We start from the raw sequence: 57,671 nt of genomic DNA, 5'->3' as shown, positions 1-57,671 counted from the left end.
GGCGCGGCGGGCGATCTCCCGCCCTTCCGCCGTCAGGCGGATGCCGGAGGGACGGCGCTCCACCAGGGCGATGCCGAGGATCGCCTCCAGTTCGCGCACCTGCATGGACAGGGCCGGCTGCGACACGGCCACAGCCTCGGCGGCACGGCCGAAATGCAGGTGGCGGGCAAGCGCATCGAAATAGCGCAGCTGTCGAAGCGTGATCATCGTCATTGGATAAGCTTATCGCCGACCGCCTTCAACACGATTGATGCTGATCAGACGGGCCGCCGCCGTTTCAACTCCCCTTAACCGGAGAACGGCGATACTCCGCGCCTGAGGCGAGGGGAGTGGATGCAATGAGCGCTGCCGCAAGACGGCCGGGTCTCGACGTGATGCGGGTTGCGGCCGTGGCGGTTGTTGCCTGGTTCCACTACGGCTTTCGCATGCAGGTCACCGGAGAGGCCGGCCCCGTCGCTGGCGCAGGCGACCCCGGAGACTGGGCGCGGTTCGGTTATCTCGGCGTTTCGGTCTTCTTCGCCATTTCCGGCTACGTCATTTCGATCTCGACGGAAGGGCGCGATCCCTTCACCTTCGCGGTTGCCCGCATCGCGCGGCTTTGGCCGGTCTATGTGGTAGCGATGACGCTGACGGCGCTGGTCACCCTTGCCGTGCCGGCGCTCGGCTTCCCCCTGTCGCTGCCGCAATATCTCGCCAACCTAACGATGCTGTCGCCGTTTCTCGGCCAGCCCTTCATGGACGGGGCCTACTGGTCCATCGTCGCCGAGATCCTGTTCTATGGCTGGGTCGGGCTGCTGATGCTCGTCGGTCTGTGGTCGCGCCACCAGGTTGCCATTGCCCTCGTCTGGCTCGCCATTGCGGCGCTCGACCAGGCCGTGATCGGGAGCGACATCCTCCGTCGGCTGCTCCTGACCGATTTCGCCGGGTTCTTCGCCTTCGGGATGATGCTGCGGGCGCGCGAGCGCGGCGAGGCGGGGGCGAGCCTCGTCCTTGTCGCGGCCTTCGTGCAGGCCATCGCGGCGGCGATCCTGTTCGCGGGCGGGCTGGTCGAGCTCTATCGCGGCGAGCCGTTTTCTCCGCTTGCCGTCGCCGGCATCGTTGCCGTTTCGCTCGTCGTTCTGGCGCTGGCAACGCGGCTGGACGTGCCGTGGCTGCCGGTCGGGCCGGTCGCGGTGGCCGGCCGGGCCACCTACCCCTTCTACCTGCTGCACCAGCATATCGGCTATGCCGGCTTTTACCTTCTGGCACCAATGCTGGGGCTTGGCGTTTCGGCCATCGTCATTCTTGCTGTGATTGCGCTTGCGGCGCTGCTGCTGACGGTCATTGTCGAGCGGCCTGCGGCGCGCGCGATACGCGGGGCGGGGGAGTGGGTGCGGATGCGGGCCCTGTCGTTCAGGCGTCGCCAGGCGGGGTGATGACGCCGGTCTGCTTCAGCCGGTCGCGCCAGCGCACCTGCGCGTCCGGCACGCTGTCGGTGGTTGCGAAATAGGGCTTGATGTCGATGAGCGGCGTGCCGTTCAGGCAATCGAGACCGCGCACCAGGAAACCGTCCCCGGTCATCTCCAGCAATTGCACGACGGACAGGGAGACCGGGTTCGGGCGAACCGGTGCGCGCAGGCCGAAGCAGCCATGGGTCTCATCGGCAAAGCCGGGCGCAAGCACCGCCAGATCGCGGCGGGCCTTGTGCATCCAGTACAGCAGGATGAGGTGGCTGCATTCCTCCACCGACTTCAGCCCCTTGCGGTATTCCGGCTTCACCCGGACACGGCAGACGGCATCGGTGGCGCGGCCGTTGCGCGGGCATTCGGCCCGCGTCGCCCAGGGCGTTTCCACATGGCCGATGAAGACGAGGCCGGCATCGAACGGCCCTTGCGCCGGGTCGTGGCCGAAGGCCTCCTCGCCGGGACGCGCCGGCGTTTCGTCGTCGGATCTGTCGCTCACCCTGATCTCCGATCTAATTGGTCAAACTGCGTATCGTTTGCCAGTTTATCTCACGCGGATCGGCTGTCGTCTGCTCGCGATTTGCCGCAGTCCGCCATGTTTCAATTTTTAATCGATTTTTCTTCAAGTTATTTTAGTATCAGCATAAAATATAGATAAGTAATGACCTGTTCGCGTCGACATTTTGTTTAATCGGCCCATGCTATCCACGGCGAAACCAAGATTCTCGGTCGGGGAAATAGCAATGTCGAACATGCCAAATACCGAGCTCGTGAACTTCGAGGCGCTGGCGAACGAGCCGGACATGGCGCGGCGGAACGAGTTGGCACGCAACGTCGCCACGCTGTTCTCGCTGACATCCGAAAAATGCTCGGACGAGCAGATCGAGGTCTACGATTCGGTGCTGGTGCGCCTGTCCGACATGGTGGAGATGCAGGCCCGCGCCTTCATCGCCGGTCGGCTGGCCTCCCTGCGGCGGGCGCCGGAGGGCACCATCCGCCGGCTCGCCGACGACGACATCGAGGTTGCGCGTCCGGTGCTGGAGCAGTCCACCGTGCTGCGCGACACGGACCTCGTCGAGATCGCGCTCAAGCGCGGCGAGGACCACAAGGTGGCGATTGCCGCCCGCGAGATCCTGTCCGAGATGGTGACCGACGTGCTGGTGGAAAGCGGCAGCACGGCCGTCCATCGCACCGTGGCGCGCAACGGAGGGGCCAGTCTTTCCGCCCGCGGCGTTCTCGGGCTCATCCAGTCTTCCGGCCTCGATGAGGACCTGCAGATGGCGCTTGCCGACCGGCAGGATCTCGACGAGCGCGCGGTGTCGACACTGGCGGCGCTGGCAAGCGAGCGGGTGCGTATGCGCCTGCTGGAAACCAGCACGTCCGAGGGCGGCGAGGTCCCGCGTGCCGCCCGTGTCGCCGCGCAGAAGCTGTCCAACGAGTTCTGGCTCGGACGCTACGACTTCGAGACTGCCATCGGCCGCGTCTATGCGCTGGCCCGCGGCCCGGGCCTCGACGAGGACACGCTGGTCCGCTTCGCCGAGGAGGATCGCTTCCCCGAGGCGGTCGCGACCTTCGCGATGATCGGCGACATCGGCATCGAGGAAGCCAAGCACTGGATGGTGCGCACCGATACGGACCCGTTCCTGATCGTCGCCAAGGCATCCGAGCTTGCGCTGTCGACGGTAGAGAAGCTGCTGAACATGGGCCCGTGGCGCTACCGCCTGCAGGCGGAGGATCGCGCGCGCATCCTCGACCGCTACAAGGGTATCAAGCCGCAATCGGCACGCCTGCTGCTCAGCCAGTGGCACGGCCGCGTCGCCTGACCGGCCGGCCCGACATAACCTCCCAACGTCAACGGGCGGGGCCATCATGGTCCCGCCCGTTTTTTCTCGTTCTGCAGTGAGCTGCGAGGGAGCGGATTACTCCGCCGCCTCCAGCTTGTGCGGATCGTAGTTCAGGATCGGGGCGAGCCAGCGCTCGGCCGTGGCAAGGTCCCAGCCCTTGCGGGAGGCATAGTCCTCGACCTGGTCGCGCTCGATGCGCCCGACGCCGAAATAGTGGCTGTCGGGATGGGCGAAGTAGAGGCCCGAGACCGACGAACCCGGCCACATGGCGTAGCTCTCCGTCAGCTTGATGCCGGCGGTCTGCGTGGCGTCCAGCAACTCGAACAGCGTGCCCTTTTCCGTGTGGTCGGGCTGGGCCGGATAGCCCGGCGCCGGGCGGATGCCCTGGTACTTCTCGCCGATCAGCTCCTCGACGCTGGCCTTCTCCTGCGGGGCATAGCCCCACAGCGAGGTGCGCACGATCTGGTGCAGCTTCTCCGCAAAGGCCTCGGCGAGACGGTCGCACAGGGCCTGGGCGAGGATCTTGTTGTAGTCGTCGCCTGCCTTGACGTAGCGCGAGATGAACTCTTCCTCACCATGGCCGGAGGTCACCGCGAAGCCGCCGACCCAGTCGGCGATGCCGCTGTCCTCGGCTGCGACGAAGTCGGACATCGCCACGTTGGCACGGGTGCCCTCGGCGCGGGCCATCTGCTGGCGCAGCGTGTGCAGCACGGTGCGCTCGCGGGTCCGCTCCTCGTCCTCGTAGAGCACGATGTCGTCGCCGCGTGCGGCCGCCGGCCAGAAGCCGACGACGCCCTTGGGCTGCACCAGCCTGTCGCGGACGATCTCGTCGAGCATCTTGCGGGCATCGTCGTAGAGCGCCTTGGCGGCCGGTCCGTAGCGGTTGTCGGTCAGCACTGCCGGATAGGTGCCCTTGATCTCCCAGGTGGAGAAGAAGGGCGTCCAGTCGATGACCTCGACCAGATCCTCCAGCGGCACCTCGATCGGGCGGATGCCGAGGAACGAGGGACGCTGCGGCTTGTAGCTGTCGAAGGACGGGCGGAAGCGGTTCTTGCGCGCATCCTCGAGGCTGGTGCGGCGGGCCTGGCCGCGCGAGCGCGAATGCCCCTCCGCGGCCTTGGCATAGTCGGCACGCAGCGCCTCCACATAGCCGTCGCGGTCCGTCTTGCTCAGCAGCTTCGAGACCACGCCGACTGCGCGGCTGGCATCCGTCACGTAGACGGCCTGCGAGCGGCGGTAGTTCGGGTGGATCTTCACCGCCGTATGGATGAGGCTGGTCGTCGCGCCGCCGATCAGCAGCGGCAGGTCGAAGCCCTCGCGCTCCATCTCGGCCGCCACGTGGCACATCTCGTCCAGCGACGGGGTGATGAGACCCGACAGGCCGATCACGTCGACCTTCTCCTTGCGCGCGGTCTCGAGGATCTTGGCCGCCGGCACCATGACGCCGAGATCGATCACCTCAAAATTGTTGCACTGGAGCACGACGCCGACGATGTTCTTGCCGATGTCGTGGACGTCGCCCTTGACGGTGGCGAGCAGGATCTTGCCGGCGCTCGGCATGTCCTCGATGCCCTGCTCGAGCTTTTCCTGCTCCATGTAGGGCATCAGGTAGGCCACGGCCTGCTTCATCACGCGGGCGGACTTCACCACCTGCGGCAGGAACATCTTGCCGGCGCCGAACAGGTCGCCGACGATGTTCATGCCGGCCATCAGCGGGCCTTCGATGACGTGCAGCGGCCGCTCGGCCTTGGCGCGGGCTTCCTCGACATCTTCCTCGATATAGTCGGTGATGCCGTTGACCAGCGCATGGGACAGGCGGTCCTCGACGGCGCGTTCGCGCCACGACAGGTCCTGCACCTTCTGCTTGCCGCCCTGGCCGCGGAAGCGCTCCGCGATCTCCAGCAGCCGGTCGGTGGAATCGGCGCGCCGGTTGAGCACCACGTCCTCGGAGAGCTCGCGCAGCTCCGGATCGACGTCGTCATAGACGGCGAGCTGGCCGGCATTGACGATGCCCATGTCCATACCGGCCGCGATCGCGTGGTACAGGAACACCGAGTGCATCGCCTCGCGCACGGGCTCGTTGCCGCGGAAGGAGAAGGACAGGTTGGACACGCCGCCGGAGACATGCGCATGCGGCAGGTTCTGGCGGATCCAGCGGGTCGCCTCGATGAAATCGACGCCGTAATTGTCGTGCTCGGAAATGCCCGTGGCGACGGCGAAGATGTTCGGATCGAAGATGATGTCCTCGGGCGGGAAGCCGACCTCGTTCACCAGGATCTCGTAGGAGCGCTGGCAAATCTCGGTCTTGCGGGCCTGGGTGTCGGCCTGGCCCTGCTCGTCGAAGGCCATGACGACGACCGCGGCGCCGTGACGGCGCACCAGCTTTGCCTGGGCGATGAAGGCGTCCTTACCTTCCTTCATGGAGATGGAGTTCACCACCGCCTTGCCCTGGACGCATTTCAGGCCGGCCTCGATCACCTCCCATTTGGAGCTGTCGATCATCACCGGCACGCGGGCGATGTCCGGCTCGGCGGCGATCAGGTTCAGGAAGGTGACCATCGCCTCCTTGGAGTCGAGCAGGCCCTCGTCCATGTTGACGTCGATGATCTGGGCGCCGCTTTCCACCTGCTGGCGGGCGACCTCCAGAGCGGTGGCGTAGTTGCCTTCCTTGATCAGCTTGCGGAAGCGGGCCGATCCGGTGACGTTGGTACGCTCGCCGACATTGACGAAGTTGATCTCCGGCGTCAGCACGAAGGGCTCGAGGCCGGACAGGCGCATGCGGCGCGGCGGCTCGGCCGGCTTGCGCGGGGCGTGTCCGGCAACGGCCTGCGCAATGGCGCGGATGTGGTCGGGCGTGGTGCCACAGCAGCCGCCGACGACGTTGACGAGACCGCTTGCGGCGAACTCGCCGACCAGCTCGGCCATCGCCTCGGGGCTTTCGTCATACTCGCCGAACTCGTTCGGCAGGCCGGCATTCGGATAGGCGCAGACCAGCGTGTCGGCGACGCGCGAAAGCTCCGCCACGTGGGCGCGCATTTCCTTGGCGCCGAGCGCGCAGTTGAGGCCGATGGAGAACGGCTGCGAGTGGCGCACCGAGTACCAGAAGGCCTCCGGCGTCTGGCCGGACAGGGTGCGGCCGGACAGGTCGGTGATCGTGCCGGAGATCATCACCGGCAGGCTCACGCCCTTTTCTTCCAGCACTTCGTCGATGGCGAAGAGGGCGGCCTTGGCGTTCAGCGTGTCGAAGATCGTCTCGACGAGCAGGATGTCCGAGCCGCCGTCGATCAGGCCCCGCACGGCCTCCGCATAGGCCTCTTTCATCTCGTCGAAGCTGACGGCGCGATAGCCCGGATTGTTGACGTCCGGCGAGATCGACAGGGTGCGGTTGGTCGGCCCGAGCGCGCCGGCGACGAAACGCGGGCGGGAGGGATCGCGGGCCTCGACGATGTCGCAGGCCTCGCGGGCAAGCCGTGCGCCGACGAGGTTGAGCTCGTAGGCCAGCTCCTCCATGGCGTAGTCGGCCTGGGCGATGGTGGTGGAGGAGAAGGTGTTGGTCTCGACGATGTCGGCACCGGCCTCCAGATAGGCCACGTGGATGTCGCGGATCGCCGGGCCCTGCGTCAGGTTGAGCAGGTCGTTGTTGCCCTTCACGTCCTGCGACCAGTCCTTGAACCGGTCGCCGCGATAGCCGGCCTCGTCCAGCTTGAGCGCCTGGATCATCGTGCCCATGGCGCCGTCGAGGACGAGGATGCGGTCGCGGGCGGCGGCGGTCAGGGCCGACGCCGCGGTCTTGGTCTTGTCTTGCATGATCAGTCTCAGGCCGCCTGCTGTTCCAGGGGAGCCGGGCGCAGGCCCAGCATGTGGCAGATCGCGAAAGTCAGGTCCGCGCGGTTCATGGTGTAGAAGTGGAAGTCGGTCACGCCGCGGTCGACCAGGTCCAGCACCTGCTCGCAGGCGACCGCCGAGGCGACCAGCTTGCGCGTCTCCGCATCCTGGTCGAGACCGGCGAAGCGCCGTGCCAGCCAGTGCGGGATCGAGGTGCCGCACTTGGCCGAGAACACCATGGTTGTCTCGAAATTGACGATCGGCAGGATGCCCGGAACGATCGGGATGTTGATGCCGGCCGCGCGCACCTTCTCCATGAAGGTCTCGAACAGGTCGTTGTCGAAGAAGTACTGGGTGATCGCCCGGGTCGCGCCGGCGTCCACCTTGCGCTTCAGGTTGTCGATCTCGGCCGACCAGTCCGGGCTCTCGGGGTGGCGCTCCGGATAGGCGGAGACGGACACCTCGAAATCGTCGGAGATGCGCCGGATGCCGGCGACCAGATCGGAGGCATAGTCGTAGCCATCCGGATGCGGACGGTAGATGGCGCCGAGCCCTTCCAGCGGATCGCCGCGCAGGGCCACGATGTGGCGCACGCCGATGTCGTGATAGGCGCGCACGATCTCGTCCACCTCGGCGCGCGAGGAGCCGACGCAGGTCAGGTGCGCGGCCGGGGCCAGGCGCGTCTCGGTCAGCATCCGCTCGACCGTGCGGTGCGTGCGCTCGCGGGTGGAGCCGCCGGCGCCGTAGGTCACGGAGACGAAGGAGGGGCCGAGCGGCTCAAGCCGCTGGACGGCCGACCACAGCGAGGCTTCCATCTTGTCGGTCTTCGGCGGGAAGAACTCGAAGGAGACGGAAACCCCGGTTCCCTGGTCCAGCTCGAAGCGGCGGAATCTCTCGGGCGATGACATGTCAGGCGACCTCCTGGGTCAGGCTAAGTTCTGGAAGATCGGAAATGATCCGCGGATCGCGGGCGAGCCAGATGGTGACAGTGAGCCGGTCGGCCTCGCCCGCTTCGGGGTTGAGGTCGCGGGTCTCGACCACTTCGAGGCCGGCTGCATGCAGCCAGCGGTCCATCTGATCACGCGAGAATCCGAGGCGGCGATGGGCGTGTTCGTCCCGCAGGAACTCCAGTTCGTGCGGCGCGAAGTCGACGATGAGCAGCCGGCCGCCGGGCCTGAGCACCCGTGCCGCCTCCTCGATGGCCCGGCCCGGGTCGTCGAGGAAGTGCAGCACCTGGTGAAGGGTGATCAGGTCATGGCTTTCGGCCGGAATGTTGAGTGCGTAGATGTCGCCCTGGCGGACCTGCACGTTGCGCAGGCCCTGGCGGGCGAGGTTGGCGCGGGCGACGGTCAGCATGTCGTGGCTGGCGTCGAGGCCGACCGCCTGCTCGTACTGGCCGGCAAAGAGCGAGATCAGGCTGCCGGTGCCGGTGCCCAGATCCAGCAGCGAGCGGAACGGCCGCTCGCCGACCATCTCGCGCAGGGCCTGCTCCACGGCCGCTTCCGGCACATGCAGCGAGCGCTCCTGGTCCCAGGTCTTGGCGCGCGAGGCGAAGAAGGCGGCCGCAGCCTCGGCCTTGGCGCGGCGGGTGGCGGCAAGGCGCACCCGGTCGCCGGCCAGAACCGCGTCCTGCGGATCGAGGCGGGACAGCAGCAGGCGGGCGAGATCGCCCATCGGGCCATCGCCGAGCCGGTAGAAAACCCAGGCGCCTTCAGGGAAGCGCTGGACGAGACCCGCCTCGGTCAAGAGCTTGAGATGACGAGAGATTCGCGGCTGGCTCTGGCCGAGAATGACGGTCGCGTCCTTGACGGTCAGCTCGCCGTCGGCCAACAGGGCCAGCAGGCGCAGCCGCGTGTCCTCGCCGACCGTGCGCAGGCCGGCCAAGAGCTGCTCGGCGCTGAGCAAGGGCTCGCCGGCTCCGGTGGCGGCAGTCATGCCGGCAGTGTTCGCGTTGGTGGTCATCGCATCCTCGAAGGGCGGTCCCGCTCGAAAGACAATCTCGCAGGAAGATATAAAGATATCTTTATACCTCTATCGATGCGGATGCAAGGGCCGGATCGGTTTCGCGGGCCGCCGTCCACATGGGCAGTCCTGCCGGTGCGCGCGCAGAGCGCACGGACTTATCCTCGGGAGGTGCGGGGAGACGCTCGGAGGCCGGCTTCCCGCCGTCTACATCGTTAGGCGATTGGAGAAACGCTGTTTTCAGCGCGATTCCGAGGCATCCGTCAGCGGGTTTTTCGCCGCCGGCTGATCCAGCAAGGGCCGCACCGCACCGGCGATCGCCTGCTTTTCCCCGTCCGAGAACTGGCGCGGATCGGAGGGATCCTGGGCGACGCGCACGGTCACCTCGCGGTGGGCGAAGTGGATGCCGTTGGCCTCGCACAGGTCGCGGATGCCGGAATAGACCACCTTTCGCAGCTCGAACTGGTCGCCCGGACGGGTCATGAACTTGACCCGGACGATCATCGCCGAGTCCTCCAGAGCCGTGACGCCCTGGGACTTCACCGGCTGGAGGAATTTCGGTCCGTAGTCGGGATGCTGCATCAGGCTTTCGCCGAACTTCTTGATCAGCTTGCGCATCTTTTCCACGTCCGTGTCGTAGGTGACGCGGAAGGCCAGCTTCATCACCGCCCAGTCGCGGGAGAAGTTCTTCACGTGCTTGATTTCCCCGAAGGGCACGGTGTTCAGCGGGCCGTTGTGGTGGCGCAGTTGCATGGAGCGGATCGAGATCTTTTCCACGGTGCCCTTGACGCTGCCGAGGTCGATATACTCGCCCTTGCGGAAGGCGTCGTCGATCAGGAAGAAGGCGCCGGAGAAGATGTCGCGGATCAGCGTCTGCGCGCCGAAGCCGACGGCAAGGCCGACGACGCCGGCGCCGGCGAACAGGGGCGCGATGTCGATGCCGAGTTGCGACAGGACGATCATGCCGCCGATCACGACGATGGTGATCAGCAGGAAATGGCGGAAGATCGGCAGGAGGGTCGCAAGACGGCTCTCGCCGGCACCGCCGACCTCCATCTCCTCGCTGCGCCCGCCCGACTGGCCGCGTTCGCGGCTGATCTGACGGTCGATGGTCAACTGCACCGCCCGGTAGCACATATAGGCAATGAAGGTGACGACGCCGATCTCGAAGAGATTGCCGACGATGGACGTCTTGTCGCGCGGGTCTATCCCCCAGCGCGAGAGCACGTAGCCGAGAGCTATCACCGCCGACAGGATGGCCGCGCCATGGTCGAGCAGGTCGCGATAGGGCGAACGCTGGCCTTCCGCATCCACGGCCTCGGCCGCCGCCTGGGCGGCAACGGCGTCGCCGTCTGGAACCTCGCCGGCGGCCTCTTCGGCGCGGACCAAATCCTCGCTGCGCCGGGCCTGGCGCTCGGTGCTGTCGAGACGCGGAAGCAGGAGACGGTCGATGGCGAGCACCATCAGGCCGTAGGCCGCGACCCAGATCAGGCTGGCAAGAACGGGCGCAGCGACAAGGCCGATGGCGGCCTCGCGTTCCAGCAAGAGCCTGCCGGCGGAGACGACGAAGGCCACGACGAAATAGAGGACAAGCAGGGGAAGCCAGAGCCGCTGGACCATCCGGCGGCGGCCATTGTCCCCGTCGTCAGGGCTGGCGGAGACCATGCGGCCGAGGGCCGCGCGATGGGACACGGCAACAGCTGAGAGCATCAGGCAGGTGACGCCGACGGAGAGGATGGCCAGCAGGCGGTGGCCGGCCGGATCGAGGTTCATCGCGTCCAGCCACTCGTGCAGCGCAAGGAAGATCGAGCTGATCACGCCGGTGGCCATGATCCAGCGATAGAGGCTCGCGGCGCTGGCATCATCGAGGGACAACATGCGGATCGCGCCATTGCCCGGAGACAGCACGGCGTTCAGGACGATGCGCAAAAGCAGCAGGACTCCAACGCTCTGCAGGCCGATAAGCAGGGTGACGCGGCCGGCCGGATGGTGCGAGGCCAGCAGGAAAGCGACGGCGAGAGCGGCGGCATAGAACAGGGCGACGGCCAGCAGCATGGCGAAGGCGCGCCCGATCAGGCGCAGGATGCGGGCTGCGCGGGTCGGCTCGGGCGGACGGTCCGGCAGCAGGCGGGCGAACAGCCAGCGTTCGCCGGCAAGAAGGGCGAAACTGCCGACCGCCAGCGAGGCGACGAGAACGAGGAGCGTTGCCGCAAGCCAGTCCGGGTTGTCCCCGGCCCGCCCTGCGATGGCGGAGGAGACCATGGCGGGCATGCTTGTCGCGGCGCTGAACGTGTCGGCGATGGCCGTGCGCAGTTCAAGGCCAAGGCGCACCAGGGGCTTGTCGGCGGCCATCTCCATCGCGGTTGCGCCCTGGGCGGCGGCTGGCAGCGCGCCGGCGGCAAAGGCAGTCGCGCTCGCAAGAATTCCGGCCAATCGGCCCTTTGCGCGATGCTGCAAGAGCTTGCTCATGGAAACTGTCCCCCAATGCCGGCACCCGCCACGGCAGGGCCGTCGCCCCGCGCGTTTGCCATCAATCCGGCGGCAACCTAACCGCGCAAACTTACAGAATCTTTCCGCAAGGCGCAGAAATGGCCAGAGATTTTCGTGCAAAGGCGTGAGTTCGGGCGAAGCCGGAGTGGCGGGATGCGACCGACATGAAAACGCCCGGGCAGGGCCCGGGCGTCGAAACTGGCGGATCGATCGGCCTCAGCCGAAGATCGGGGGATGCCGGTTGTCCCCGGCATCCGGCTTCTTGAGATCGTCCGTAGGGCTTGCGCAAATTTTGCGACGGATTTTGCAAAATTCCGTTCCGAATTCGCCCAGAATTGAGACGCGGCCTACAAAATCCGAAATTGGCGAGGCTCCTGCTGTCTCCCGTGAGAGGAGGTGGCCAGAGCCTCGACCTGCATGCCCAGTCTGGTCCTTTTCGCCTCAGAAGACGCCGACGACGATGGCGCCGACGAAGGCGAATGCCGCACACACGGCCAAGAGATTAATATTGCGGACAAGTGTCATATCGTGGCCTCCCGCAGTCTCTCGATACGTGAAGGATAAGTTACCGGAGCCAGCCGGCAAAGCGAAAAAGATGCTGCGTTGCGTCGCAGACACGGCAGCCCTCGCCGGCCTCGTCAGGAATGTCGAGCGCAACCGGCGCTTTCGGCGCGGCTGCCAATCGTCATTTACGCGGGGAAAATTCAGTCCGGCACGAGGATGCCGTGGCAGCCGAAAAGATCATGCTGCGGTGCAGCAAGCGCCTTCCGTTGGGAGACATGGTGCGGCCTGTGGAGGAAAATGAAAGATCTGACAGCGGTTTGTCCGTTACTACGCAGTTTGACTGAGAATTAACTGGAGAGAAACACGATCCGCTTATGCTCGAGTCCAGAAGGTGTGGAAGGATTGGGCATGAAAACTGCGGAATTGACCGAGCTGGCCCGCAGCGGTTCGTTGGAGAACATCGGCGAGCTGATCACCGCGCTGACCGAGCTGTTCATGAAAGCCGGCAGCAAGGAACGAAGCCGGGTAAGCCCGGTTTTTGGCGATGTGGTGCTGCGCGTGCTCGACCGGCTCGACACACCGGTGCGCGAGGCGATGGCCGCGCGCATGTGCGCGGAGACCGAAGCACCGCGCGATCTGCTCAAGGCGCTGGCGAGGGATGCAGAGCTGGCCGTGGCCCGGCCGGTGCTGGAAGACGGCGGCCTGCTGACCGACGAGGACCTGGCCGAGGTCGCGCAGGAAGGCATTCCGGTGCGGCACCTGGAGGTCATGTGCGAGCGGCACGGCATCAAGCCGGTGCTGAGCCGGGTGCTGACGCAAAAGGGCGACAGCGCCGTGCTGTGTGCGCTGCTCGGCAACGATACCGCGCGGATTAGCCAGGACTCCTTCGACCTCCTGCTGGCGCGTTCGCGCAAGGACGAGGATTTGCAGGTGGCGCTGACCCGCCGACAGGACCTGCCCGAACCGGTGGCGGCGAAGCTGGTGCCGTTCCTGTCGAAGGAGCTGGCGCAGCAGGTGCGCGAGGAAAATGCCAACCCGGTGCTGGCCAAGGCCATTGCCGAACAGGCGGCGCGGGAAGTCGAGATCCGCATGCGCGAGATCGGCGGCGCCAAGTCGAAGATCGACCTCCTGATCGAGGGGGCGATCGCCGGCACCGTTCCGATCGACCAGGCGGTCGTCGTCTTTGCCGACAAGGACCGGGCCTTCGATCTGGGCAAGGTGCTGGCGGGCAAGGTCGGTTGGCCGGAAAACGTCGTGGTGCCGCTGCTCTACCGCGACGACGAGCACCCGCTCTTCGTGCTGGCGCGGGTCGCCGGCGTGTCGGACGAAGCCTATGTGAAAGTGGTGCGGATGCGCGGCAAGAAGATGCGGCTGTCGTCGGCGAGCGCCAGCGACTCCTCGCGCAAATACGGCGCGCTGACGCTGGAAGCGGCGCGCGCCGAGTTCATTGCCATGGCCCGCAAGATGAAGCTGCCGGTGGAGATCGCCCAGGGCTGAGGCCCCGGCCGCTCTCCCTCCCGTACCTGCCGCGGACTATCCCCGCCGTATCCCCGGCCGGGGGCGCGGCTTGTCCCCGCAAGGGGCGGCTCAGCCGGCCTTGGCCAGGCACTCCTCCAGCCAGCGCGCGGCGAGCAGCGTGGCGCGGTCGCGCCCGTAAGAGCCGACGAGCTGGATGCCGAGCGGCAGGCCGCCCGGCGTTGCAAGCCCCGGCACGTTCACGCAAGGGCCGCCCATCAGCGTCCAGACCCGGTTGAAGACCGAGGAGCCGGTGGAGGCAAGGCCGGCGGGCGCGGCGCCCGGTGCGGACGGCATCATCAGCACATCGACCTGCGACATCACCTCGGCGAGGGCGTGGCGCGCCTGGCGTGCGACCTCGAGCGCCGCGTCATAGGCGGCAGGCTCGATGGCTGCCCCGTCCTCCAGCGTGCACATCAGGACCTGGCTGATCAGCTCGGGCGCGGCGTCGACCTCGGCGGCAAGCGCGCGGGTCGCCTCGAAATCCTGGATGGTCTGGTGAGCGGCGAAGGCCTCGCGGAAGACCGGCGGCAGCGACACGCGCGAGACCGAGGCCCCGGCGCGGGTGGCGCGAGCGATGGCGGTTTCCAGCGCGCCCTGCATGTCGTCGTCGGCCTGGGCCCAGGGCTGCGGCTCGACGACGCCGATGCGCGGCGGCATCGGCACCATGGCATCGACCCGCCAGTCGCGCGCCGACAGCGCGCTGCCGGCAAAGGCGACATCGGCAACGCCCTTGCCGAACAGGCCGAGCGTGTCCAGCGTCCAGGAGAAATACTTCATGCCGACCGTCGGCAGGTGGTCGAAGGACGGCTTGAAACCGACCACGCCGCAGAAGGACGCGGGGCGCACGACCGAGCCGCCGGTCTGGGTGCCGATGGCCAGCGGGAAGAAGCCGGCGGCAACGCCCGCGGCAGAACCGGAGGACGAGCCGCCCGGCGTGTGCTCGAGATTGTGCGGATTGCGCGTCGGCCCGGGCTGGAAGAAGGCGAACTCCGTGGTGACGGTCTTGCCGAGGACGGCAGCGCCCGCGCGCCGGGCAAGGGCCACGGTGGCCGCATCGACCGCCGGCCGGTGGTTCTCGTGGATCGGCGAGCCGTAGCGCGAGGGAAAGTCGGCCGTGTCGATATTGTCCTTCACCGCAAGCGGCAGGCCCATCAGCGGGCCGCGCGCGGAGCGGGCGGCCTGGCGCGCTGCCTCGACGTCGTGGCAGACGAAAGCACGGATCGTGCCTTCCTGCTCGGCAATGCGCGCGGCGATGTCGTCGTACAGCGCGTCGATATCCAGCGTGCCGGCCTCGAGGGCGCGGGCGAGTTCCAGGGCAGACAGCATGGGTTCCTCCTCAGCGGGGGACGATCATCACCAGCCGCGGCGAGACTGCAAGTTTTTTCAGGCAATTGCACGCTGGGGGTGCTGCGGGGCCGGTCTGTCACCAAAACGCGAAACGGCCCGGGGGAGGAGCCGGGCCGTTCGGGGAGGGGGCTGAAGTCAACCCTTTGCCATTACTGGCAGAAGCGCTGCTGGCCCGAGTAGGTGGTGTAGGTACCGGTGTTCGGGTTGAAGCTCCGGTACTTGGAAGAGCAGTAGCGGTACCACTCAGGGGTGTAGGGCTCGAGCGAGCCGCTCACCACGACCGGGGCGGCCGGGGTGTAGCCGGGATTGCCGCGACGCGCCGGATCGATATAGACGTCGCCGCGCACCGGAGCCGGATCCCGGTAGATGTATTCCGGCTCGTAGACCCGATCCGGAGCGCTGAGCGCCGAACCGAGAATCGCACCAGCGGCAAGCCCGATCACGCCAGCGGCGACCGCCGCACCGGCATCGTTGCCGCGATTGCCGCGGTGATGGCGATAGCCGTAATTCGGGCGATGCGGACGGTGGACCCGGTGGTTCTTGTAGCCACCGCCGTTGCCCCAGCCGTGGCGGCCGTCGCGGGCCTCGGCGGAAGGGGCGAGCGTCGGCACGAGCAGGGCGCCGGCAAGCGCGACAGCAAGAGCGCGGGCAGAGATTTGCTTCAGGGCCATGGGATCGTTCCTTCCAGTGGCTTCGATGTTCCGATGAGGCGACAATGCCATCCTGCAATTGAACGAGGTCTGAGATGCCCGTTCATCTGGCGTTCAGGTTCCGGGTCCCATGCGCCGCCGTGTGAAGGTTTGAAAAGCGCGCGGTTTCACGCGGACCCGCCGGCGCTTAGTTCAAATGCGAAAGCACACTGGAAACATCTGTCTGCCGGTCACCCCATCGGATCTGAAGCGCGTGCAGCCTGCGCGCACTTCAGATCCGGGGGATCAGGTCAGCGGCAGAAGCGGTACTTGCCGGAGTAAGCCAGGAAATAGCCGGTCTCCGGATTGAAGCTGCGGTACTTGCGCGAGCAGTAGCGGTACCACTCGGGCGTCCACGGAGCGTAACCGCCGCTGCGGACCGGCGGATCGATATACTCCCGGCCGCCGCCGCTCAGCGCCGAACCGAGGATCGCGCCGGTGGCAAGGCCGAAGATCGCCGCGCCGCCGATGGCAGCACCGTTGTTGCGGTGGCGATAGCCGCGACGGTCGCGCCAGCGACGGTCGTCACGCCAGCGGCGGTCGTCGCGCCAGCCGGGACGCGGACGATGGCCGCGATAGGGGCGAGACTCACGGCCGTTGCCGTAATACGGCATGTTGCCCGGCACCGGCTTGATGCGGCGATACGGACGGTAACCGTCGTGGTTCTGCTTCTCGTCGTAGCCCTGGGCGAGGATGATGTTGCCGACCGGCGAACGGCTGGCCTGCTCGGCCGACGCGCTGCCCGGAGCGGCGATCTGTGCGGTGAAAGCGAGCACGGCGACGAACGCCCCCCGGACGGCCCAGGAAGTCAGTCGCCCTGTGCGATATGCGGCGGATGCGGCCATGACAGGCCTCCTTTCGAAAAGATTAACCCAGCTTTACCATTGCCTCTTTTGTGGCGAGAGCAAGGCCCGACATGCCGGAGGCTGCCTTCCGCCTGGAGCCGAAGCGGCGGGAAACGGCCGTCATTCGAAGCATTGCTTTCCGCCAGTGGCGCAGGCAAAAGGGCGAGAGCCACGCGATGCAGCGGTAGCCACGCAAGGATAACTCCCGAACATGGAAAGGCGTTCCGTGGCTGACAACGATAGACCCGAGGTGATCCGCCCCACCGACGACGAAGCAAGGCTGCTGTCGCAGCGGCTGGTGCGCATGGCGCGCTTCGGAGCGCTCGGCGTTCTCGATCCCGCAGACGGCATGCCCTTTGTCTCGCGCGTCGGCCTTGCCACCGAAATGGACGGCACGCCGGTGATGCTGGTTTCGCGCCTGTCGCAGCACACGAGCGCAGTCACGGCCGACCCGCGCTGTTCGCTGCTGGTGGGCGAACCGGGCAAGGGCGATCCGCTGGCCCACCCGCGCCTGACCATCGTCGCGCGGGCGGAGCGGATCGATCCGGCCGACCCGGCCCATGCCGCGATCCGCCGGCGCTATCTGCTGCGCCATCCTAAGGCGAAGCTCTATGTGGACTTTCCCGATTTCGCGTTCTTCCGCATCGTGCCCGAGCGTGCCAGCCTCAACGGCGGCTTCGGCAAGGCCTACCATCTGACGTCGGCGGACCTGCTGCTGTCGGGGCCGGTGGTGGCGGAGCTCGGCGCGGCGGAGGCGGGCGCCGTCGACCACATGAACGAGGATCATCTCGACGCCATCGCGCTCTATGGGGACAAGCTGGCGCGGGCAGGCAGCGGCAACTGGCGCCTGTCCTCGCTCGATCCGGCAGGGCTCGATCTCGTCGACGGCGACAAGGTGGCGCGGCTCGACTTCGACCCGCCGCTGGCGAGCGCGGGCGAATTGCGCGCGCGGCTGGTCGCCCTTGCGAAACAGGCAAGGGCCGGTGAATGATCGGCCGGACCGAACACCCGGCCGAAGCAGACTGAGCGAAGCATTGGCACACATCCGAGGAGAGAGCCGACACGTGACTGCGACCCGCATCCTGCCCGTCCCGCCGCTCGCCGTTGCGGTTCTCGTTCTCCTGGCATTGGCACTGGGCGCGAGCCCGGCGGCGGCCTATCGGCTGGAGCCGTTCAAGGACCGGCTGTTCTCCTATCCCGGCCTTCTGGCCGGCAAGGCGGACGATGCCTTTGTCATCGTCGACTACGACAAGCGCCGCGACATCCACCGCCGCGACAAGGTGTGGGAGCGCGAGGTCTACGGCGAGTACGTGTCGATGAAGCCGAGCGGGTCGCAGGAAGACCTGACGCTGAAGGCGAACGGGCGCACGATCAGCTACATGCGCGTCGGCGAGCCGCGCGGCGCGCGCAGCATCGTCATCTATGTGCACGGGCAGGGCGGCAACCGCTTCCAGGGCATGAACGACGTCAGCTTCGGCGGCAACTTCAACCGCATCAAGAACCTGATGGTGCGCAATGCCGGCCTCTACATCACGCTCGACGTCAAGGATTTCGACGCGCGGGGAGCTGGCGACGTCAAGGCGTTGATGCAGCACTACATCCGCCAGGCACCGCAGGCGCGCGCCTATGTCGCCTGCGGCTCGATGGGCGGCTTCCTGTGCTGGGAGCTGGCGCGCGACGGCGGCGCGGCGGCGATGATGGGCGGCATGCTGCTGATGGGCTCGACCTGGGACGATGCGTTCCTGTCGAGCGGCACGTTCCGGGGCGGCCGGCTGCCGATCTATTTCGGCCATGGCAGCTGGGACGAGGTCTACGACTGGAAGAAGCAGGCCGCGTTCTACGAGCGGCTGAAGGCGCGCAAGGCCGACTATCCGGCACGCTTCGCGCTGTTCGAGACCGGCACGCACGGCACGCCGATCCGCATGACCGACTGGCGGCTGATCCTCAACTGGATGTTCGCCGTCACCGGCAGGTAGAGCCGGCACGGGCGCTGCCCGGCCCGATGTTGCTGCTGCAACCAAAAACGGGCCGCCCCACCGGGACGGCCCGTTTCCGCATGGTCGTGCGAGCGGCGCGGTTACTTCCAGATCACGTCCTTGTTGCGGACCGTGATCGTCGACATGTTGCAGTAGTCGATGTCGGCATCGACATAGGTGCCGTCGGTGAAGTCGATGCGGGTGCGCACGGTGCAATTCCCCTCATCGGTGCCGAAATCCATCTCGAACGTGTCGCCCGGCACGATGATCTCGTCCAGCCAGTTGTCGCTCCACGCGCCGTTTTCCTGGGTGCGGAAGGAGGTCACGTTGGCAGTCGAGCGGTTTTCCAGATCGAACTTCCACTCGTTTGCGGCGACGGTGCCGGTTGCAACGAGCAGTGCGGCTACCGCCGCAAGGATAGTTTTTGCAGTCATGGTCCAATCCCAGGATCAAGCGCGGCCCAATCGCCGGCGCCGGACGATACATCCGCGCCAATTTCCTGAGAAGGCGGATAATTTTTCCACCTGCGACGGGGCAGGGCTGCCTGTACGGGGCCGGTTGAACGTGGCGTAAAGGTCGCGCTCCTCAAGGAAAAACCGCCCCGAAACGGGGCGGTTTCTCATGTCTTCCGGATAAAAGCGGCGAGGGCTTATTCGGTGCCCTGGATCGCCGCGAGCACCCACTCGCCACCCTTCTGCCGACGGAAGGTCCACAGCTCGGTGCTTTCCTGAGGCTCGTTCAGGCTGCCGGAGATCAGCTTGCCGGACGTGCGGTCGACGACGGCGTCGATGGAGGAGAAGCGCATGGCGACGGTCGCATAGTCGTCGTTGCCTTCGCTCCAGGCCTCGGACAGGTCGCCCTGCAGCAGCTTCACGTCAGAGACGGCGTTGCGCTTGCCGGCGGAGGCGAGCTCGCCCAGTTCCTCGGCGAGGAAGGACATGGCCTCGGGCGTCGCCAGACGGCGCAGCGCTGCATAGTCCTCGCGGCCATAGGCTTCCTGCACTTCGGTCAGCATCTGCTCGAAGCGGTTGAAGTCGTCCTCCTCCAGATCGAGCGGGGTCTCCATGACCGGAGCCTGCTGGAACGGGGCGGCAGTGCTGCTGCCCATGCCGGTTCCCATGGGGGCATCGGACCCGGTGCCGCCGAAGCTGAACGGGGTGCGGGACGTGTCGGGGCCGGTGCCGCCGAAATTCGGCGCAGCGCCCCCGGTCGCGGCTGCCGCCGGCTGCTGGCGCCGGCCGAAGAAGCGCATGGCCAGCATGATGAGGAAGCCGATCAGCGCCACCTGCAGGATCAGCCCGAGGAAGCCGGCGAAGCCGCCGAGGCCGCCGCCGAAGAGCATGCCGAGCAGGCCGCCCATCAGCAGGCCGCCGAGAAGGGCGCCGCCCATGCCGCCGAACAGGCCGCGCGAGGGCTGGGCCGCCTGCTGCTGCCGGGCGCCGGCGCCGGGCGTCGCCTGCTGGCCCTGGGCGGGCTGCGGCGTCATCGTGCGCTGGACCGGCGCGGCGGTGCCGGGCGCGGTGTTGGTGGGGGCGGGGGCGGAAAAGGTGCGGGCACCGCGGCTGCCGAAGCCGCTGCTGCCGGCGCGCCGGGCTTCGGCAAAATCGACGGCAGCGAAAAGCGCGGCGATTCCAAGGGCAATTACGGCTGTCGTCTTGCGCATCCGGCTGGCGGCAGCATGCATCAGGGGGTTCCTCCACTAGGCTCTTGTCGAGAACAACGCACGTCATATGGGAGGCCGGCGGCCGCATTGCCAGAACAATCGACGCGTCTTTCGCCTTGTTCGCGCAAGAAAAAAGGGCGGCCCCTCGCGGCGCCGCCCCGTCGTGTTTCCTGCCGTTTTCTTTGTGGCAATCGTGCCGGTCAGGCGGCGCGAATGTTGCGCAGGAAGGCGTCGAGCTCCTTCTGCAGCGTGCCGGACTGGTAGGCCAGCGTCTCGACGCTGGTCAGGACCTGGCGTGCTCCGGCGCTTGAGTCGACCGCGCGCTCGCGGACCGAGCCGATGGTCCGCGTGATCTCGGTGCTGCCGGCGGCGACTTCGCTGACATTGCGGGCGATCTCCGCGGTCACCGCACTCTGCTCCTCGATGGCGGAGGCGATGGCCGAGATCTGGCCGTTGATGTTGTTGATCGACTCGACGACCGAGCCGATGGCCTGCGAGGTCAGGTTGGCACCATCCTGCATGTCCCGGACCTGCGCGCTGATGTCCTCGGTGGCGCGGCCGGTCTGGTTGGCAAGCGCCTTGACCTCGCCGGCGACGACCGCGAAGCCCTTGCCGGCCTCGCCGGCGCGCGCCGCCTCGATGGTGGCATTCAGCGCCAGCAGGTTGGTCTGGCTGGCGATGTCGTTGATCAGCTTGACCACGTCGTCGATGCGCCGCGCCGCCTCGGCAAGGCCGTTGACCGTGCTGCTGGAGCGCTGGGCATCGCTGGTGGACTGGCCGGCGGCGGACAGGGCGGCCGTGACCTGGCGGCTGATCTCGCCGATGGAGGCGCTGAGCTCTTCCGCTGCGCTGGCGACGGTCTGGACGCCGGTTGCCGACTGTTCGGCGGCGGCTGCGACCGTGCCGGCATTGTCCGAGGTGACTTCCGCGTTGCGGGCCATCATGCCGGCTGCCTGCTCGAGCTCGCGGACGGCGTCGGCAATGCCGTCCGACACGGTCTTCAGGGTCGATTCCAGGCTGTCCGCCAGGCGAAGGGTCGCCTCGCGCTTCTCGATCTCGATGCGCTCTTCCTCCTCGCGGGCCTGCTCCTGCAGGCGCTTGATCTCGATGGTCTTCTCGCGGAAGGATTCGAAGGCGCGGGCCAGTTCCCCGACCTCGTCGCGGGAGCGGACGGACACGGTGACAGACGTGTCGTCCATGGCGAGGCGGTTGAGGGCGGTGACGACGCTGCGGAGCGGCCGGCTGATGCCGAAGATGGCGAGCAGGCTGGCGATCACCACGCCCGCGATGATCGCGGCGAGCGTCGTGGTGCTCATGATCAGCATGCCCTGCTGCTCGTGCTGCTTGGCGGAGTCGCTGGCTTCCAGCGTGAAGCGGTCGAGATCCTGGGCCAGCGTCACCAGTTCCCCGTCGAGCCGCTCCTGCTCGCGCTCGAGTTCTGTCGCCAGGGCGGTCGCTGCCGGGATGTCCTTCGCCTTCAGAAGCTCGACGATGTGCTCGATCTTCCGGCCGTAGGCCTCATGCTCGGCCTCGATCCGCTTCAGGGTCGTCATGATGGCCTGGTACTTGGCCGCGTGCTCCGGGCCGGCGGCAAGGGACAGCCCCGTCAAGGCGATCTCCTCGGCCTTCCTGATTTCCTCGGCGACCTGCGCGGCGAGCGCCGTCACGCGCTGCGACAGCTCGTCCGTGGTGCCGGATTCAGGAGCGGGTGCAAGGTCGGCGGCCCTGAAAAGACGCTCGAGCAGGAGCGCGCTTTCGAGCTGGTGGACCGTTACCTTGCTGACATTGGTGGTGAGGGGGATCGTCTCGTCGGCGATCTCTTCCAGCTCCGTGCCGATCTGGCGCATCTGCAGGAGGCCGACACCGGCGATCACGAGCATCATCAGACTTAGAAAACCGACGAGACCCAGGATCTTGGCGGCCACGGAGCGCAGGCGGGAGGAGCCGGCACGGACATCGCGCATCGGAGGTATTCCTCGACAGATGGAAGGTCGGCCAACGGAAAGGGCCGTGCGTCCATTACACGGCGCAAGCTGTTAAATTTTCCTGACTGTGAAAATATAAAGTCAGGTTGTCTGACCTGCCTCAGGCTTGAATACTTTGTCGTTTATATTTCGACTTCTTCAAAATTGAAGCAAATGCGACCGAAACGGCAGGCGAAGCGAAGGACCTGCCGCAGAGGTCGCCGCCGGATGCCAAGACGGCCGCGCCATGGGCGCGGCCGTCCAGATCGCGATCAAAGGGGCGGGGGGACGCCCGCAGGCGTTACGCCTTGCCCCAGCCGCCGGCGGTCGGGGTGATGACGGTGACCGCCTCGCCCGCCTTCAGGACGGTCTGGTCGCAGCCGCCAAGCTCCTGCGTGCTGCCGTCGAGACGGCGCACCAGGGTCTTGCCGAGCTGGCCGTCGCCGCCGCCTTCGCCGCCCTTCGGGGTGATGGTGCGGTGGGACGACAGGATCGCCAGCTCCATCTCTTCCAGGAAGCGGATGGTGCGCTTGGTGCCGTTGCCGGCATGCCACTTGCCCGTGCCGCCGGACCCCTCGCGGATGTGGAAGTCCTCCAGCAGGACCGGATAACGGAACTCCAGCACTTCCGGATCGGTGAGGCGCGAGTTGGTCATGTGCACATGGACACCGTCGGTGCCGTTGAAGCCGGGACCGGCGGGCGAGCCCGAGCACAGGGTCTCGTAATACTGGTAGGTGGCGTTGCCGAAGGTCAGGTTGTTCATCGACCCCTGGCTGTTGGCCATGGCTCCCAGCGCGCCGAACAGGGCGTTGGTGACGTGCTGGCTGGTCTCCACATTGCCGGCGACGACGGCGGCCGGGTAGGCCGGCTTCAGCATGCAGCCGTCGGGGATGACGATGTGGATCGGCCGCAGGCAGCCCGCATTCATCGGGATGTGACCCTCGACCATGACGCGGAAGCAGTAGAGCACCGCCGCGCGGGTGACAGGCTCGGGCGCGTTGAAGTTGTTCGGCTTCACTTCGCTGGTGCCGGTGAAGTCGACGGTCGCCTCGCGCTTCGTCTTGTCGACGGTGATCCGGACGCGGATCACCGAGCCCTGGTCGGTCGGGTACTCGTACTCGCTGTCGGTCAGCGCCTCGATGACCCGGCGCACGCTCTCCTCGGCATTGTCCTGGACGTGGCCCATATAGGCCTGCACCACTTCGAGGCCGAAGTGGGAGACCATCTTGCGCAGCTCCTGCACGCCCTTCTCGTTGGCGGCGATCTGCGCCTTCAGGTCGGCGACGTTCTGCGTGACGTTGCGCACCGGCCAGGGATGGTCGGTGAGGACGTGCACGAGTTCTTCCTCGCGGAAGCGGCCCTGATCGACGAGCTTGAAGTTGTCGATCAGCACGCCTTCCTCGTCCACGGTGGTGGCACGCGGGGTCATGGAGCCGGGGGCCGAGCCGCCGACATCGGCATGGTGGCCGCGGCTTGCCGCCCAGAACAGGATCTCCTTGCCCTCGTCGTCGAAGACCGGCGAGACGACGGTGATGTCCGGCAGGTGGGTGCCGCCGTTATAGGGCGCGTTCAGCGCGAAGACGTCTCCGGGGCGGATCTGGCCGGCGTTGAGCTTGATCACCGTCTCGACGGAGCGGTCCATGGAACCCAGATGCACCGGCATGTGCGGGGCATTGGCGACCAGCGCGCCGGAGGCGTCGAACACGGCGCAGGAGAAGTCGAGGCGCTCCTTGACGTTCACCGAGTAGGCGGTGTTCTGCAGCGTCACGCCCATCTGCTCGGCGATCGACATGAAGAGGTTGTTGAAGACCTCGAGCATGACCGGATCGGCCTTGGTGCCGATGGCCTCGGCGCGGGCGAGCTTCTCGACGCGGCGCAGGACGACATGGTCCTTGGCGGTGATTTCCGCCTGCCAGCCCGGCTCCACGACGATGGTCTGGTGCGGCTCGACGATGAGCGCGGGGCCGGACAGCTTGTGGCCGGGCTTGAGGCCGGCGCGGGCGAAGAAGCCCGCCTCGCGCCACTCGCCCTCTGCGAAGATGCTGCCCTTGTCGGTCGGCTCGGGCGAGCCGGAGACGAGCTGCAGGTCCGGCTCGTCGATGCCGGAGCCGCCGCCGACGGATTCCACCTCGAGCGCTTCCACGACGATCGGCTTGTTCTCGTAGACGAAGCCGAACTGGGCGCGGTGCGCATCGGCGAAGGCGCCGACCATGGCGTCGATGTCGCCGGCCACATAGGCGACCGGGATCGGGGTGTCCGTGCCCTCGTAGCGCAGCAGGGCGCGCGGCAGGTTGCGGATTTCGGCATCGGCGACGCCCTGGCCGGCGACCTCGGCCCGGGTCTCCGCCGACAGGCGACCGGCGAGCGCCTGAAGGTCCTCGAGCATCGCAGGCTCGAGCCGGCGCACGACCGCCTGCTGACGGGTGGCGCGGATGTCGGCAAGGCCCATGCCGTAGGCGGACAGGATGCCCGACAGCGGGTGGACGATCACGGTGGTCATGCCGAGGCTGTCGGCAACCGAGCAGGCGTGCTGGCCGCCGGCGCCGCCGAAGCAGGTCAGCGCATATTCGGTGACGTCGTAGCCGCGCTGGACCGAGATCTTCTTGATGGCGTTGGCCATGTTCTCGACGGCGATCTTCAGGAAGCCGTCGGCGACCTCGGCAGCGGAGCGGCCGTCGCCGATGCGGGCGGCCATTTCCTCGAACTTCGCCACCACCGCGTCGCGGTCGAGCGGCTCGTCGCGGCCCGGGCCGAAGATCTTCGGGAAGAAGTCGGGGCGCAGCTTGCCGACCATGACATTGGCGTCGGTGACGGCGAGCGGGCCGCCGCGGCGGTAGCAGGCGGGGCCGGGATTGGCGCCAGCGGAATCCGGGCCGACCTGGAAGCGGCCGTCCTTGTAGTGGAGGATCGAGCCGCCGCCGGCCGCGACCGTGTGGATCATCATCATCGGCGCGCGCATGCGCACGCCCGCCACCTCGGTCTCGAAGGCACGCTCATACTCGCCGTTGTAGTGCGAGACGTCCGTGGAGGTGCCGCCCATGTCGAAGCCGATGACCGCATCGAAGCCGGCCATGCGCGAGGTCTCGATGGCGCCGACGACGCCGCCGGCCGGACCCGACAGGATCGCGTCCTTGCCCTGGAAGAGGTCGGCGGCGGTGAGGCCGCCGGAGGACTGCATGAACATCAGCCGGCAATCGGTGCCGTCGATCTGCAGTTCGCTCGCCACCTGCTCGACATAGCGGCGCAGGATCGGCGAGAGATAGGCATCGACCACGGTGGTGTCGCCGCGCCCGACCAGCTTCATCAGCGGCGAGACCTCGTGGCTGACGGAGACCTGCGGGAAGCCGACCTTGCGGGCGATCTCGGCGACCTTCTTCTCGTGCTCGGGGAAGGCATAGGCGTGCATGAAGACGATGGCGGCGGAGCGGATGCCGCTGTCATAGGCGGCCTTGAGGTCGCGCTCGACCTCGGCCAGATCCGGCTCGGCCTCGATGGTGCCGTCGGCGCGCACGCGCTCGGCGACCTCGACGACGCGCTCATAGAGCAGTTCCGGCTTGATGATCTCCTTGGCGAAGATGTCGGGCCGCGCCTGGTAGCCGATCTCCAGCGCATCGCGGAAGCCGCGGGTGGTGACCAGCAGGGTGCGGTCGCCCTTGCGCTCCAGCAGCGCGTTGGTGGCGACGGTGGTGCCCATCTTGACGGTGGCGATGCGCTCGGCCGGGATGCGCTCGCCGGAGGCGACGCCCATCAGCTCGCGGATGCCCTGGATGGCGGCGTCGCGATAGGCTTCCGGGTTCTCCGACAGGACCTTGTGGGCGCGGATGCCGCCGTCGGGATCGCGGGCGACGATGTCGGTGAAGGTGCCGCCGCGATCGATCCAGAAATCCCACTTGCCGCTGGTCATGATGCGTCTCTCCGCTGGTCGGTCCGGCCCGCATGCGCTGGGCACGGGAGGGCCGGTTATTGGCTCGTCATTACGTCAACAATTTATCGAGAAAATGTCAACGTTGTTTTTGCAAAACCCCGCCCGCAAAATCGCGCGGGCGGGGAAGATCGCAGGATGTGCCCGGTCTTACGGCCGGGTGCGCATGTTCTCGGGCAGCCAGGTCGCCAGCTCCGGGAAGGCGATCAGGATGAACACCATGACCACCATCAGCGCGAACATCGGCAGGGCGGCGCGGGCGATATAGGTCATCTCGTGCCGCGTCATGCCTTGCAGCACGAACAGGTTGAAGCCGATGGGCGGCGTGATCTGCGCCATCTCGACCACCACCACGACGAAGATGCCGAACCAGATCGCATCGATGCCGGCGGCCCGCACCATCGGCTCGACCACCGCCATGGTCAGCACCACCGAGGAGATGCCGTCCAGGAAGCAGCCGATGACGATGTAGAAGACCAGCAGCGCCATCAGCAGCTCGAAGCGCGAGAGCTGCATGTCGGCGATCCAGGCGGCCAGCGCGCGCGGCAGGCCGGTGAAGCCCATGGACAGCGACAGGAAGGCGGCGCCGGCGAGAATGAGGGCCACCATCGCGGAGGTGCGGGTGGCGCCCATCAGGCTTTCGCCGAAGGTCTTCCAGGTGAGCGAGCCCTGTCCGGCGGCCAGAGCCAGCGAGCCGATGACGCCGAGGGCGGCGGCTTCGGTGGCGGTGGCAAGGCCGGTATACATGGAGCCGATCACGACGATGATCAGCGCGATCACCGGCAGCAGGAAGCGGGAGTTGGCGAGCTTTTCGCGGAAGGTCATCTGCGGCTCGGGCTGCGGCTTGTAGTTCTTCGAGAGCTTCGCGTAGACCGCGATATAGCCCATGAAGAGACCGGCCAGCACGAGGCCCGGCAGGATGCCGGCCATGAACAGCTTGGTGATGGATTCGTTGATGGTGACGCCGTAGACGATCAGCGTCAGGGAGGGCGGGATCATCAGGCCGAGGGTGGCCGCGCCCGCCAGCGTGCCGATCACCATCTTTTCCGGATAGTCGCGCTTGCGCAGCTCCGGCACCGACATCTTGCCGACCGTCGTCAGCGTGGCGGCGGAGGAGCCGGAGACGGCGGCGAAGACCGTGCAGCCGACGACATTGGTGTGCAGCAGGCCGCCGGGCAGGCGTGCCATCCACGGGGCAAGGCCGCGGAACATGTCTTCCGACAGGCGTGTCCTGTAGAGGATTTCGCCCATCCAGATGAACAGCGGCAGCGCGGTCAGCGTCCAGGACGAGGAGGCGGCCCAGATCACCGTGATCATGGCGTCGCCGGCGGGACGCGAGGTGAACAGCTCCATGCCGACGAAGGCGACGCCGAGCAGGGCAAGGCCCACCCACACGCCGGTGCCCAGCAGCAGGAACAGCACGAAGAGGAAGAGGATGATGGGAGCGAGGGTTTCCATGGCGGCTTACTCCCCGTGGCTCTGTTCGACCGTGTCGGCGACGATGCCCGACGAGCCGAGGACGAGAACGCGGACCAGGTGATCCGTCATGGCGATGGCGAGAAGGACCGCGCCGGCGGCCATGGCCATCTGCGGGATCCACAGGGGCGTGGCGTCCTGGCCCTGGCTGATGTCGTTCAGCTTGCGCGACCAGTAGACGGCCTTGATCGCATAGTACGAGAGGTACCAGGTCAGGGCGGAGCCGATGCCGAAGCACCAGATCTCGAGCCAGCGGCGATGGCGGCCGAGGGCGCTGAGCAGCAGGCTGACCCGGATATGGGCGCCGCGGTTGAGCGCATGGGCGAAGGCGAAGAAGGAGGCCGAGGCCATGGCGTAGCCGGCATAGCTGGCAGCGCCAGGGAAGATCAGGCCGGTCCATCTGGCGATCATCTGCGCCACGATGATGGCGAGGATGGAGACCAGCGCCAGCGCGGCGATCATGCCGCCGGCCAGATACAGTCCGTCGAGAAGGCGGCGGAGTCCGCGCCCGAGTGCGATCATGGTCGTGTTCCGTGTCTGTTGCGGACCGGCCACGGCGCAACTGCCCCGGCCGGGCCGCGAAGCGCGCGGTCCGGCGGGCAGGCCTGCGCGGGCAGGAGCCCGGCTGTCAGGGACGGCAGTGTGCCGCGACCTTCGGGCCGCGGCAGGCGCCGGATGCGCACACGCTCAGGCGGGCGCACATCCGGACCGTCGGTGACGGAGGCGGCGGAACGCGCCGCTTAGTTGGCCTTGAAGGCGTCGACGATGGCCTTGCCCTTGTCGCCGGCGGCCTTCAGCCACTCGTCGGTCATGGCTTCGCCGACGACAGCCAGATCGGCCTTGAGCTGGTCGCTGGGCTTCAGCACCTTCATGCCGTTGGAGGCGAGGCCGTCCAGCGTCAGCTTGGTGTAGTCCTTGGCCTTCTGCAGGCCGTCGGCCTCGGCCTTGGCGGAGCAGTCGGTGAAGACCTTCTTGGTCTCGTCCGAAAGGCCGGCCCAGGTGTCCTTGTTGACCATCACCGAGTTGCGCGGCAGCCAGGCGTCGACCTCGTAGAAGTGCGAGACGTTCTCCCACAGCTTGCTGTCGTAGCCGGTGGCGCCGGAGGAGATCATCGATTCGGCGACGCCGGTGGCGAAGGCCTGGGAGACCTCGGCCGCCTCGATCTGCACCGGGAGCATGCCGGTCAGCTCGGCGAGCTTGGCGGTCGCGGCATTGTAGGCACGGAACTTGATGCCCTTCATGTCGGCGCCGGAATTGACTTCCTTGTTGAAGTACAGGCCCTGCGGCGGCCACGGCACGCTGTAGAGAAGGACGAGGTTCTGGCCGTCCAGCGCCTCTTCCACCGCGCCTTCGGCAGCCGACCACAGCTTAACGGAATCGTCGAAGGAGGTGGCGAGGAAGGGAATGCTGTCGACGCCGAAGATCGGGTCCTCGTTGGCATGGGCGGAGAGCAAGCGCTCGCCGATCGGCACCTGGCCGGTCTGCACGGCGCGCTTGATGTCGGCGCCGCCGAACAGCGAGCCGCCCGGATGGGTGACGATCTCGATCTCGCCGCCGGTGCCCTCGGTGACGCAGGCCGCGAAGGCAGCCGCGTTCTCGGAATGGAAGTTGGTCGCCGGATAGGCGAGCGGCATGTCCCACTTCTCGGCGGCAACGGCCGGCGAAGCGGCGGCAGCGGCCAGAAGCGCGGCGGTTACGATGCCGGTGGTGCTCTTCAGCAGGTCAGTCATGTTCGGTCCTCCATCGGCCGGGATCCGATTGTTCCGGATCTCGCGGCAATCCAGGTCTCTGGTCGGTGTTCCCGCAGCCCAGTCCCCATGGGTCTCACTCTAGACAGCGAAACGCGCGGGCGAATAGGGGGCGGGGTCGATATTCGGCTTGCGTCCCGCAATCATGTCGGCAACGAGGCGACCGGTCCTGGGACCGCCGGTCAGGCCGACATGATGGTGGCCGAAAGCCATCAGGACGTCGCCGCATGCCGGCGACGGCCCGATCACGGGGATGGAATCGGCCGGTGCCGGCCGGTGTCCCATCCATTGACGGGTCGAGCCCCAGCGCAGCGCGGGCATGGCCCGGCGCAGCTGGCGCTCCAGAAGTTCGAACGGCGCCTTCGCAGGTCCCGCGGCAAGGCCGCCGAACTCGACGACGCCGGCAAGGCGGATGCGCCCCTCGAGCGGGGTTGCGACGAATTTCGCGGAGGCGAACATGAAGGGCGCGCGCGGCATCGCGCTCGGCGCCTCCAGCTCCAGATGGTAGCCGCGCTCGCTCTCCAGCGGCACGGAGATGCCGAGCTGGTCGGCGAGCGGACCGGACCACACGCCGGTCGCCAGCACGGCGCGGTCGCAGGCGAGCGGCCCGCCGTCGGTGGCAAGGGAGGCGAGGCGGCCGTTCTCGGTGACGAAGCCCTGCAGCGTGCCACGCAGGACGGTGCCGCCGCGCGCCTCGAACTCGGCGGCGAGATCCTTCACGTAGAGGCCCGGATCGCGGATGACGCCGTGGTCGGCAAGACGGACGGCGAAGCGGTTGGCCTCGCCCAGCAGCGGGTCGTAGGACCCGAGCGAGGCGCCTTCCATCTCGTCCCAGGTGAAGCCGGCCTCGCGACGCAGGCGCCAGCCATAGGCATCGCCCTCGAAGGCGGCGCGGTCGCGGTAGATATAGAGATAGTCGGACGGGGCGATCCAGCGGTTCGCCGCCGTGGCGCCGGCCAGCGCGCGATGTTCGTCGAGGCTGTTGCCGACGATGGGCAGCAGCGCGCGGGCGATGCGCTCGGTCTCGCTGGCCTTGCAATGGGAGAGATATTTCGCCAGCCAGGGCAGCAGGCGCGGCAGGTAGGACCAGCGCAGGAACAGCGGGCTGTCCGGGGCCATCAGCATGCGCGGCGCCTTGGACGGCAGGCCGGGAACGGTGACGGGTACGACGGCGCAGGAGGCGAGCACGCCGCCATTGCCGTGGGACGTGCCTTCGCCGGGCCCCGCACGGTCGAGCAGGGTGACCTGATGGCCGTCGTCGAGAAGGCGGAGCGCGGCGCTGACGCCGACGATCCCCGCGCCGATCACCACAATCCGCAAACGCCCACTGTCGTGCTGCTGCACAGTGCCTCTCCCCGGCCAATTGTGACAAGTGTCGTGGGGTCAGGTTCTGTTGTCAACAATTTATCGACAAAATGTCCTTAATAGTCTGCGCAAGATCCTTGTGTTGCAGACGTTCCGGTGCACAGATCCTCGAGAAGGGGCGTTGTTGGTGCGGCTGACGCAGGGTTTGCGGCAGGGCGGGCAGCAACGCCTGCGCGGGAGGCAGCTGAGATGACGGTGCGTGGCGGCAAGGCGCTTTACGGCGCGGCGGTGGGGATCCTGATGCTGGAGGCGCGCTTTCCGCGCATCCCCGGCGACATGGGCAATGCGCTGACCTGGCCGTTCCCGGTGCATTACCGCATCGTGCGCGATGCGACGCCCGACAGGGCGGTGCGGCAGGGCGCGAGCGGGCTGCTGGATGCGTTCATCGCGGCGGGGCGCGAGCTCGTTGCCGACGGCGTCGATGGCATCACCACCAATTGCGGGTTCCTGTCGCTGTTCCAGCGCGACCTGCAGGCCGCGCTCCAGGTTCCGGTCGCCGCCTCCTCCCTGATGCAGGTGCCGCTGGTCGACCGGTTGCTGCCGCCGGGCAAGCGCGCCGGCATCCTGACGATCTCCGCCGGTTCGCTGACGGGCGCGCATCTGGCGGCCGCCGGCTGCCCCGCCGACACGCCGGTGATGGGCACCGAGGGCGGGCGCGAGTTTACCCGCGCGATCCTCGACAACGAGGAGGCGCTCGACGTGGAGGCCGCGCGGGCCGACAACGTGGAGGCGGCAAAGGCGCTGCTGGCGCGCAATCCGGAGGTCGGCGCCATCGTGCTGGAATGCACGAACATGGTGCCCTATGCCGCCGACATCCGGGCGGCGACGGGCGTGCCGGTCTATTCCATCGAGAGTTTCGTGACCTGGTTCCACTCCGGCCTGGTGCCGCGACGCCATCCGCTGCCCTAGAGCAAGGGCCCTAGCCGGAAGGATGGTTGCTCTTTCGCAGCTCCCTGCCGTAGCCTTGGCCAGATCAATTCAGGCAGGAATTTCATGACAGACAGCACCCAGTCCGAAGACATTGCGCGCGGCGGTATCGGGCCGGTCGTGTCTGCCGCCCATCTCGCCTCGGGTGCCATGCCGGCGCTTTCGGAGGTCGAGTTCGCGGTGACCATGATGGTCAACGCCTATCACCGCTGGATGGTGCGCTGCATGGCAGCGGCCGGAGCGCCGGGCATGAGCCCGCTCGACACGTTGGTGCTGCATTCGGTCAATCACCGCGGGCGGCCCAAGTCGCTCGCCGACATCTGCCTGGTGCTGAACATCGAGGACACCCACACCGTCACCTATGCGCTGAAGAAGCTGGCCGCCGCCGGATTGGTGGAGACGGGCAAGCGCGGCAAGGAAAAGACGGTGGCGATCACCCGCGCCGGCGAGGCGATCTGCATGGAGTATCGCCGGCTGCGCGAGGCGCTGCTGGTCGGCCCGGTGAAGGGGCTGGGCATGGACGAGATGGAGTTGTCGCGGCTGGCCGCGACGCTGCGCTCGGTCTCCGGCCATTACGACCAGGCCGCGCGCGCCGCAGCCGCAATGTAGGGCGCCCGCGCCGCCTCAGACCGCGCCGACGGCGCGGGCCCGATCGTGCGCGGGGGCCGTGTCTTCGCGTCCGTCTTCCGCATCGGCCGGCATCGGCGCGCCGTCGACATCCAGGTCCATGGCGAGGGTATCGATATCGGCGCCGATATCGATGTCGGGGAGGCGGGGGGCGTGCGCTTCCGCTGTCTCGGGCATGGCGAGGGGAAGCTGCGGCAGCTCGGGCTCGCCGGCGGTCAGCAGCAGCTTTTCCCGGCGGGTCTGCTGGGCAAGGGCGACGGTGTCGCTGGCCGACTGGTCGGTGAGGTCCATCGGCTTGCCGAAGAGGAAGCCCTGCACCTTGTCGCAGCCGGCGGCGCGCAGCAGCGCGACCTGAAGCTCGTCCTCCACGCCCTCCGCGGTGATCGTGACCTCGAGCGAGCGCCCGAGGCCGACGATGGAGGCGATGATCGCGTCGGTCGTCGGGTTCTTGCCGACGGTGGCGACGAAGGAGCGGTCGATCTTGATCGTGTCGAAGGGGAAGCGCGACAGGTAGCTGAGGCTCGAATAGCCGGTGCCGAAATCGTCCATCGCCACGGAGACGCCCATCTGGCGGATCTGCGTCAGCGTCTTCACGACGGCATTGGTGTCGGAGATCAGCAGGCTTTCGGTGATCTCCACCTCCAGCCGCTCCGGCGCAAGGCCGCTGACCTTGAGCGCGTGGGCAACGCGCTCCTCGGTCTGGCCGGGGCTGAACTGTGCCGGCGAGATATTGACCGCGACGGTGAGCGAGGTGTCGCGCCAGCGCGAGGCCTCGCGGCAGGCATGCAGCAGCACCCAGGCGCCGATTTCCTCGATGAGGCCCGCATCCTCCGCAATGGGGATGAAGACGGTCGGCGAGATGGTGCCGCGCTCGGGATGCTCCCAGCGCAGCAGGGCCTCGTAGCCGGTCAGCTTGAGGTCGCGCAGCGAGAATTGCGGCTGGTAGAGCAGGCGGAACTCGTCCTGGGCCAGCGCCTTGCGCAGGTCGCCTTCCAGCGCCTTGCGCTTCTGCGCCTCGGCGTCCATGTCCGGCGTGTACCAGATATAGGTGGAGCGGCCCGAATGCTTGGCCCGGTACAGGGCAAGGTCGGCGCAGTGCAGCAGGCGCGAGGCGCGCCAGGCGGCCTCCGAGGCCTGGGCAACGCCGATGGACAGCGAGATCGGGATGTCCTTGCCGTCGATGCGGGTGGGAATGCGGGTCGCGGCGATCATCGAGGAGGCGAGCTGGGTCACCGCCTTGCGGTCGAGATCGCGGGCGATCAGCACCGCGAACTCGTCGCCCGACAGGCGTGCGACCAGGTGGTTGCCGAAGACGTTGCTCAGCCGGTCGGCGATCACCTGCAGGAAGAGATCGCCCGCCGCATGGCCGTGCGTGTCGTTGATCGCCTTGAACTTGTCGACGTCGATCAGCATCACCGCCAGATTGCCGGCCCTGGCGCTGGCGAGCCGCAGCGCCTCGTTCAGCTTGGTGGAGAAGACGGTGCGGTTGGGCAGGCCGGTGAGGGCGTCGTGATGGGCGAGGAACTGGATCGTCTTGCTGGCCTTCAGCCGGTCGCGGAAGCGCATCCACATGAACAGGGCGGCAAGGCCGACGGCGACGAAGATCATCGCGATCAGGATGGCGATGCCGATCTGCACCACCTCGGTCAGGAACAGGCCGGTCGTCGCCTGGTCGTAGAACAGGATGATCGCGCCTTCGACAGCGTTGCCGTCGCGGATCGGCACGGCCAGCAGGGTGGCGCCGGAGCGCTTGCCGAACAGGGTGGAGGGAATGTCGACCGCGCGCTGCTCGCCGGCAGCGAGGCTGCGCATCAGGTTCTCGATGCGCGGGGCAAGCTGCTCGAGCGCCTGCGGATCGATGCGCGGCAGCACGGAGGCTTCCGACAGCGACACGGCGCCGGGCGCGAAGCGGAGCATGGCGACGGTGGTGGCCAGGTCCGTGCTGTCGATCTCTTCCAGGAACTCGGTGAGCGAGGCCTCGCGGTCGGCCCTGGGATTGGCTGTCGGCAGGGCGGGCCCTGTCGCATCGACGGTCCGGGCGTCGCCCGTGTCCTCGCGATCGACCTCCCCCTGGGCATCGACGCTGTCGATGGAGCGGCGCAGGCTCTCGTCGGCGAAGGCGGCATGCACATCGGCGAGCTTGCCGTCCCTCAGCAGGTGGTGGTTCAGGTCGCGGTCGAGCCGCCGCGCCGTCTCCTGGGCATCGCGGGTGTAAATCGCCTTGGAAAAGAATACATTTGTTGCCTGGATCGTGCCGGCGAAACCTGCAACGATCAACACGCCCACAAAGATGCCCAGCAACGTCTTTAGGTTGCGCAACCTGACCTGTCCCTGGCGACGCGATGCCGCCGCCTTCAATCGTGAATGTGTCCTGGGGATGGATCATGACATCGCAAGGTTTCCAGACATTGAATCAAGCGTCCGGATTCTGCCGAGCGGCAGATCATGACGCTGGGTAAGACGGAGCAGACCATGACCGCAGACAACACGCGTATCGAGACCGACTCGATGGGGCCGGTGGACGTGCCGGCGGATCGCTACTGGGGCGCCCAGACCGAGCGCGCGCGCCATCACTTCGCCATCGGCCGCGATCCGTTCCCGCTGGAGATCATTCACGCGCTGGCCGAGGTCAAGCGCGCCGCCGCGCTGGCCAATGCGCAGATCGGCGTGCTGGACCAGAAGCGTGCCGACCTCATCGTGACGGCCGCCGAGGAAGTGGTCGGCGGCCGGCACGACGGCGAGTTCCCCCTGCATGTGTGGATGACCGGCTCGGGCACCCAGGCGAACATGAACGTCAACGAGGTGATCGCCAACCGGGCCATCGAGCTCAGCGGCGGGCGGATCGGCTCCAAGGATCCGGTCCATCCCAACGACCACGTCAACCGCTCGCAGTCGTCCAACGACGTGGTGCCGACGGCGCTGAACGTGGCGTCGGCGCTTATGATCGCCAACCGGGTGCGGCCGGCGCTGAAGGTGCTGCGCGATGCGCTGGCCGAGAAGGCCCATGCCTGGCAGGGGCTGGTGAAGATCGGCCGCACGCACATGCAGGACGCGGTGCCGATGACGCTCGGCCAGGAGTTCGCCGGCTATGTCGGCATGCTGGACGACAACGACGAGCGGCTCGCCTTCGCGCTCAAGGGGCTGATGAAGCTGGCCATCGGCGGCACCGCCGTCGGCACCGGGCTGAACGCGCCGGAGGGCTTCGACGGCAAGGTGGCGGCGGAGCTGGCGCAGCGCTGCGGCCTGCCCTTCGAGGCGGCGGCGAACAAGTTCACGGTGATGGGCGCGCATGACGCGATGGTGGCGGCCTCGTCCATGCTGAAGGTGCTGGCGGTGTCGCTGCACAAGATCGCCAACGACATCCGCCTGCTGTCCTGCGGCCCGCGCGCCGGCTTTGCCGAACTGCGCCTGCCGGAAAACGAGCCGGGCTCCTCGATCATGCCGGGCAAGGTCAATCCGACCCAGTGCGAGGCGCTGGCGATGCTCAGCGTGCAGGTGATCGGCCTTGATGTCGCCAGCGGCTTTGCCGGGGCCGGCGGGTTGCTGGAGATGAACGTCTACAAGCCGATGCTGGGCGCCAACGTGGTGGAAAGCTGCCGCATGCTCGCCGACGGGATGGAGCATTTCGCGCGCTTCGCCGTTGCCGGCATGGAGGCGGACGAGGCGCGGCTGGCCGAGACCGTCAACCGCTCGCTGATGCTGGTCACGGCGCTGACGCCGGAGATCGGCTACGACAAGGCGGCGGCGATTGCCCATCACGCCCATCACGAGGGCACGACCTTGCGCGAGGCGGCGCTGGCGCTGGGCCATATCGACGCGGCGACCTTCGACCGGATCGTCGACGCAGCCTCGATGACCGGGCCAATGCCGAAGATCTGACGTCGTTTCCTGCCCCGGCGCCCGTTCGGCGCGCCGGGGCAGGTCTCCTCACGGCGTGCGACAGCCCCGTGTGGCGAGGCCGGCGGTCTGTGCTAGAACGCTGGAAAGAGTCGGTGTTCGTTCGCGAACGCCGTACCGCAGGCGTCACGGGGAACAGTTCGGGGACATCATGAAGGATCGGGTCGTACTTCTGACCGCCGCGGGCAGCGGCATGGGCGCCGCCATCGCGCGCAAGCTGGCGGGCGAGGGCGCGCGGGTCGCCATCCTGTCGTCCAGCGGCAAGGGCGCGGCGCTGGCCGAGGAACTGGGCGGGCTCGGCCATACCGGGTCGAACCTGGAGCCGAAGGACCTTGCCGCGTTCGTGGACGCCGCGATGGCGCGTTTCGGGCGGATCGATGCCGTCGTCAACAGCGCCGGCCACGGGCCGAAGGGCGAGGTGCTGGCGATCAGCGACGAGGACTGGCACCTGGGCATGGACTATTACCTGCTCAACGTGGTGCGGATGTGCCGGCTGGTGACGCCGCAGTTCCAGGCGCAGGGGAGCGGCGCCATCGTCAACATCTCGACCTATGCCGCGTTCGAGCCGGAGGCGGCGTTCCCGACCTCGGGCGTGTTCCGCGCCGGGCTTGCCGCCTTCACCAAGCTCTATTGCGACCGCTATGCGGGCGAGGGCATCCGCATGAACAACGTGCTGCCGGGCTTCATCGACAGCCTGCCGGAAAAGGAAGACCGCCGCGCGCGCATCCCGATGGGCCGCTATGGCACGGTGGAGGAAGTGGCGGACACCGTCGCCTTTCTGCTGTCGGACGGAGCCGGCTATATCACGGGGCAGAACCTGCGCGTCGATGGCGGCATCACGCGGTCTGTCTGAGGCGGCAACGACGACATGAACATCTGGTCTGCGATCAGTGCGGTGGCGGCGGCAATCGGCGCGGGCGGTGCCCAGATCGTCGACCGCATCGTGCAGTTCATCGTGTCCGCGGGCGAGGGGCGGGGCGACCGGGCGGTTGCCTTCACCGTCGCCATGATCGCGCTGTCGGCGAAGATGGCGAAGGCGGACGGCGTCGTGACCGGCGACGAGGAAATCGCCTTTCTCGACGTGTTCGACATTCCGGCCGGCGAGGAGCGGAACGTCGCGCGCCTGTTCAACCTGGCCAAGCAGGATGTCGCGGGCTTCGAGACCTATGCGGAGCGGCTGGCGGCGCTGTTTCCGGACGACCCGGAAATCCGCGTCGACATTCTCGATGCCCTGTTCCACATCGCCAAGGCGGACGGCATCGTCCACGAATACGAACTGGCCTACCTGCAGCGCATCGCCGAGATCTTCGGGCTGGACGAGCGGGCCTTCAACCAGATCCTCGCCCGCCATGTGCGCAGCGAGGAAGACCCGTACCGGGTGCTGGGGATCGCCGGCAGCGTGCCGGACGAGGAGATCAAGCGCCACTACCGCAAGCTGGTGGCGGAAACCCATCCCGACCGGCTGATCGCACGCGGCGTGCCGGAGGAGTTCGTGCGGATCGCCAACGACCGGCTGGCGGCGCTGAACGTTGCCTATGCCAAGATCGCGGCGGAGCGGGGACTGTGACCGGCGGGGACGCCGGGCAAGAGACGATGGAAAGACCCCGATGGGCGTGAAGACGGATACCGGACTGCCGGCGCGGCTGCGGCCTTCGCCGAACCACAACGAGCGCAGCGGCGAGGTCAGCCTGCTGCTGCTGCACTATACCGGCATGACCAGCGGCGAGGAGGCCCTGCAGCGGCTGTGCGACCCGCGCGCCGAGGTCTCGGCCCATTACGTGGTCGACGAGGACGGGACGATCCTGCAACTGGTGCCGGAGAGCCGGCGCGCCTGGCATGCGGGGCGCTCCTACTGGAAGGGCGAGCGGGACATCAACTCGCGCTCCATCGGCATCGAGATCGTCAATCCGGGCCACGAGAACGGCTACCGGCCTTTCCCGGAGGTGCAGGTGGCTGCGGTGATCGAACTGGCCCGCGACATCTGCGCCCGGCACGGCATCGCGCCGCAGAACGTGCTCGGCCATTCGGACGTCGCGCCGGAGCGCAAGGAGGATCCGGGCGAGCTGTTTCCCTGGGACAGGCTGGCGGGGGCGGGCGTCGGCCTGCATGTTCCGCCGGAGCCGGTGTCGGGCGGGCGCTTCTTCCAGCAGGGCGACGGCGGTCAGCCCGTCGAGGCGCTGCAGTCGATGCTGGCGCTCTACGGCTTCGAGATGCCGATCACCGGGGTCTTCGACGAGCGCACGCGCTCAGCGGTCGCCGCCTTCCAGCGTCACCACCGGCAGGAGCGGGTCGACGGCATCGCCGACATGTCGACCATCGCGACGCTGCACCGGCTCTTGCAAAAAGTTCCACAGCTCGGCTGACGCCGCGTCCCGAGCCGATTGCTGCATCGCAACATCCGCAAATCACCGCCATCTCCCGGCCATGTTTGCCGGGATGATGGCCATGGTTTCGTCAATGACGATGATTTCTGCACGTTTTAGCCGCATTTTATCGGTGTTTTTGTAACATTTCGTGATCGTTCGCGCCGGATTTCCGTCTTACGGCGCCGCCATACAGCCGGCCTCTCAACAACGACGAACAGTTCGAAGGTCGGCCATATGATCAAGTTCAAGGCGCCGCGTCTCATTGGTGCGCTTCTTCTCGCTCTTGCCGCAGGGGCATGCCAGTCGGCAGCGATTTCGACCACAACGGTCGATCCGAAGATCCTGGAGGCGGGCGGCCGTGCCGCGAAATACGACGCCATGATCACTGCGGAAGCCCGCAAGCACGGCCTGCCGGCGGACCTCGCCCATGCCATCGTGCGGGTGGAAAGCAACTACAATCCGCGGGCGCGCGGCCGGGCCGGCGAAATCGGCCTGATGCAGATCAAGCCGCAGACGGCGCGGGGCGTCGGCTTCCGCGGCAGCGCCAAGGCGCTCTACGATCCCAAGACCAACATCACCTACGGCATGAAATACCTGGCAGGCGCCCACAAGCGCGCCGGCGGCGACCTGTGCGGAACGATCCTGCGCTACAATGCCGGCCACTTCGCCAAGCGCATGAACCCGGTGAGCCGCCGCTATTGCGGCAAGGTCAAGCAGCTCCTCGCTCGCGGCTGATGCGGGGCGAGGAGGCCGGGGTCAGGCTTCCTCCAGGTCGCGCAGCGAGCGCGGACGCGGCACGTCCGGGGCCAGCCGCCCGTCCGGCGTGACGGCGGTGACCGTCTCGGCCAGCTCGACGACGCCGGCCCATACCGGCAGGGCGTAGTCTTCCTCGTCGTCGACCGGTGGACCCTCGCGCCGCTTCATGGTGATGTGCTCGACCTCGATGGCGAGCACCCCGGTGGCGGCGAGCTCCTTGTCGGTCATCGGTCGTACCTCGTCCCAGCGGCCCGGCAACAGCCGGTCGGTGAGGGCGACGAGCGCGGCCTTGCGCTCCCAGTCGTTGACGACATGGCGTGCGGTGCCATGCACCACCACCGAGCGGTAGTTCATCGAGTGGTGAAAGGCGGAGCGGGCGACGACGATGCCGTCCAGCAGCGTCACGGTGAGACACACCGGCGCGCGGTCCTGCATCCCCTTGACGATGCGCGTCGCCTTGGCGCCGTGGATGTAGAGCGTGCGCTTGATGCGGGCGTGCAGCATCGGGATGACCATCGGCCGGCCCTCGTCGACGAAGCCGACATGAGCGATGCGGGCGAGATCCAGCACCTCGAAGGCGGCGGCGGGGTCCGCGACCTCGCGCTTGCCCACCCGAACCCGGGCATGGCGGGGCAGGGAGGCGCGACGGCTGCGCCGGGCGGCCGGCGTGGCGGCCTGGTCGATCTCGGGGTCGCTCATCGATTGCGGTTCCTCGCTTTGCGGCGCCTGTGCTGTGCGGCGCCCTTGCGCTTCGGCGCCTTTTGCCTTGCGGCGCCTTTTTACTCGGCGGCACCTTTGCTTTGCGGCCGGGAATGTGCCATCAAACTGGTTCCAGTGAAGATCCGCTTTCGGCGTTTTCGAAGGTCCAGTCATGCTTGCCGGCCTCATCACCATCGACCGTTCCTCCTCGGTGCCGCTGCCCGAACAGGTCTATCGCGCCGTGCGCGAGGCCATCGGCGCGGGGCGGCTCGACGCGGGCGCGCGGTTGCCCTCCAGCCGGGCGCTGGCGGTAGCGCTCGGCATCTCCCGCAACTCGGTGAACGCGGCCTACGAGCTGCTGGCGGCGGAGGGCATCGTCACCGTGCGCAGCGGTTCTGCGCCGAAGGTCGCAAGCGTTGCAGTGTGGGGCGAGGGCGAGACGCCGGCGATCTCCGCAAGGGCGGTCGCCCTGTCGGCGCGCGGGCGGGCGATGAGCACCGATCCCTGGTCGGCGACAGAACGCCGGCGCGGCGGCAGGATGGAGCCGGGCACGCCGAGCCCCGACCGGTTTCCCGCGGACGAATGGGCGCGGACGCTGCGCCGCGCGGCTCGCCGCCTGCGCGGTGACGTGCTGAGCTATGGCGAGACGCGGGGGCTGCCCGAACTGCGCCGGGAGCTCGCCGCCTATCTGGCGGCCGAGCGCGGCGTCCGGGCGACGCCCGAGCGTATCCTCGTCACTCCGTCGACCCAGGCGAGCCTCAACCTGCTGGCGAGCGCCCTGGCGGATCCCGGCGAGGCGGCGTGGCTGGAGGATCCCGGGTATCTCGGAGCCCGCGCGGCCTTCACCGCAGCCGGGCTCGACATCGTGCCGATGCCGGTCGACGAGGAGGGGGCGGACCCGCGCCTTGTCTCCGGCCGGCGGCCGCCGCGGCTGATCTACGTTACCCCCTCGCACCAGTACCCTTACGGCACCCGCATGTCGCTGGCACGCCGCGCGATGGTGCTGGATGCGGCGCGGGCCTGCGGCGGGGTGGTGCTGGAGGACGACTACGATAGCGAGTTCCTGTTTTCCGGGCGGCCTCTCGCGGCGATGCAGGGCCTGGGCGCGGAGGGCGAGGTGATCTATCTCGGCACCTTCTCCAAGAGCATGCTGCCGGGCCTGAGGGTAGCCTACATGGTGGTGCCGGAACATCTGGCTGGCCCGCTGGCGGTGGCGCAGCGGGTCTCGGGCATGCTCGCCAACGTGATGACGCAGGCCGCGCTTGCCGACTTCATCGCCTCCGGCCGTTACCGGGCGCATCTGCGGCGGGTGCAGGAGACCTGCGAGGCGCGGGGGCGGGAACTGGCCGCCGCCCTGCGGCAGAGGTTAGGTACGGCGGCGGATGTGCCGGACCCGGTTGGCGGCGTGCAGCTTGCCCTGCGCTTTGCCGGGGCGGTCGACGACCTTGCGATCGCCGCGAGGGTCAACGCCCTCGGCTTCGGCGTCGCGGCGCTCTCACCCTACGGGATCGCCTGCAACCCGTCAGGCCTCGTCGTCGGCTTTGCCGGGGCGCAGGGCGGGGAGGCGCAGGCCTGCGCCGAGGCGGTGGCGGGCGCATTGGCAGGGGCCGAGAAGCGTCGCGCTTGACCGAAGGGCCCGCGGCGCATACCAGTCGCGCGTCAGCCGGCTGGACGGCCGCTCCTGCAAGTGCGGAAACGCCGCAGGGGAGGAAAGTCCGGGCTCCACGGAAAAACGGTGCCGGGTAACGCCCGGCGGGGGCGACCCCAGGGAAAGTGCCACAGAAAGCAAACCGCCGCGGCTGCGGCCGCGGTAAGGGTGAAAGGGTGGGGTAAGAGCCCACCGCGCGACCGGCAACGGAAGCGGCACGGTAAACCCCACCGGGAGCAAAACCGAATAGGGGCGGCGCGGGTTCCGCAAGGGATCCGGTCCTTTCCAGACCAGCCGCCCGGGTTGGTTGCGCGAGGCGTCCGGCAACGGGCGTCCCAGATGAATGGCCGTCACGTGCGGCAGCAATGCCGCGCCATACAAAACCCGGCTTACAGGCCGGCTGACACTTTTTCCCTTTCCTGTTTCGATGATCCGCCGGCGCCAGCCGGGGTGCGAGGACGCCCTCGGCAGGTATGAAACGGGCGCGCATCGCCACCTACACGGCTGTCACGCCTGCGCAGGCAGGCGTCCAGTATCCGCCGGAGCGGACGGGTGTGCGAGGGCACCAGCCTTCGGCCTTCCGGCGGCAGCGCAACGGCTTCGGTCGCGACCTTCCGTGGTTACTGGTTCCCGGTCTTCGGCTGCGCCGAAACCGGGACGACAGCCGAAGAGCGAGCTTCGCGTCGGTGTGGCTGTCCGCCGTTCCTCACGCCCCTGCTTCCCAGGCTGTCCCTCCCGCTCGAACCGAAGCCGCGCGCCGGAACCGGCGCGGCGGACAAGCTGCGCCTGTGGGCAAGTCGCTGGAACCATTGCGCTTAGACCGCGACGGCGGCGCGAAAGACCCCGAATCTGCGGCCTTGCAGGATGCAAGCGGCCGGAAACTCAAAATTAAGCTTAACGGTGGATAACTGATCTCCGGTGTTTCGCCGCACCGGCCGGGAGGGGGCAGAAACCATTGGATTCCGTTGACGCCCAGAAGGTCCCATGCTATCCCAGATCATCCCGTTTCGACAGGCTGCAACGGGGCTCAAGCGGCTCACAATTCGACATTGCGGGCCGACATGCGGTCGGGCCGCCGGCGTTGCGTTACGTATCGGCGTTTCCAGGGATCGGGAGTTAGGCGGTGGCCGGGTGCAACGCATCCGGCGATGGGGCGAGAGAATCGATGTCCGGCTTCGTGTCGCACTACACAAACCGACTCGACGCCAAGGGGCGGGTTTCCGTTCCTGCCTCCTTTCGCCAGGCCCTGACGCGCGACGGTTTCGAAGGCCTCTACTGCTTTCCTTCCCTGCACCAGATGGCGGTGGATGCGGGCGGTCACCAGCTCGTGGCGGAGATCGCCAAGCGGCTGGAGGGGCTCGATACCCTGACTGCCGACCACGACGCACTGTCCACTGCGCTCTACGGCGCCAGCGAAACCCTGAAGATCGATGGAGACGGCCGGGTGATGCTTTCCGACATGATCCGCGAACACGCGGGAGTGACGGACCAGGTCACCTTTGTCGGTCAGGGCTACAAGTTCCAGATCTGGGAGCCGGAGCGCTTCCGCGCCCATCGCGCGGACGCGATGAAGCGCGCCATGTCGGTGCTGTCCTCGCCTCGTGCGGGAGGCGGCCAATGACGGCGCAGCACAAGGACGAGGCGGCGCCCCGCCATGTTCCGGTTCTCCTGAATGAGGTGATGGAGGCGCTCGGCGACGTGTCGGGCGCCACTGTCGTCGATGGCACGTTCGGTGCCGGCGGCTATACCTCGGCGCTGCTCGATGCGGGCGCGCAGGTGGTCGCCATCGACCGCGATCCGACCGCGATTTCCGGCGGGCAGGCGCTGGCCGCGAAAAGCGGCGGCCGTTTGATGCTGGTCGAGGGCCGGTTCTCCGCACTCGATGCCCACGCGGCGGCCTCCGGCCACCCGCAGGTCGATGCGGTGGTGCTGGATCTCGGCGTCTCCTCGATGCAGCTCGACGAGGCGGAGCGGGGCTTCTCCTTCCGTTTCGACGGTCCGCTGGACATGCGCATGGAAGTGCGCGGGCTGTCGGCGGCGGATGTCGTCAACACCATGCCGCAGCGCGAGCTGACCCGGCTGATCGGCATTCTCGGCGAGGAGCGGCGCGCGTCCGCCGTCTCGCGGGCCATCGCCGAGCGCCGCAAGGAGCGCCCCTTCGAGCGGACCTCCGACCTTGCCGCCGTGATCGAGAAGGTGGTCGGGCGCTCGTTCAAGGGCAAGCAGATCCATCCGGCGACGCGCACCTTCCAGGCGCTGCGGATCTATGTGAACCGCGAGCTCGACGAGGTGGTCGATGCGCTGGCCGCGGCCGAGCGCGCGCTGAAGCCGGGCGGCCGGCTGGTCGTCGTCACCTTCCACAGCCTGGAAGACCGGATCGTCAAGAAATTCGTCGCCGAGCGCAGCCGTACCCGCGCCGGCGGTTCCCGTCACATGCCGGACATCGAGGTGCCGCCGGCAACCTTCGAGCCGATCCACCGCGGGGCGGTGGACCCGGGCGAGGAAGAGGTTGCCGCCAACCCGCGTGCGCGCTCCGCCAAGCTGCGCGCCGCCCGCCGTCTCGATGCCCCGGCACGCGAAGTCGACCCCCGCGAACTCGGTGCCCCGTCGGTCGCCGCGCCGGCCGGGGAGGAGTGAACCCATGAGCCGCTACACCAACGTCATCCTCGCCATCGGCGTCCTGGCTGCCGCCGCCGCCGTCTACGACATGAAGCACGACGCGGAACGCTCGGCCGAGCATGTCGCGGCGCTGCAGAGGCAGATCGAGGACGAACGGGCGCAGCTGCAGATGCTGCGCGCCGAGTGGAGCCTGCTCAACGACCCGAGCCGTCTGCAGCGGCTGGTCGACCGCTACAACGACCACCTGCAGCTCCAGCCGCTTTCGGTGGAGCAGATCACCCGGATCGAGGACGTGCCGATCAAGCCGGTGCAGCTCGAGCCTATCGACAGCAACGTGACGCTCGGCGGCTTCGCCGGCACGTCGCCGACAGTGCGATAGGGGGCGGCAATGGCGGTGACCGATCAGCCCGTTTCGTTCCTGCAGCGCCGCACGGTCGGCGAGCGGCATGTGCCGCGCGGTCCCTCGACCCGCGCCGTGCGGGCCCGCGTGCACATGGCGATGGCTGTGTTCGCGCTGGTCTACATGGCCATCGGCGGGCGGCTGATCATGCTGGGCATGAGCGAGGAGTCGAAGTCCGCCTCCTACATCTCGGCGCAGGACAGCGTCGCCGCCTCGCGTCCCGACCTTCTGGACCGCAACGGCCAGATCCTGGCGACCGACATCAAGACCGCCTCGCTGTTCGCCGAGCCGCGCAAGATCCTCGACGTAGATGAGGCGCTGGAGGGTATCGCCAGCGTGCTGCCGGAACTGGGCACCGACGCGGTGCGCCGCCGGCTGGCCAGCAATGCCGGCTTCATCTGGCTGAAGCGCGAGCTGACCCCGCGCCAGCGCCAGCAGATCCACGATCTCGGCATCCCCGGCATCGGGTTCCTGGAAGAGAACAGCCGCTTCTATCCGGGCGGGCCGACGGCCGGCCATATCGTCGGCTCGGTGAATGTCGACAACCAGGGCATCTCCGGCATGGAGCTGGCGGTCGACCGGGCCTGGCTCGGCGACCTGCGCGAGCTGGGCTTTGCCAGCGACCGCTCGATGGAGCCGGTGCAGCTGTCGGTGGACCTGCGCGTGCAGCACGTGGTGCGCGACGAGCTGGTGAAGGCGCTGGAGCGCTACCGGGCGATTGCCGGCGTCGGCATCATTCTCGACGCGGAGACCGGCGAAGTGGTTGCCATGTCGTCGCTGCCGGACTTCGACCCCAACGACCGGGCGCAGGCGCTGGAGAAGGACCGCATGAACCGGGCCTCCGGCGGCGTCTTCGAGATGGGTTCGGTGTTCAAGGGCTTCACCGTCGCCATGGCGCTGGACAGCGGCAAGGTGACGATGAGCGACAGTTTCGACGCCACGCGGCCGCTTCGCGTCGGCGGGCGGACGATCAGCGATTTCCACGGCAAGGGACGCATCCTGTCGATCCCCGAGATCTTCAACTACTCGTCGAACATCGGCACCGCGAAGATGATGCTGGCGGCGGGCGTCGACACGCAGAAGGAATTCCTCGAGCGGCTGGGCCTGACCAGCCGGCTGAAGACGGACCTGCCGGAAGTCGCGACGCCCCTGCTGCCGCCCAAGTGGAACGAGCTGGCGGCGATCACGATCTCCTTCGGCCACGGCATTTCGGTGACGCCGCTGCAGACGGCGGTGGCGACGGCGGCGCTGATGAATGGCGGTCGCCTGATCCCACCGACCTTCATGCCGCGTTCGCGCGAGGAAGCGGACAAGCTGGCCAAGCAGGTGGTCAGCCCGCAGACCAGCGAGATCATGCGCTACCTGTTCCGCCTCAACGTGCTGTCGGGCTCGGGCCGGCGCGCGGAAGTGCCGGGCTACATGGTCGGCGGCAAGACCGGAACGGCGGAAAAGATCGAGAACGGCCGCTACGTATCCAACAAGCGCCGCAATTCTTTCCTTTCTGCCTTCCCGATGGACAAGCCGCGCTACGTGGTTCTGGTCGTGCTGGACGAGCCGAAGCCCGAGCGCGAGGGCATCGGCGCGACCGCAGGTCTGAACACCGCGCCGGTCACCTCGGCGATCATCCGGCGGGTTGCCCCGATGCTCGGAGTTTTGCCGAAGTTCGGAGACAAGACGGAGACGGTATCGATTTCCTACTGACCGGATCGCCAAGGGGGCGGGGTCGCACCGCAGCCTCCTTTTCGGTCCTGACGACGACGCACAACGGATATTGGCGCAGGACATGCTGCTGAAGGACCTCACCGGCGAACAGGTGCTCGCCGCGCCCGAGTTCGAAACCGAAATCGCCGGATTGTCCGCAGACAGCCGAACGGTTTCCAGGGGATTTGTGTTCGCCGCGCTGAAAGGCGCGAAGGCGGACGGCACCCGTTTCATCGCGGCCGCACGCGATGCCGGCGCCGGCGCCCTGCTGGTGGGCAGCGACACGCCGCTTGCGGCGCTCGGCCCCGATGCGGGCGGCTGCCCCGTCATCGTCAGCGACGACCCGCGCCGCGAGCTGGCGCTGATGGCCTCGCGCTTCTACGAGCGCCAGCCGGAGACGCTGGTCGCCGTGACCGGCACCAGCGGCAAGACCTCCGTCGCCGTCTTCACCCGTCAGATCTTCGCCCATGCCGGGTTCGAGGCCGCAAGCCTCGGAACCATCGGCACGGTGACCAGCCGCGGCGCCCAGTATGGCAGCCTGACGACGCCGGACCCGGTGTCGCTGCACCAGACTCTGGCGCGGCTCGCCGACGACGGCATCACCCATGCCGCGCTGGAAGCCTCCAGCCATGGGCTCGACCAGCGCCGGCTCGACGGGCTGCGCCTGACGGCTGCGGCCTTCACCAACCTGGGGCGCGACCACCTCGACTATCATGCCGATGTGGAGGACTATCTCGCGGCCAAGATGCGGCTGTTCGATACGCTGCTGGAAGGCGACCAGCCGGTGGTGCTGGAACCGTCCGCGCCCTATGCCGGACGCGTTCTGGCGGTGGCGCGGGAACTCGGCCGCAGCGTCTTCACCGTCGGAGAGGGCGGCGACGATCTGAAGCTGCTCGACATCCGCCACGACGGGTTCACGCAGGTCCTGTCGATCGAGACCATCGAGGGCTTCTTCGAGGTGCGCCTGCCGCTGGCCGGCCGCTTCCAGGTGTCCAATGCGCTTGTCGCGGCGGGGCTGGCGATCTGCAGTGGCGTTCCGACCAGCACCGCGCTGTCGGCGCTGGAAGATCTCCAGGGAGCGCCGGGCCGGCTGGAGCTGGTCGGCGAGACCGACGACGGGGCGCTGGTCTTCGTCGATTACGCACACAAGCCCGATGCGCTGGACACGGCGCTGGCGGCGCTGCGGCCCTTCACCAAGGGCCGGCTGATCGCCGTGTTCGGTGCTGGCGGCGACCGCGATCCGGGCAAGCGCCCGCTGATGGGGCAGGCAGCGGCGCGGCAGGCCGACATCGTCATCGTCACCGACGACAATCCGCGCAGCGAAGACCCGGCGAAGATCCGCGCCGAAGTGATGGACGGGGCCCCGGAGGCGCTGGAGATCGGCGACCGGCGCGACGCCATCGAAGCGGCCATCGGCATGCTGCAGCCGGGCGACGTGCTGTGCATCGCCGGCAAGGGCCATGAGCCGGGCCAGATCGTCGGCGACCAGGTGTTGCCCTTCTCCGATCACGAGGTCGCGCGCGAGGCGATCGAGGCGATGGCCGAAAGCGCGCTGTTCGACGCGGCCGAAGACGGCGGCATCGATCTCGGCGGCGATGCGGGTTTCGATCTCGACGGCGCGCTGGAACAGGCGTTCGTCGAGAACTTCGAACGGGCGGACGGGGACGAGCTTTCCGATGATATGCCTGACGCGGCCGACGAAATCGAAGCGGACGGCGCGGAAGGCGGGCTTCACCTGGAGCTGTCCGAGGACGACCTGCTGAACGACCTCTTCGAGGAAGAGGACCGCAGCGCCGACGATGCGCCGGAGCACGAGCTTTCCGACGAGGCGGATGCGCTGCATGTCGAGCTGGCCGCAGACGAGACTGCCGACGAGGACGTTTCTGGCGAGGACCTGCTGGGCGAAGACTTGGCCGACGAGGACCTGCTTGGCGAGGAGCTCGCTGACGAAACCTCGGTCGAGGAAGATGTCGCCGAAGACGAGCTGTCCGACGACGAGCCGCTTGATGACGGGTTGAGCGAAGACGATCTGCCGGCTGACGACCTGATGGATGACGAGCCGCAGGCAGCAGCGGACGAGGACGATCTGCTGGCCGAGGACGAACCGGAGAGCAGGGGCTTTCCGGGAATCAGCCTCAGCGAGGAGGATCTTCTGGGTCTGTCCGATCCGGCGGACGAGCCTGACATAGCCGAGGACGAGGCAGCCGAAGACGAGACAGCCGAGGACGGGATCGGCGAGCGCGAGCTTGAGGAGAGTCTGGCCGAGGACCTTGTCGACGACGATGAGTTCGACGACGAGCGCAAGCCCGCCGAGACGGCACCTGAGGTCGACGACGACATTTTTGGCGGCGCAGACGCGCTGACGGACGAGGTCGAGGCGCTCGAGACGCAGAGCGATGAGGATGCGCCGGCGGACGAGCCGTCGGCGGAGACCGAGTGGCTTTCGGTCGCCGACGAAGAGGATGAGGCGGACGCGGACGCCGAGCCCGCCGACGCGCAGGATGAAGATCGCGAGCCCGTCTCCGAGCTTCAGGAAACGGCAGAGCCGGCGACAGCCCCTGCGCCCGCCACGGCGGCCGTGCATCCGGCCTTCGTCGCGCCGGCCGTGCCCTCGTTCACGGCGCCCGCCGCCCAGGTGGTCAAGCCGGCACCGGTTTCCGGCGAGCCGGTGGAGGCCGAGCCCGACCGGCCGCTGTGGTATCTGGACGAAATGGTCGAGGCGACGGGCGGCGACCTGCGCGGCGCGGATATTCCGGACATCACAGGTGTTTCCATCGACAGCCGCAGCATCGCCGCCGGAGAGGCCTTCGTGGCGATTGCCGGAGATCGGTTCGACGGGCACGACTTTGCGGCCAAGGCCTGCGAGGCGGGGGCCGCGCTTGCCATCGTCGCGCGCGAGCGTGCAGACAAGCTGCCGTCGCAGGGGCGCTATCTGGTCGTCGAGGACCCGCTGGAGGCGCTGCGCGATCTCGGCCGGGCCTCGCGCGCCCGCAGCCGCGCCCGCATCGTCGCGGTGACCGGCTCGGTCGGCAAGACCAGCACCAAGGACATGTTGAAGCTGGCGCTGTCGCCGTCCGGGCGCACCCATGCGCCGGTTGCCTCGTTCAACAACCACTGGGGCGTGCCGCTGACGCTGGCGCGCATGCCGGCGGACACCGAATTCGGCGTCTTCGAGATCGGCATGAACCACGCCGGCGAGATCACGCCGCTGGTGCAGATGGTTCGCCCGCATGTGGTGGCGATCACCACGGTGGAGGCGGTGCATCTGGAGTTCTTCGGCTCGGTCGAGCGCATCGCGCAGGCCAAGGGCGAGATCTTCCTCGGGCTGGAGCCGGGCGGGCTGGCGCTGCTCAACCGCGACAACAACCAGTTCGACCTGCTGACCTATCTGGCCAAGGCCGCCGGCGTGCGCCGCATCGCCACGTTCGGGCAGCAGGGACCTGCGGATGTTCAGGCCGAGCGCGTGTCGCTGCAGACGGGCTGCAGCTCGATCTCCGGCCATGTGTTCGACCAGCAGATCACCTACAAGGTCGGCGCGCCGGGCGTGCACCTGGTCAACAACAGCCTCGTCGTGCTGGGCGCGGTGGCGGAACTGGGCGGCGATCTCGCCCGGGCCGGCATGGCGCTGGCCGCCTTCCGCGCACCCAAGGGGCGCGGCGAGCAGGCGGTTCTGAAGCTGCCGAACGGCCGCGCGACGCTGATCGACGAGAGCTACAACGCCAATCCCGCCTCGATGCGCGCCGCGCTCAATCTGCTGAAGGAAACCCCGATCGAGCGGAACGGCCGCCGTATCGCGGTGATCGGCGACATGCTGGAGCTGGGCGAGGCCGAGTTGCAGCTGCATGCCGCGCTCAACCGGCCTGTTGCCGAATCCGGTGCGGATCTCGTCTACTGCGCAGGCCCGCGCATGCACGCGCTGTGGGAGCTGCTGCCGAAACACCAGCGCGGCGCCTATTCCGAGGAAGCGGCCGGCCTGAAGCCGCTGCTCCTGGAGGATATCCGTCCGGGCGACGTCATCATGATCAAGGGCTCGCTCGGCACCCGCATGGGGCCGCTGGTCGAGGCCCTCAAACGCGATTTCCCCGTCGAAGACGACGGGGCCGAATAGGAACGCCGATGCTTTATTTCCTCGTGGAATTTGCCGACCAGTTCTCGGCACTGAACGTGTTCCGATACATCACGTTCCGGACCGGCGGCGCCATCATGACCGCGCTGCTGTTCATCTTCCTGTTCGGCCCGATGATCATCTCCTCGCTGCGCCTGCGGCAGGGCCACGGCCAGCCGATCCGCGCGGACGGCCCGCAGAGCCATCTGCTGACCAAGAAGGGCACGCCGACGATGGGCGGCCTGATGATCCTGTCGGGCATGATCGTCGCAACGCTGCTGTGGGCGAACCTTGCCAATCCCTACACCTGGATCGTGCTGGGCGTGACGGTGGGCTTCGGCGCCATCGGCTTCTACGACGACTATCTCAAGGTCACCAAGGCCTCGCACAAGGGCTTCAGCGGCCGCAGCCGGCTGGGTCTCGAGTTCCTGATCGCCGGTCTTGCCGCCTGGTGCGTGACGCTGCTGGAAGTCGGCGCGCACGGCACCTCGATCGGCTTTCCGTTCTTCAAGGACCTGGCGTTCAACCTCGGCATCTTCTTCATTCCCTTCGCCGCCTTCGTGGTGGTGGGTGCGGGCAATGCGGTGAACCTCACCGACGGCCTCGACGGCCTCGCCATCGTGCCGGTGATGATCGCCTCGGCCTCCTTCGGCCTGATCGCCTACCTGTCGGGCAACGCGGTCTTTGCCGACTACCTGCAGATCCACCATGTGCCCGGCACCGGCGAGCTGGCCGTGCTGTGCGGCGCTGTGATCGGCGCGGGCCTCGGCTTCCTGTGGTTCAACGCCCCGCCGGCGGCGATCTTCATGGGCGACACCGGCTCGCTGGCGCTCGGCGGCATGATCGGCTCCATCGCGGTTGCGACCAAGCACGAGATCGTGCTGGCGATCATCGGCGGCCTGTTCGTGCTGGAGGCGATCTCGGTGATCGTGCAGGTCGCCTCGTTCAAGCTCACCGGCAAGCGCGTCTTCAAGATGGCGCCGATCCACCATCACTTCGAGCATCTGGGCTGGACCGAAAGCCAGGTGGTGATCCGCTTCTGGATCATCGCCGTGGTTCTCGCCCTGGTCGGTCTCGCCACGCTGAAGCTGAGGTGAGGTCATGATCGCGGTCAGCGGATTCAGGGGCAAACGCGTTGCGGTCTTCGGTCTCGGCGGATCGGGGCTGGCGACGGCGCGCGCGCTTGCAGCCGGCGGCGCCGTGCCCGTGTGCTTCGACGACGGCGAGGCAGGGCGCGAGGCCGCACGCAAGGTGGGTCTTCAGGTGGCGGACCTGCGCCTGGAGGACTGGTCGCAGTTCGCCGCGCTGGTGTTGGCGCCGGGCGTGCCGCTGACCCATCCGCAGCCGCACTGGAGCGTCGAGCTCGCCCGTGAGCACGGCGTCGAGGTGATCGGCGATGTCGAGCTGTTCCTGCGTGAGCGCCGGCGGGTCGCCCCTGACGCGCCGCTGGTCGCCATCACCGGCACCAACGGCAAGTCGACGACGACCGCGCTGATCTCCCACATCCTGAAATCCGCCGGCCGTGATGCCCAGATGGGCGGCAATATCGGCGTGCCGATCCTGGAACTGGCCGAGCCGGCCCTCTCGCGCATCCACGTGATCGAGTGCTCGTCCTACCAGATCGACCTTGCGCCCTCGATCGACCCGTCAGTCGGCATCCTGCTCAACATCACGCCGGACCATCTCGACCGGCACGGCACGCTGGAGCATTACGCCGCTGTCAAGGAACGGCTGATCGCCGGCAGCCGCCTTGCGGTGGTCGGCGTCGACGATGCGATCAGCGCGGCGGTCGCCGACCGGGCGGAGCGCGCCGGCACGCCCGTTCGCCGGATCAGCGCCCGGCATCCGGTGGCCGACGGCATCCACGCGGAAGGCAGCGTGCTGCGGCTCGACGAGGGCGGCGCGCAGAGCGTGTTCGCCGACCTTGCGCCGATCCTGTCGCTGCGCGGCTCGCACAATGCGCAGAACGCCTGCGCGGCAGTGGCCGCGTGCCTCGCCCTCGGGCTGTCCGCCGACGAGATCCGCGCCGGGCTCGCCAGCTTTCCCGGCCTTGCCCATCGCATGGAGATGGTCGCCCGCGCGGGGCGGGTGCTCTTCGTCAACGACAGCAAGGCGACCAATGCCGATGCGGCCGAGCGGGCGCTGGCCAGCTATTCGCGCATCTACTGGATCGCCGGCGGCCGCGCCAAGGCGGGCGGCATCGAGAGCCTGCGCCCCTGGTTCGACCGGATCGCCAGGGCCTATCTGATCGGCGAGGCGGCGGACGACTTCGCGGCGACGCTGGCCGGCCATGTCGAGACGCAGATGTCCGGCACGCTGGAGGCTGCCGTTGCCGCGGCGGCGCGCGATGCGGCGCAGGACCGGGCGGACGAGCCGGTGGTGCTGCTGTCGCCGGCCTGCGCCTCCTTCGACCAGTTTCCCAATTTCGAGGCCCGGGGACGGGCATTTGCCGAGGCCGTGCGCGGGATCGTCCCGCAGCAGGGCGGACAGGAGGTCGCGTAATGGTCAGTCGTGCCGATCGTAGCCCCTTCGCAGAGTGGCTGTGGACCGTCGACCGCTTTCTGGTGGCCGGCTTCATCGTGCTGATGATCGGCGGCATCGTGCTGTCCTTCGCGGCAAGTCCGGCAGTGGCCGAGCGGCTCAACATCGACAGCTACCACTTCATCAAGCGGCAGGCCTTCTTCCTGGTGCCGGCGCTCGGCCTGATGCTGGCGATCTCGGCGCTGAGCCCGCGCTATGTGCGCCGGGCGGCGCTGGCGCTGTTCATCGTCTCGATGGTGATGATGGTGGCGACGCTGTTCGTGGGCATGGAGGCCAAGGGCGCGCGGCGCTGGATCAACATGGCCGGCTTCTCGATCCAGCCGTCCGAATTCCTCAAGCCGGCGCTGATCGTGCTCGCCTCCTTCCTGATGGCGGAAGGCGGGCGGCGGCCGGAAGTGCCGGGCACGCTGCTGTCGACGCTGCTCTTCGTGATGTCGGCGGCGCTGCTGGTGGCGCAGCCGGACTTCGGCCAGACCATGCTGATCGCGCTGGTCTTCGCGGCGCTGATCTTCCTCAACGGGTTGTCGTGGCTCGCCATCGTGCCGCTCGGCGTGCTGGGCTTCGGCGGTCTCGTCTCCGCCTACATGATGCTGCCGCACGTGCAGAGCCGCGTCGACCGCTTTCTCGATCCGGGCGCGGGCGACACCTACAACATCGACCGCGCCATCGAGGCCTTCGTGTCGGGCTCCTGGTTCGGCCGGGGACCGGGCGAGGGCACGATCAAGCGGATCCTGCCGGAAAGCCATACGGACTTCATCTTCGCGGTGGCGGCCGAGGAATTCGGCATCATCGTCTGCCTGCTGCTGCTGCTGGTCTTTGCCTTCGTGGTGCTGCGGGGCCTGCGCCATGCCGCGCAGGACAGCGACCCGTTCGGGCGTCTGGCGACGGCCGGCCTGATCGTGCTGTTCGGCATCCAGGCGGCAATCAACATGGCGGTGAACCTCAATCTGATGCCGGCCAAGGGCATGACGTTGCCGTTCATCTCCTATGGCGGCTCGTCGCTGCTGGCGATGGCGATCTCCATGGGCTTCGTGCTGGCGCTGACCCGCCGGCGGCCGCAGGCCTCGCGCTCAGACAGCGTGGTGGTCTCGCGCCTGTCGCCCGCGCATCTGTCGTGAGCGGCAGGTCCATGGCGCGCACCATCCTTCTCACGGCCGGCGGCACCGGCGGGCACCTGTTTCCCGCACAGGCGCTGGCGGCCGAGCTCGGCCGCCGCGGCCATGTGGTGGAGCTGGCAACCGATGCGCGCGTCAGCGACTTCGGCAAGGATTTTCCCGCGCGCGCCGTGCATGTGATCTCATCGGCGACCCTGTCCGGCAAGTCGCCGGTGGCGCTCGCCCGCACTACCCTGAAGCTGGGCAAGGGCCTGATGCAGTCGCGGCGGCTCATCGCCCGCCTGCGCCCGGACGCGGTGGTCGGCTTCGGCGGCTATCCGACCTTTCCGCCGATGTTCGCGGCCTTTCTCGGCCGGGTGCCGAGCGTGCTGCACGAGGCCAATGCGGTGATGGGCCGGGCCAACCGGATGCTGGCCGGGCGGGTAACGGCGGTTGCGACGAGCTTTCCGCTGGTCGACGGCGACGACAGCCAGTTTGCGGCAAAGTCCGTGCGCACGGGCAACCCGGTGCGCGATGCGGTGATCGCGGCGAGCGGGCGCGACTATGTGGCAGCAACTCCGGGCGATGCCTTCCGACTGCTGGTGTTCGGCGGCTCGCAGGGCGCGCGCTTCTTCAGCGATGCGATGCCCGGCGCGCTGGAGCGCATGACGGCCGAAGAGCGGGCGCGGCTGGAGCTGGTCCAGCAGTGCCGGCCGGAGGATATGGAGCGCATGCGCGAGGCCTGCGACCGGCTGGGCGTCAAGGCGGAGCTCGCCAGCTTCTTCGCCGACATGCCGGAGAGGATCGCCGGGGCGCATCTGGTGCTGTGTCGCTCGGGCGCCTCAAGCGTCAGCGAGCTGTCGGTGATCGGCCGGCCCTCGGTGCTGGTGCCGCTGCCGCATGCGCTGGACAACGACCAGGGACGCAACGCGGAAGTGCTGGCGAAGGCCGGCGGTGCCTGGCCGGTGAGACAGGCGGATCTCGATGCCGACCGGCTGGCGGCGCTGCTGGGCGAGCTGATGGCCGCGCCCGAGCGGCTTGCCGAGGCGGCGAAGGCGGCGCGTGCCGCAGGACACCCGGACGCGGTCGGCCGGCTGGCCGATCTCGTGGAACATGTCGCGAGCGGAGCGCCTGTCGGCGCCCTTGCGGCCCATCTCGATCAAGGGGGAAGCGCATCATGAAGATGCCCCAGGACCTCGGTCCGGTTCATTTCATCGGCATCGGCGGTATCGGCATGAGCGGCATCGCCGAGGTGCTGCACACGCTCGGCTATACCGTGCAGGGCTCCGACGTCTCCGACAGCGCCAACGTCAAGCGGCTGCGCGACAAGGGCATCGAGGTGAAGGTCGGCCACGATGCCGGCAATCTCGGCGAGGCGCGCGTCGTCGTGGTGTCCTCGGCGATCAAGCGCGACAATCCGGAACTGGTGGCGGCGCGCGAGCGCTTCCTGCCCGTGGTGCGGCGCGCCGAGATGCTGGCCGAGTTGATGCGCTTCAAGCAGGCCATCGCCATCGGAGGCACCCACGGCAAGACGACGACGACCTCGATCATTGCGGCGGTGCTGGATGCCGGCGGGCTGGACCCGACGGTGATCAACGGAGGCATCATCAATGCCTACGGCACCAATGCCCGCATGGGGCAGGGCGACTGGATGGTGGTGGAGGCGGACGAGTCCGACGGCACCTTCGTCAAGCTGCCGGCCGACATCGCGGTGGTCACGAATATCGACCCCGAGCACCTCGACCACTACGGCAATTTCGACGGGGTGCGCGACGCTTTCCTGCAATTCGTCGAGAACGTCCCGTTCTACGGCTTTGCCGTGATGTGCCTGGACCATCCGGAAGTGCAGGCGATGGTCGGACGCATCGAGGACCGCCAGGTCATCACCTACGGCCAGAACCGTCAGGCGGACGTGCGCTTCTTCGACCTGACGACCGAGGGCGCGAATTCGGTCTTCAAGGTGGAGATCCGCGACCGCATCGCCGGCACCACGCAGGTGATCGAGAACATCACCCTGCCGATGCCTGGGCTGCATAACGTCTCCAACGCGACGGCGGCCATTGCCGTTGCCTGGAAGCTTGGTCTCGACGGCGACCAGATCCGCAAGGGCCTTGCGGCGTTCCGCGGCGTGAAGCGGCGCTTCACCCATACCGGCAGCGCCGACGGGATCGAGGTGTTCGACGATTACGGCCATCATCCGGTGGAGATCCGCGCCGTTCTGGCCGCGGCCCGCGCGGTTGCGCCGGGCAAGGTGGTCGCGGTGGTGCAGCCGCACCGCTACAGCCGCCTGGAGAGCCTGTTCGACGATTTCTCGACCTGCTTCAACGATGCCGACCATGTGGTCTGCGCACCGGTCTATGCGGCCGGCGAGGCGCCGCGCGAGGGCATCACCCATACGGCCCTTGCCGACGGCATCCGCGCCAGCGGCCACCGCAGCGTGCATGCGATCGGCGGCGAGGAAGAGCTGGCGGCGACCGTGGCGCGCATCGCCGAGCCCGGCGACTACGTGGTGTGCCTTGGCGCCGGCAACATCTCGCAATGGGCGCAGGCCCTTCCCGAGAAGCTGATCGCCGCCCGCAAGTCAGGGGGCGGGGCATGAGCTGGCCCGACCTCGTTGCCCGTCACGGTCTCGACCGGATCGGGCTGCGCGGACGGCTGACGCCGAACCAGCCGCTGTCGGCCGTGACCTGGTTCCGCGTCGGCGGACCGGCGCAGCTGATGTTCCAGCCGGCCGACACCGACGATCTGGCGCTGTTCCTGAAGGCCCTGCCGCAGGAGATCCCGGTGCTGCCGGTGGGCCTGGGGTCGAACCTGCTGGTGCGCGACGGCGGCATCGAGGGCGTCGTCGTGCGGCTTGCGGCGAAGGGCTTCGGCTCGGTCGAGGTCGAGGAAGACGGGGCGATCCGCGCGGGCGCCGCGGTGCCGGACAAGCGGCTTGCCGAGGCGGCGGCGGACGCCGGGCAGGGCGGGTTCGCCTTCTACGCGGGCATTCCCGGCGGCATCGGCGGTGCGTTGAGGATGAATGCCGGCGCGCATGGCAGCGAGACCGCCGAGGTGATGGTGGAGCTGACCGGCGTGACGCGGGCGGGCGAGATCGTGCGACTGAGCCGCGACGACATGGCCTATCGCTATCGGCACAGCGAGCAGCCCGGCGACACGATCTTCACGCAGGCGCTGTTTCGCGGCGAACCGCGCGAGCGCGAGGCGATCCGCCAGGAAATGGCCGAGGTCAACGCCCACCGGGAAGCGGCGCAGCCGATCCGCGAGAAGACCGGCGGCTCGACCTTCAAGAACCCTCCGGGGCACTCGGCCTGGAAGCTGGTCGACGCGGCCGGCTGCCGCGGGTTGCAGATCGGCGGCGCGCGGATGTCGGACATGCATTGCAACTTCATGATCAACACCGGCGAGGCCACCGGTCACGATCTGGAGTTGCTGGGCGAGACGGTGCGTGCGCGGGTGCTGGAGACCAGCGGTATCGCCCTGGAATGGGAGATCAAGCGGCTCGGCGTGTGGGCTGGCGGCGAGAGCGTCGAGCCCTTCCTCGGCAAGCGGATCGCGGAGGCGGCAAGCGATGGCTGAACGCAAGCATGTCGCGGTCCTGATGGGCGGCTGGTCGGCCGAACGCTCGGTGAGCCTGAAGTCTGGCGAGGGCTGTGCGGCCGCGCTGGAGCGCGCCGGCTACCGGGTGACGCGGATCGACGTGCAGCGCGA

At 67.9% G+C, this 57,671-nt stretch carries 43 protein-coding genes, 1 other RNA gene and 2 pseudogenes (2 of these 46 cut by a window edge); 27 read left to right on the top strand and 19 right to left on the bottom strand.

All coding sequences use genetic code 11. The features are described from left to right. Nucleotides 1–213: the beginning of a LysR substrate-binding domain-containing protein gene (locus tag BBX35_RS06585; RefSeq protein ID WP_067217385.1), read on the bottom strand. The gene continues 750 nt to the left of window position 1, outside the view; 213 of the gene's 963 nt are visible here — the first part of the coding sequence; it begins with the start codon at nt 211–213; its stop codon lies off the left edge, out of view. Nucleotides 214–338: 125 nt separating this feature from the next. Between BBX35_RS06585 and BBX35_RS06580 the strand changes: the two genes are divergently transcribed. Then, nucleotides 339–1,415 carry an acyltransferase family protein gene (locus tag BBX35_RS06580; RefSeq protein WP_083206045.1) on the top strand — a complete coding sequence of 359 codons (1,077 nt, stop codon included), beginning with the start codon at nt 339–341 and terminating at the stop codon, nt 1,413–1,415. Here the strand turns inward: BBX35_RS06580 and tsaA are convergent. Continuing rightward, nucleotides 1,393–1,941 (bottom strand): tRNA (N6-threonylcarbamoyladenosine(37)-N6)-methyltransferase TrmO, encoded by a 549-nt coding sequence (gene tsaA / locus BBX35_RS06575; RefSeq protein WP_067217380.1) that lies wholly within the window; start codon nt 1,939–1,941, stop codon nt 1,393–1,395. The genes BBX35_RS06580 and tsaA overlap by 23 nt on opposite strands. Nucleotides 1,942–2,185: 244 nt before the next feature. Between tsaA and BBX35_RS06570 the strand changes: the two genes are divergently transcribed. Continuing rightward, on the top strand, nt 2,186–3,265 hold the full coding sequence (locus BBX35_RS06570; protein WP_067217378.1) for a DUF2336 domain-containing protein: 1,080 nt from the start codon (nt 2,186–2,188) through the stop codon (nt 3,263–3,265). Between the two features lie 96 nt (nt 3,266–3,361). On the opposite strand, the gene metH is transcribed toward BBX35_RS06570, so the two are convergent. The 4 genes from metH to BBX35_RS06550 form a co-directional block, all read right to left on the bottom strand. After that, complete coding sequence (gene metH / locus BBX35_RS06565; RefSeq protein ID WP_067217376.1) at nt 3,362–7,093, bottom strand: methionine synthase; 3,732 nt, start codon at nt 7,091–7,093, stop codon at nt 3,362–3,364. Between the two features lie 8 nt (nt 7,094–7,101). Continuing rightward, nucleotides 7,102–8,019: a methylenetetrahydrofolate reductase [NAD(P)H] gene (gene metF / locus BBX35_RS06560; protein ID WP_067217374.1), complete on the bottom strand. Its 918-nt coding sequence runs from the start codon at nt 8,017–8,019 to the stop codon at nt 7,102–7,104. Nucleotide 8,020: 1 nt separating this feature from the next. Further along, on the bottom strand, nt 8,021–9,073 hold the full coding sequence (locus BBX35_RS06555; RefSeq protein WP_244271566.1) for an ArsR/SmtB family transcription factor: 1,053 nt from the start codon (nt 9,071–9,073) through the stop codon (nt 8,021–8,023). 240 nt (nt 9,074–9,313) lie between these two features. Further along, nucleotides 9,314–11,542 carry a mechanosensitive ion channel family protein gene (locus tag BBX35_RS06550; RefSeq protein ID WP_067217371.1) on the bottom strand — a complete coding sequence of 743 codons (2,229 nt, stop codon included), beginning with the start codon at nt 11,540–11,542 and terminating at the stop codon, nt 9,314–9,316. Nucleotides 11,543–12,475: 933 nt separating this feature from the next. Between BBX35_RS06550 and BBX35_RS06545 the strand changes: the two genes are divergently transcribed. Then, complete coding sequence (locus BBX35_RS06545; protein ID WP_067217368.1) at nt 12,476–13,564, top strand: DUF2336 domain-containing protein; 1,089 nt, start codon at nt 12,476–12,478, stop codon at nt 13,562–13,564. Nucleotides 13,565–13,654: 90 nt separating this feature from the next. On the opposite strand, the gene BBX35_RS06540 is transcribed toward BBX35_RS06545, so the two are convergent. From BBX35_RS06540 to BBX35_RS24055, 3 genes and pseudogenes are all read right to left on the bottom strand, one after another. Beyond that, the gene (locus BBX35_RS06540; protein ID WP_067217366.1) at nt 13,655–14,911 is read right to left on the bottom strand and encodes an amidase; all 1,257 of its coding nucleotides are present in this window, start codon (nt 14,909–14,911) and stop codon (nt 13,655–13,657) included. Between the two features lie 170 nt (nt 14,912–15,081). Continuing rightward, a complete protein-coding gene (locus tag BBX35_RS06535; RefSeq protein ID WP_067217363.1) occupies nt 15,082–15,603 on the bottom strand; it encodes a BA14K family protein in 522 nt (173 codons plus the stop codon). 269 nt (nt 15,604–15,872) lie between these two features. Beyond that, nucleotides 15,873–16,150: pseudogene (locus BBX35_RS24055) on the bottom strand (BA14K family protein). Between the two features lie 527 nt (nt 16,151–16,677). Here BBX35_RS24055 and BBX35_RS06525 point away from each other — a divergent pair. Together BBX35_RS06525 and BBX35_RS06520 are read left to right on the top strand one after the other, a co-directional pair. Continuing rightward, the gene (locus BBX35_RS06525; RefSeq protein WP_067217360.1) at nt 16,678–17,457 is read left to right on the top strand and encodes a HugZ family pyridoxamine 5'-phosphate oxidase; all 780 of its coding nucleotides are present in this window, start codon (nt 16,678–16,680) and stop codon (nt 17,455–17,457) included. Between the two features lie 73 nt (nt 17,458–17,530). Then, a complete protein-coding gene (locus BBX35_RS06520; protein WP_228185960.1) occupies nt 17,531–18,442 on the top strand; it encodes an alpha/beta hydrolase in 912 nt (303 codons plus the stop codon). A 101-nt stretch (nt 18,443–18,543) separates the two neighbouring features. On the opposite strand, the gene BBX35_RS06515 is transcribed toward BBX35_RS06520, so the two are convergent. The 8 genes from BBX35_RS06515 to BBX35_RS06480 all read right to left on the bottom strand — a co-directional run bounded on the left by BBX35_RS06515 (nt 18,544) and on the right by BBX35_RS06480 (nt 30,559). After that, complete coding sequence (locus BBX35_RS06515; RefSeq protein ID WP_067217357.1) at nt 18,544–18,876, bottom strand: hypothetical protein; 333 nt, start codon at nt 18,874–18,876, stop codon at nt 18,544–18,546. A 215-nt stretch (nt 18,877–19,091) separates the two neighbouring features. Further along, on the bottom strand, nt 19,092–20,126 hold the full coding sequence (locus tag BBX35_RS06510) for a Tim44 domain-containing protein (RefSeq protein WP_067217355.1): 1,035 nt from the start codon (nt 20,124–20,126) through the stop codon (nt 19,092–19,094). Nucleotides 20,127–20,305: 179 nt separating this feature from the next. Next, nucleotides 20,306–22,069 (bottom strand): methyl-accepting chemotaxis protein, encoded by a 1,764-nt coding sequence (locus BBX35_RS06505; RefSeq protein WP_083206044.1) that lies wholly within the window; start codon nt 22,067–22,069, stop codon nt 20,306–20,308. A 301-nt stretch (nt 22,070–22,370) separates the two neighbouring features. Continuing rightward, nucleotides 22,371–25,973: a hydantoinase B/oxoprolinase family protein gene (locus BBX35_RS06500; protein ID WP_067217352.1), complete on the bottom strand. Its 3,603-nt coding sequence runs from the start codon at nt 25,971–25,973 to the stop codon at nt 22,371–22,373. Nucleotides 25,974–26,141: 168 nt separating this feature from the next. Then, the gene (locus BBX35_RS06495; protein ID WP_067217351.1) at nt 26,142–27,449 is read right to left on the bottom strand and encodes a TRAP transporter large permease; all 1,308 of its coding nucleotides are present in this window, start codon (nt 27,447–27,449) and stop codon (nt 26,142–26,144) included. Between the two features lie 6 nt (nt 27,450–27,455). After that, the gene (locus tag BBX35_RS06490; protein WP_067217348.1) at nt 27,456–27,989 is read right to left on the bottom strand and encodes a TRAP transporter small permease; all 534 of its coding nucleotides are present in this window, start codon (nt 27,987–27,989) and stop codon (nt 27,456–27,458) included. Between the two features lie 218 nt (nt 27,990–28,207). Continuing rightward, a complete protein-coding gene (locus BBX35_RS06485; protein ID WP_171901391.1) occupies nt 28,208–29,197 on the bottom strand; it encodes a TRAP transporter substrate-binding protein in 990 nt (329 codons plus the stop codon). Between the two features lie 99 nt (nt 29,198–29,296). Continuing rightward, nucleotides 29,297–30,559: an NAD(P)/FAD-dependent oxidoreductase gene (locus tag BBX35_RS06480; RefSeq protein WP_067217345.1), complete on the bottom strand. Its 1,263-nt coding sequence runs from the start codon at nt 30,557–30,559 to the stop codon at nt 29,297–29,299. 210 nt (nt 30,560–30,769) lie between these two features. Here BBX35_RS06480 and BBX35_RS06475 point away from each other — a divergent pair, with 210 nt between their 5' ends. Both BBX35_RS06475 and BBX35_RS06470 read left to right on the top strand, forming a co-directional pair. Next, the gene (locus tag BBX35_RS06475; protein ID WP_067217343.1) at nt 30,770–31,489 is read left to right on the top strand and encodes an aspartate/glutamate racemase family protein; all 720 of its coding nucleotides are present in this window, start codon (nt 30,770–30,772) and stop codon (nt 31,487–31,489) included. An 84-nt stretch (nt 31,490–31,573) separates the two neighbouring features. After that, nucleotides 31,574–32,116 (top strand): winged helix DNA-binding protein, encoded by a 543-nt coding sequence (locus tag BBX35_RS06470; RefSeq protein ID WP_067217341.1) that lies wholly within the window; start codon nt 31,574–31,576, stop codon nt 32,114–32,116. A 15-nt stretch (nt 32,117–32,131) separates the two neighbouring features. On the opposite strand, the gene BBX35_RS06465 is transcribed toward BBX35_RS06470, so the two are convergent. Next, on the bottom strand, nt 32,132–34,453 hold the full coding sequence (locus BBX35_RS06465) for a putative bifunctional diguanylate cyclase/phosphodiesterase (RefSeq protein ID WP_208979770.1): 2,322 nt from the start codon (nt 34,451–34,453) through the stop codon (nt 32,132–32,134). 153 nt (nt 34,454–34,606) lie between these two features. Here BBX35_RS06465 and BBX35_RS06460 point away from each other — a divergent pair, with 153 nt between their 5' ends. From BBX35_RS06460 to BBX35_RS06440, 5 genes are all read left to right on the top strand, one after another. Further along, nucleotides 34,607–36,013 carry a class II fumarate hydratase gene (locus tag BBX35_RS06460; protein WP_171901390.1) on the top strand — a complete coding sequence of 469 codons (1,407 nt, stop codon included), beginning with the start codon at nt 34,607–34,609 and terminating at the stop codon, nt 36,011–36,013. Between the two features lie 169 nt (nt 36,014–36,182). Then, complete coding sequence (locus tag BBX35_RS06455) at nt 36,183–36,884, top strand: SDR family oxidoreductase (protein WP_244271563.1); 702 nt, start codon at nt 36,183–36,185, stop codon at nt 36,882–36,884. Nucleotides 36,885–36,899: 15 nt separating this feature from the next. Next, nucleotides 36,900–37,598, top strand: coding sequence for a TerB family tellurite resistance protein (locus BBX35_RS06450; protein ID WP_067217334.1), 699 nt, complete (start codon nt 36,900–36,902; stop codon nt 37,596–37,598). A gap of 40 nt (nt 37,599–37,638) precedes the next feature. Beyond that, a complete protein-coding gene (locus BBX35_RS06445) occupies nt 37,639–38,394 on the top strand; it encodes an N-acetylmuramoyl-L-alanine amidase (RefSeq protein WP_067217331.1) in 756 nt (251 codons plus the stop codon). A gap of 237 nt (nt 38,395–38,631) precedes the next feature. Continuing rightward, the gene (locus BBX35_RS06440) at nt 38,632–39,132 is read left to right on the top strand and encodes a lytic transglycosylase domain-containing protein (protein WP_067217330.1); all 501 of its coding nucleotides are present in this window, start codon (nt 38,632–38,634) and stop codon (nt 39,130–39,132) included. 21 nt (nt 39,133–39,153) lie between these two features. Here the strand turns inward: BBX35_RS06440 and BBX35_RS06435 are convergent, their stop codons facing one another. Further along, nucleotides 39,154–39,852: a pyridoxamine 5'-phosphate oxidase family protein gene (locus BBX35_RS06435; protein WP_067217327.1), complete on the bottom strand. Its 699-nt coding sequence runs from the start codon at nt 39,850–39,852 to the stop codon at nt 39,154–39,156. Between the two features lie 172 nt (nt 39,853–40,024). On the opposite strand from BBX35_RS06435, the gene pdxR reads away from it, so the two are divergent. The 15 genes and pseudogenes from pdxR to BBX35_RS06365 all read left to right on the top strand — a co-directional run. Next, nucleotides 40,025–41,479: a MocR-like pyridoxine biosynthesis transcription factor PdxR gene (pdxR, locus tag BBX35_RS06430; protein WP_067217325.1), complete on the top strand. Its 1,455-nt coding sequence runs from the start codon at nt 40,025–40,027 to the stop codon at nt 41,477–41,479. Between the two features lie 32 nt (nt 41,480–41,511). Next, nucleotides 41,512–41,908: RNase P RNA component class A (gene rnpB, locus BBX35_RS06425), an RNA gene on the top strand. Nucleotides 41,909–42,665: 757 nt separating this feature from the next. After that, a complete protein-coding gene (gene mraZ / locus BBX35_RS06420; RefSeq protein ID WP_067217322.1) occupies nt 42,666–43,121 on the top strand; it encodes a division/cell wall cluster transcriptional repressor MraZ in 456 nt (151 codons plus the stop codon). Continuing rightward, entirely contained in the window at nt 43,118–44,137 is a 1,020-nt protein-coding gene (gene rsmH, locus BBX35_RS06415; RefSeq protein WP_067217320.1) for a 16S rRNA (cytosine(1402)-N(4))-methyltransferase RsmH, read from the top strand. The genes mraZ and rsmH overlap by 4 nt, the downstream gene beginning before the upstream one ends. A 4-nt stretch (nt 44,138–44,141) precedes the next feature. Next, complete coding sequence (gene ftsL / locus BBX35_RS06410; RefSeq protein ID WP_067217318.1) at nt 44,142–44,498, top strand: cell division protein FtsL; 357 nt, start codon at nt 44,142–44,144, stop codon at nt 44,496–44,498. 9 nt (nt 44,499–44,507) lie between these two features. Next, nucleotides 44,508–46,220 (top strand): peptidoglycan D,D-transpeptidase FtsI family protein, encoded by a 1,713-nt coding sequence (locus tag BBX35_RS06405; RefSeq protein ID WP_067217316.1) that lies wholly within the window; start codon nt 44,508–44,510, stop codon nt 46,218–46,220. A gap of 82 nt (nt 46,221–46,302) precedes the next feature. After that, nucleotides 46,303–47,775 (top strand): annotated as a pseudogene (locus BBX35_RS23860) (UDP-N-acetylmuramoyl-L-alanyl-D-glutamate--2,6-diaminopimelate ligase); the annotation flags it as partial. After that, nucleotides 47,758–50,328 (top strand): UDP-N-acetylmuramoylalanyl-D-glutamyl-2,6-diaminopimelate--D-alanyl-D-alanine ligase, encoded by a 2,571-nt coding sequence (locus BBX35_RS23855; protein ID WP_341871212.1) that lies wholly within the window; start codon nt 47,758–47,760, stop codon nt 50,326–50,328. The pseudogene BBX35_RS23860 and the gene BBX35_RS23855, both read left to right, overlap by 18 nt. Before the next feature lie 8 nt (nt 50,329–50,336). Continuing rightward, nucleotides 50,337–51,422 carry a phospho-N-acetylmuramoyl-pentapeptide-transferase gene (mraY, locus tag BBX35_RS06395; protein WP_067217314.1) on the top strand — a complete coding sequence of 362 codons (1,086 nt, stop codon included), beginning with the start codon at nt 50,337–50,339 and terminating at the stop codon, nt 51,420–51,422. 4 nt (nt 51,423–51,426) lie between these two features. Continuing rightward, nucleotides 51,427–52,827, top strand: coding sequence for a UDP-N-acetylmuramoyl-L-alanine--D-glutamate ligase (gene murD, locus BBX35_RS06390; RefSeq protein WP_067217312.1), 1,401 nt, complete (start codon nt 51,427–51,429; stop codon nt 52,825–52,827). Then, complete coding sequence (ftsW, locus tag BBX35_RS06385; RefSeq protein ID WP_067217309.1) at nt 52,827–53,984, top strand: putative lipid II flippase FtsW; 1,158 nt, start codon at nt 52,827–52,829, stop codon at nt 53,982–53,984. Before murD ends, ftsW begins: the two co-directional genes overlap by 1 nt. Before the next feature lie 11 nt (nt 53,985–53,995). Continuing rightward, nucleotides 53,996–55,141, top strand: a complete 1,146-nt coding sequence (murG, locus tag BBX35_RS06380) for an undecaprenyldiphospho-muramoylpentapeptide beta-N-acetylglucosaminyltransferase (protein WP_067217308.1) — start codon at nt 53,996–53,998, stop codon at nt 55,139–55,141. Beyond that, the gene (gene murC, locus BBX35_RS06375) at nt 55,138–56,559 is read left to right on the top strand and encodes a UDP-N-acetylmuramate--L-alanine ligase (protein WP_067217305.1); all 1,422 of its coding nucleotides are present in this window, start codon (nt 55,138–55,140) and stop codon (nt 56,557–56,559) included. Before murG ends, murC begins: the two co-directional genes overlap by 4 nt. Continuing rightward, nucleotides 56,556–57,539: a UDP-N-acetylmuramate dehydrogenase gene (murB, locus tag BBX35_RS06370; protein ID WP_067217302.1), complete on the top strand. Its 984-nt coding sequence runs from the start codon at nt 56,556–56,558 to the stop codon at nt 57,537–57,539. Before murC ends, murB begins: the two co-directional genes overlap by 4 nt. Beyond that, on the top strand, nt 57,532–57,671 hold the beginning of the coding sequence (locus BBX35_RS06365) for a D-alanine--D-alanine ligase (protein WP_067217300.1). 790 nt of this gene lie beyond the right edge of the window; only the first 140 of its 930 coding nucleotides appear in the window; the start codon lies at nt 57,532–57,534; its stop codon lies beyond the right edge, outside the window. The genes murB and BBX35_RS06365 overlap by 8 nt, the downstream gene beginning before the upstream one ends.

This window comes from Stappia indica (assembly GCF_001696535.1).
Taxonomy (GTDB): domain Bacteria; phylum Pseudomonadota; class Alphaproteobacteria; order Rhizobiales; family Stappiaceae; genus Stappia; species Stappia indica.
This window is presented reverse-complemented; position numbering and strand designations above follow the sequence as displayed.

Excerpts from the sequence above, each read along its gene's own strand:
- BBX35_RS23855 (WP_341871212.1), top strand. The coding sequence starts at position 47,758 with ATGGCCGAAAGCGCGCTGTTCGACGCGGCCGAAGACGGCGGCATCGAT.
- BBX35_RS06470 (WP_067217341.1), top strand. The coding sequence starts at position 31,574 with ATGACAGACAGCACCCAGTCCGAAGACATTGCGCGCGGCGGTATCGGG.
- mraZ (WP_067217322.1), top strand. The coding sequence starts at position 42,666 with ATGTCCGGCTTCGTGTCGCACTACACAAACCGACTCGACGCCAAGGGG.
- ftsL (WP_067217318.1), top strand. The coding sequence starts at position 44,142 with ATGAGCCGCTACACCAACGTCATCCTCGCCATCGGCGTCCTGGCTGCC.
- mraY (WP_067217314.1), top strand. The coding sequence starts at position 50,337 with ATGCTTTATTTCCTCGTGGAATTTGCCGACCAGTTCTCGGCACTGAAC.
- murG (WP_067217308.1), top strand. The coding sequence starts at position 53,996 with ATGGCGCGCACCATCCTTCTCACGGCCGGCGGCACCGGCGGGCACCTG.
- BBX35_RS06475 (WP_067217343.1), top strand. The coding sequence starts at position 30,770 with ATGACGGTGCGTGGCGGCAAGGCGCTTTACGGCGCGGCGGTGGGGATC.
- metF (WP_067217374.1), bottom strand. The coding sequence starts at position 8,019 with ATGTCATCGCCCGAGAGATTCCGCCGCTTCGAGCTGGACCAGGGAACC.
- BBX35_RS06495 (WP_067217351.1), bottom strand. The coding sequence starts at position 27,449 with ATGGAAACCCTCGCTCCCATCATCCTCTTCCTCTTCGTGCTGTTCCTG.
- metH (WP_067217376.1), bottom strand. The coding sequence starts at position 7,093 with ATGCAAGACAAGACCAAGACCGCGGCGTCGGCCCTGACCGCCGCCGCC.
- murC (WP_067217305.1), top strand. The coding sequence starts at position 55,138 with ATGAAGATGCCCCAGGACCTCGGTCCGGTTCATTTCATCGGCATCGGC.
- pdxR (WP_067217325.1), top strand. The coding sequence starts at position 40,025 with ATGCTTGCCGGCCTCATCACCATCGACCGTTCCTCCTCGGTGCCGCTG.
- BBX35_RS06435 (WP_067217327.1), bottom strand. The coding sequence starts at position 39,852 with ATGAGCGACCCCGAGATCGACCAGGCCGCCACGCCGGCCGCCCGGCGC.
- BBX35_RS06515 (WP_067217357.1), bottom strand. The coding sequence starts at position 18,876 with ATGACTGCAAAAACTATCCTTGCGGCGGTAGCCGCACTGCTCGTTGCA.
- BBX35_RS06505 (WP_083206044.1), bottom strand. The coding sequence starts at position 22,069 with ATGCGCGATGTCCGTGCCGGCTCCTCCCGCCTGCGCTCCGTGGCCGCC.
- BBX35_RS06540 (WP_067217366.1), bottom strand. The coding sequence starts at position 14,911 with ATGCTGTCTGCCCTGGAACTCGCCCGCGCCCTCGAGGCCGGCACGCTG.
- murD (WP_067217312.1), top strand. The coding sequence starts at position 51,427 with ATGATCGCGGTCAGCGGATTCAGGGGCAAACGCGTTGCGGTCTTCGGT.
- BBX35_RS06545 (WP_067217368.1), top strand. The coding sequence starts at position 12,476 with ATGAAAACTGCGGAATTGACCGAGCTGGCCCGCAGCGGTTCGTTGGAG.
- BBX35_RS06490 (WP_067217348.1), bottom strand. The coding sequence starts at position 27,989 with ATGATCGCACTCGGGCGCGGACTCCGCCGCCTTCTCGACGGACTGTAT.
- rsmH (WP_067217320.1), top strand. The coding sequence starts at position 43,118 with ATGACGGCGCAGCACAAGGACGAGGCGGCGCCCCGCCATGTTCCGGTT.
- BBX35_RS06555 (WP_244271566.1), bottom strand. The coding sequence starts at position 9,073 with ATGACCACCAACGCGAACACTGCCGGCATGACTGCCGCCACCGGAGCC.
- BBX35_RS06440 (WP_067217330.1), top strand. The coding sequence starts at position 38,632 with ATGATCAAGTTCAAGGCGCCGCGTCTCATTGGTGCGCTTCTTCTCGCT.
- BBX35_RS06445 (WP_067217331.1), top strand. The coding sequence starts at position 37,639 with ATGGGCGTGAAGACGGATACCGGACTGCCGGCGCGGCTGCGGCCTTCG.
- BBX35_RS06450 (WP_067217334.1), top strand. The coding sequence starts at position 36,900 with ATGAACATCTGGTCTGCGATCAGTGCGGTGGCGGCGGCAATCGGCGCG.
- ftsW (WP_067217309.1), top strand. The coding sequence starts at position 52,827 with ATGGTCAGTCGTGCCGATCGTAGCCCCTTCGCAGAGTGGCTGTGGACC.
- murB (WP_067217302.1), top strand. The coding sequence starts at position 56,556 with ATGAGCTGGCCCGACCTCGTTGCCCGTCACGGTCTCGACCGGATCGGG.
- BBX35_RS06460 (WP_171901390.1), top strand. The coding sequence starts at position 34,607 with ATGACCGCAGACAACACGCGTATCGAGACCGACTCGATGGGGCCGGTG.
- BBX35_RS06550 (WP_067217371.1), bottom strand. The coding sequence starts at position 11,542 with ATGAGCAAGCTCTTGCAGCATCGCGCAAAGGGCCGATTGGCCGGAATT.
- BBX35_RS06570 (WP_067217378.1), top strand. The coding sequence starts at position 2,186 with ATGTCGAACATGCCAAATACCGAGCTCGTGAACTTCGAGGCGCTGGCG.
- BBX35_RS06455 (WP_244271563.1), top strand. The coding sequence starts at position 36,183 with ATGAAGGATCGGGTCGTACTTCTGACCGCCGCGGGCAGCGGCATGGGC.
- BBX35_RS06525 (WP_067217360.1), top strand. The coding sequence starts at position 16,678 with ATGGAAAGGCGTTCCGTGGCTGACAACGATAGACCCGAGGTGATCCGC.
- BBX35_RS06500 (WP_067217352.1), bottom strand. The coding sequence starts at position 25,973 with ATGACCAGCGGCAAGTGGGATTTCTGGATCGATCGCGGCGGCACCTTC.
- BBX35_RS06405 (WP_067217316.1), top strand. The coding sequence starts at position 44,508 with ATGGCGGTGACCGATCAGCCCGTTTCGTTCCTGCAGCGCCGCACGGTC.
- BBX35_RS06580 (WP_083206045.1), top strand. The coding sequence starts at position 339 with ATGAGCGCTGCCGCAAGACGGCCGGGTCTCGACGTGATGCGGGTTGCG.
- BBX35_RS06485 (WP_171901391.1), bottom strand. The coding sequence starts at position 29,197 with ATGACTGACCTGCTGAAGAGCACCACCGGCATCGTAACCGCCGCGCTT.
- BBX35_RS06535 (WP_067217363.1), bottom strand. The coding sequence starts at position 15,603 with ATGGCCCTGAAGCAAATCTCTGCCCGCGCTCTTGCTGTCGCGCTTGCC.
- BBX35_RS06510 (WP_067217355.1), bottom strand. The coding sequence starts at position 20,126 with ATGCATGCTGCCGCCAGCCGGATGCGCAAGACGACAGCCGTAATTGCC.